Origin of the sequence: Caulobacter sp. UNC279MFTsu5.1 (assembly GCF_900114015.1) — a bacterium.
GTDB lineage: Bacteria > Pseudomonadota > Alphaproteobacteria > Caulobacterales > Caulobacteraceae > Caulobacter.
This window is the reverse complement of record NZ_FORN01000013.1, coordinates 1-54,883: the sequence shown is the minus strand read 5'-3', so window position 1 is coordinate 54,883 and position 54,883 is coordinate 1. Positions and strand designations below refer to the sequence as shown.

Below are 54,883 nucleotides of genomic sequence, written 5' to 3'. Positions count from 1 at the left end.
GTAGCGCTCGATCACGTACGAGCTGGGCAGGACGTCGTAGGTCTGGTCGGCGATCAGGCCGGTGTCGGGATCGAACTCGACGCTCCGCTTGCCGGGCGTCGGCAGGTTGGCGACCCGCAGCACCTCGCCGCCGCCGTCGAAGTCGACGCTGGTTCCAGCCGGGATGCGGGTCAGGCCGGCGGCCGACGCCTGGCCATAGGGCTTGCCCAGCACGCTCCAGACGCCCGGATCCTCCATGCCCATCCGCCACAGGCCGTAGCCACGCGGCTTCCAGGCGTCGGTGACCTTGACCTGGTTGAACAGGGTGGCGGCGTCCAGGAACCAGACCTCGTGGCCGTCGCCGTTGTCGTCGACATAGGCGTAGGTCGGGTTCAGGGCGTCGTCGTCCATGTCGATGGTCGCGCCGGCGTCCTGGGCGTTGCGGATCGCCTCGTGGAAGGTGGCCGGCGAGCCCGCCACCGCCTTGCCCGCCTTGTTCAGGGTCCAGTCGTAACCGTAGGCGCCCAGGGCCATGATCGTGCGGGCCGGGTCCAGTTTGGCGAAGCGCTTGGCCAGCTCGCCCTCGTACCAGTCCTGGCCGGCGTTGGGTCCCGGATCGCCGCCGGCGTAGTGCTGGTCGTAGGCCATCAGCACCAGGGTGTCGGAGGCGTCCTGCAGCGCCTTCAGCGGCCAACCCTGGCCGTCGAACGGCGCGGTGACCCAGACCTCGCGGCCCTGCGGCTTGAAGGCCGCCCGCGCCTCGTCCAGCAGCTTGGGATAGTTGGCCAGGCCCGCGGGCGACAGGTTCTCCAGGTCGAAGACATAGCCGCCATAGCCGCGCCGAACCGCCAGGTCGGCCAGGCCGGCGATCAGCTTGGCCCGGGCCTTCGGGTTGGCCAGCAGGGCGTCGGCCAGCGGCCCGTTGAAGGCGGCGTTGGCCGAGTTGTGGACCAGGGGCAGCACGGCCGGATGGTTGGGCGCGGCGGCGATCCGGGCCACGCCCTGAGGGTCGTCGTCGATGGCGATGTCGCCGTCGGGCCCCCGCAGGGCCACCCACTGCGGCGAGACCACGTCCAGCTTGTCGATGTTGCGGCGCAGGGATTCGCGGGAATCCTCGTCCCAGCTGACATAGAAACCGACGCTGATCGGCCGCGACTGGGCCGCCCCGCCCTTGCCGGCGGTCGGGCGCGGCACCTTGCGCCAGTCCAGGTTCGGCTTCAGCCGGTGCGCCGTCTCCTTATGCAGGGACGACAGGATGTGCGGGTCCTTCAGCGTCACGGCCGGCAGACGCGGGGCGAAGGCCAGGGTGGCCAGGAAGGCCGCCACGATCGCGGCCAGGGCCGACAGGGTGATCCCCAGGATCAGCCGCATCCGCCGGTCCCGCCGGCCGGTGGGGTCGTGGAAGATATGCCGGTCGTCGCCGCCCATGGTTCGCAGTCCTGCGTTCGTCAGCCGGCTCTTGTAACCTGAACGTGTCGGAACAGTGGCGCTTCTTCGGGTGCGGTCAATCGCCCCAGTTGGCGCCCCGGTTCAGGGTGGATCGACATTCAGCTTCGGGGCCGGAAACCTCGTCCTTCGACAAGCTCAGGATGAGGTTTCCTACTGGCCGGGCCTGTCAATGGTCCTCATCCTAAGCCCGTCGAAGGACGAGGACCACGCAGGGCCCCGCATGACGCTCGTCCTAATCCACCCAGTCGCGGGCCAGGCGGCGCGAGGCTAGGAAGAACAGCAGGGCCGCGATCAGGTAGAAGCCCATGCCGGTATAGATCGACCAGCGCAGGGATTCCTGACCGAACGCCGGCTTGAGCAGGTCCGAGACCAGGCCGAAATAATAGGTGCCGACCGCGATCCCCAGCAGGTTGTTGATCAGCAGGAACAGGGCCGAGGCCGTGGTGCGCATCGGCGCGGGGGCCAGGTGCTGCACGGCCGCGGTGATCGGTCCGAGCCATGCCAGGTTCAGGCCCGTGGGGATCAGGAAGATCGCGAAGGCCAGGGCCAGGGCCGCGCTTCCCCCCAGCCCCCCCACCAGCGACCCGCTGTTCATGGCCAGCAGGAAGCACGGCACCGAGATCAGGAACGCCACGGCCGGAGTCAGCGGATAGCCGGCCTTCGACTTGGCGCCCAGCCGGTCGGCCACCGCCCCGCCCAGCCAGATGCCCATCAGGCCGCCGAAGAAGGCGATGCCGGAATAATACCAGGCGGTCTCGCGCAGGGTCAGGCCCAGGCTGCGCATGAAGAACGACGGCAGCCACAGGGCCACGCCGTAGCCGCAGACAGAGGACGAGGCGGCGCCGAACGCCAGCAGCCAGAAGCTGGGCTTCCTGGCCAGCACGCCGACCACTTCGCCCAGCGGGGCGGCCGGAGCCTGGACGGTGGTGGTGTCGCCCGCCGCCATGTCGGCCCCGCCCCGGCGCGGGTCGCGGACCACCAGCCGGAAGACCGGAGCCAGCAGCACGCCGATCGCGCCCACGACGATGAAGGCGGTGCGCCAGCCGAAATGCACGGCCAGCAGGCCGCCGACCAGGGTCCCCGCCGCCGTGCCCAGCGGGATGCCGAACGCATAGGCCGCCAGGGCCCGGGCCCGCTGCGACTTGGGGAAATAGTCGGCCAGCATCGAATAGGCCGGGGCCACGCCGCCCGCCTCGCCGATGCCCACGCCCATCCGGGCCAGGAACAGCTGCGAGAACCCGCCCGCGAAGCCGCACAGGGCGGTGAAGCCGCTCCACAGGGTCAGGGCCGCGGTCATGATCCACACCCGACTGAAGCGGTCGGCCAGCCAGGCGATCGGGATGGCCAGGGTGGTGTAGAGCAGGGCGAAGGCCAGGCCGCTCATCAGGCCGAACTGACCGTCGGTCAGGCCGAACTCCTCCTTGATGGGCTTGGCCAGGATGCCCAGGATCTGCCGGTCCAGGAAGTTGAGCGTGTAGACCAGGATCAGCATGGCCAGCACGACGTAGCGGTAACGCGCGCCGGGAGTCGGAATCTGCCTGCTTGCGTCGCTCATGGGTTCCGCCGCGAATCGTGGAGAGGACAAAGAAACGGCGACGGCCTGTTGCAGCAAGCCGTCGCCGGTCGGTCGAGGCGAGAAGACCCTAGAACTTGACCTCGAGCGAGGCCGAATAGGTGCGCGGCGGACCGTAGAAGCCGATCACCGAGTTGTTGTAGGTCGGAACGCCGAAGTTGTAGCCGCCGGTGCGATAGCGCTCGTCGGTCAGGTTCTTGCCGGCCACCGAGATCTTGTAGCGACCGCCTTCCGGAGCCCAGCTGGCGGTCAGGTCGACCAGGGTGAAGGCCTTCTGGTCCAGCAGCGGCAGGGGCAGCTCGAACTGCTGGTAGTCGTCGCGATAGCTGACCATCGGGGTGATCTGCAGCTCGCCGCCGGCCACGGTCCCGCGCCAGGTCAGGCTGGCGTTGCCCGTCCATTGGGGGGTGTTCTGGAAGCCGTAGAGGTCGGCGACGTTGACGATCTGGCCGCCGGCCGGGATCGTCTGGGACGGGTTGACCGGGTTCGGCGCGCCGGCCGGGACGAAGCGGTTGAAGGTGTCGTACTTGGCGTGGATGTAGCCCAGGGCCACCGTGCCCGACAGGTGCTGGCTGAACGCCGCCTTGGCCTCGAACTCCACGCCGTAGAGGGTGGAGGCGCCGGCGTTGTCGACGCTGCTGGCGATGCCCGACGGCACGACCACCTGGGTGGTGACCTGCTGGTCCTTGTACTTGGACAGGAACGCGGCGGTGGCGAACGAGACCCGGCGGTCGAACAGATTGCCCTTCAGGCCCACCTCGTAGGCGTTGACGATCTCGGGGTTGTAGCCGTTGACGGTCTGGGGCGTCAGGAAGGCGTCGCCGCGCATGTCCCAGCCGCCCGACTTGTAGCCCTTCGAATAGGAGACATAGGTGTTCAGGTCGTCGGTCAGTTCGTACGAGGCCGACAGGCGGGGGGTGAACTCCTCGAAGGTCTTTTCGGCGCTGTAGTTGGTGCGCACCTGCAGGATCGGCCGCGGCGTCCCGCCCTGGTAGGGCGTGCGCGTGGCGCCGAGATAGAAGAACCGGAAGGTGTTGCTGCGCTTGTGGTCGCGGGTGGCGCGGGCGCCCAGCGAGACCTTGAAGCGGTCGGTGAAGTTGGCCGACACGTCGAAGAAGGCCGCGAAGCTCTGAGTGCTGACCTTGCCGCCGTCGGCGATCGCGACGCCCAGGTTGCCGGCGATGGTGTCGAACTCGCCCGAAGCCTGGCTGTTCATGTAGTAGAGGCCGAACACGCCCTGGATGGTCTCGTCCGAATAGACCGCCTGCAGTTCCTGCGAGAACGAGCGGTCGTCGTAGGTGGCCGGCACATCCAGGGTCGGCAGGGGCGTGCCGTCGAAATCGATCAGGGTGTCGGTGTGGCCCTTGCGGCTGGCGGTGATCGACTTGAAGGTCAGGTGCTCGCTGGCGTGGTACTCGCCGGTCAGCGACAGACCCTCGGTCTCGACCGAGTTGGAATCGCCCAGGCCGGCCTGGGTGTCGTAGACGTCCAGCACCTTGTAGCCGCCGACCAGGGCCGGCAGTTCGCGGTGGCCGTGACGGGGGTTGGAGTCGTCCTTCACCTTGTCGTAGGCCAGGCGGAAGAACAGGTCGTCGGTCGGCTTGTACTCGGCGCTCAGGCGATAGGCCTGGACGTCCTTGTTGTAGTGCTCGGCGCCGGTGGTCAGGTTCGTGCCGTAGCCGTCGCGTTTATAGAGGGCGTAGGCGCCGCCCACCGACAGGCCGGCGGCGACCGGGGTGTGGCCCTCGACCAGCAGGTCGGTCTGGTTGTAGCTGCCGTAGGTCCCGCGGATCTTGCCGCCAGCCTCGTCGCCCAGGCGGTTGGTCACGTACTTGATCGCGCCGCCGATGGTGTTGCGGCCGTACAGCGTGCCTTGCGGCCCGCGCAGCACCTCGATCCGCGAGACGTCGAACACGTCCAGCACCGCGCCCTGCGGGCGATAGATGTAGACGTCGTCGACATAGAGGCCGACGCCAGGCTCGTAGCCCCACAGCGGATCCTGCTGGCCGATGCCGCGGATGTAGGAGATCAGGGTCGAGTTCGAGCCGCGCGCGGTCTGCACGGTGATGTTCGGCGTCGTCTGCGACAGGGTGGTGATGTCGTTGGCGGCCTGGCGCTCCAGGGTCTCGGCGCTGAAGGCCGAGACGGCGACCGGCACGTCCTTGAGGTTTTCCTCGCGGCGGCGGGCGGTGACGACCAGTTCGTCGACCGCCACTGGACCGGCGCCGGCGGGCGCGGCGTCCTGGGCGATCGCGGCGGTCGCGGCGGCCGACCAGGCCGCGCCGGCCAGCAGCGCGAGCTTGAGCATCGTCTTCATGGGTTCTCCCCTTCCCCTATGCGTTCCGTCCCGTGCCGGACAGCCCCGTTTGACGGCCGCATTTCCGGCTTCCGCGAATTCATTCGTTCGCGAATTGGAGAACACTGTCACCCAGAGTTGCGTTTTGCGCCAGCCTTTTTTCATCAACTGATGAAATGCCAGTGTGAAACGTCACAAGGCTTTGGGAAGTTTGGGAAATCAGCCTTGCGGCGCGCGGGCGATCACGGCCTCGAAGCCGGCGGCGCAGTAGGCGAACAGTCGGGCCCGCACCGCGCCCAGGTCGCTGGAGTGGCATTCCCCATCGGACAGGGAGTCGATGCGGCCGGTCTCCGACAGGGCCAGCATCATCGAGCCGGTCAGGAACTGGTAGCTCCAGTAGAGGTCGCGATAGGCCGCGTCCGGACGAACCACCTTCAGGGTCTCGACCAGGCGGTGGACCACCGGGTCGAAGAACCGCGCCATGGTCTCGCCGCCCCAGGCCGGGGTGTTGTTCACCTGGGCCACCAAGGCGAAATAGCTCTTCCAGCCCTGGCCGCCATCCTGGGAGATGCGCAGCAGGGGCTCGATGAAGGCCTCGATCACCCCCTCGACGGTCATGGTCCCGGGATGGCTCTTCTCGTAGGCGTCCATCGACAGGCCGCGGGCGGTGTTGAGGATCTCGGCCCGGCGCAGGAACACCGAGTCGAACAGCTCGCGCTTGGCGCCGAAATAGTAGTGGATCAGGGCGGTGTCGACGCCGGCCTCGGCGGCCACCTGGCGGATGGTGACGCCATGGAAGCCGTGGCGCGCGAACAGCCCCTCGGCGGCGTCGAGGATCGTCTCCTTCAAGTCCCGCCCCGTGGCCTTGGCGGGCCGCCCCCGGCCGGCCGGCTTGGTGCGAGGCGCTCGAACTTGCGTCGTCATGGTCCGTGATCCGCGCATTGCTTGACCGTTCGTAGGCCTCCGGGCGCGGGCCTGGCAAGGGCGACGGATCGCGGACCCTAGCGCATTTTTGAGCGAAGCGGACGCCGGTTCGCGTGAAGAAAATGCGCCAAGACAAAGATCTAGAGCGCCCGGCCTGACGCAATCAGGCCGGAACGCTCTAGCCGAACACCATCTGCCACATCAGCCGGCCCGGCAGGAAGGCGAAGGCCCCGGCGATCAGCAGGCCGCCGACGAACAGCCCCGTCATTGTCCGGCCGTGCAGGCGGACATTGTGCTTGCGGGCGGCGAACACCCCCATGGGCAGGGCGATCAGGGTCCAGCCGGCGAACAGGTGCAGGAAGCTGTAGCCGCCGGGGTTGGACCGGTGGATGAACAGCGACGAGATCGCCGCCGTCGCCATGGCCACGACCCAGACCCAGCCGAGCGTGCGGTGGACGGTGTCGCCCTTCAGGCCCAGCAGCAAGGCGATCCCGACGCCCAGGGCGGTGCTCACCGCCGCCACGTGGACCTGGATCGGGATCGGCGCGATCGCCAGCAGCCCCAGATGAGGCGCGTGCAGGCGCCCCTTCAGATGCAGGAAGCTGGCCAGCACCGCCGCCGGCCCGTGGCCCTGGGACGCTCCCACCGCCAGGATCAGGCCCACGGTGACGGCCAGGCCGACGGCCGCCATGCGGATAAAGCGGACCGGACCGATTGACAGGCTGGTGTCGGACATCTTGTTTCTCCCGAAGCGATCGCGCCGCGCCGGGGCGATCAAGGTCGGGTCCGGCTTAGGATCGGCGGCGGCGGGGGTCATCCGAAGGTGCGTGAGAAAGCGTCGGCAGTTCGTGAACGGCGGGCCGCCGCCATTGGCGAAGCGTCAACGAACACGCCCGTCCCGGCCTTCCCGCGGATCTACCTGCGGCCGCTGGTCGTGGCGGTGGTCGCCGGCGTCTTCCTGGCCCTGATCGGCGCGCTGGGCACGAGCGACACGCCGCTGGGTCCGCGCCTGGCCTACTGGATCGGCCTGTCGGCCCTGGGCGCGGTGCTGGGCACGACCGTGGCCCAGGCGGTCGGCGGGCTCTGGCCGGGCCTGGCCTCGACCTGGTGGCGCGCCCTGATCATCGTCGTCGTGCTGACCCCGCTGTTCACCGTGCTGGTCTGGTTCGCCGGTGGCCGCACGCCCCTGACCCCGCGCGTCGCGGCGACCTATTTCGGCGTCACCCTGGTGATGACCAGCGGCATGACCGCCCTGATGACCCTGGCCACGCGACGACCGATCGAGACCCACGCCGCGCCGCCGGAAGCGCCGCCGCCCCGCTTCATCGAGCGCCTGCCCCCGCGCCTGCGCGGCGGCGAGATCTACGCCGTCGAGGCCGAGGACCATTATCTGCGCCTGCACACCTCCAAGGGCCAGGACCTGATCCTGCTGCGCCTGTCCGACGCCGTGGCCGAGCTCGAGGGCATCGAGGGCGCCCAGACCCACCGCTCCTGGTGGGTGGCCAAGGCGGCGGTGCGGGACGCCCGGCGGGGTGACGGCCGCGCCACCCTGACCCTGGTCAACGGCGTCGAGGCGCCGGTCAGCCGAGCCTACGCCCGGACGCTGCGCGAGGCCGGCTGGTACTGAAACGAAAAAAGGCCCCTGGCGACGCCGGGGGCCTTCCTTCATCCGATCGTCGAGCGGACGCCGATCAGAACTCTTCCCAGTCCTCGACCTTGGTCGCCAGGGCGGCGGCGCCCGACCGGCCGGGGCGGACGGCGGTCGCGGCGCGGGTCTGGGCCGGGCGCGCGGCGGGCGTGCGAACGGCCGGGGTCGTCGCCGAGGCGTCGCCGACCCGGAAGCGGTCGACCAGGGCCGCCAGCTGGTTGGCCTCGTTCTTCAGCGAATGACTGGCCGCCGTCGCCTCCTCGACCATGGCGGCGTTCTGCTGCACCACCTGATCCATCTGGTTCACCGCCTTGTTGACCTCCTGCAGGCCGGTCGACTGCTCGACCGCCGAGGCGGCGATCTCGGTGACCAGCCCGTCGATCGAGGCGACCTGGGCGACGATGCGCTGCAGGGCCTTGCCGGTCTGGCCGACCAGGTCGACGCCGGCCCCGACCTGCTGGGTCGAGGTCGAGATCAGGGTCTTGATCTCCCGGGCCGCTTCGGCCGAGCGCTGGGCCAGGGCCCGCACTTCCTGGGCGACGACCGCGAAGCCGCGGCCGGCGTCGCCGGCCCGCGCCGCTTCGACGCCGGCGTTCAGGGCCAGCAGATTGGTCTGGAAGGCGATCTCGTCGATCACGCCGATGATCTGGCTGACCTGGACCGACGAGGTCTCGATCTCGGTCATGGCGTGGACCGCCTGGCTGACGATCCGGCCGGACTCCTCGGCGTCGCTGCGGGCGGTGGCGACCACGGACGAGGCCTCCTTGGCGCCGGACGCGGTCTTGCGCACCGTGGCGGTGATCTCGTCCAGGGCCGCGGCGGTTTCCTCCAGGCTGGCCGCCTGCTGCTCGGTGCGACGGGCCAGGCTGTCGGAGGCGTCGGCGATCTCGTCGGAGCCGCTGCGCACGCCGCCGGTGGAGACGATGATCGCCGCCATGGCCTCGCGCAGCTTGTCGACCGCCAGGTTGAAGTCCTCGCGCAGCTGGCGGTAGCGGCCAGCGAACTCGGCGTCGATGCGGCAGGTCAGGTCGCCCTGGGCCAGGCGCGCCAGGCTCGAGGCCAGCTCGTCGACCACCGCGCTCTGCTCGGCGGCGACCACGCGGCGCTCGTCGTCATTGGCGGCGCGCTCGCTCTCGGCCGTCAGGCGGGTCTGCTCGGCGACGGCTTCCAGCTGGATCTTGGCGATCGCGGCTTCCTTGAAGGTGGCGACGGCGGCGGCCATCTGGCCGATCTCGTCCTTGCGGCCGGTCGCCGGGATGCCCACGCCGTTGTCGCCCGAGGCCAGACGGCGCATGGCCGCCGTCATGGCCGTCACCGGCGCGGCGATGACGCCCGACAGCAGCAGCCCGCCGCCCAGGGCGATGGCGATGGCGATGCCGATGCCGATGGCCAGGGTCAGGCGCGCCTCCAGCGCGGACGCCTTCTGGGCGGCCGCCTCGGCGGCGACGACGGCTTCCGAATTCTTGACGATCAGCTCGATGTCGTCCTCGACCACCGAGACCGACTGGTCGGCGACGCCGTCGTGCTTGACCAGGTCGACCGCCTGCTGGTGGGTGGCCGGATCGCGGGCCAGGGTCTCGCCCGGCTCGATGGCCGCCTTGCGGTAGTCGGCATAGGCGGTCTCGACGGCGGCGATCCGGGCCAGCTGGGCCTCGTCGCCCTGGGCCAGGGTGCGCAGTTGCTCCAGCGCGCCCAGGAACTTGGGCTTGTGGGCCTCTTCCAGGCGCTTGACGTAGTATTCGTCGCCCGAGAGCAGGAAGCCGCGCAGCGAGTTCTCCTGGCGGGTCAGGCGGAAGGCGGCCGTGTCGGCGGCGCGCAGCGACAGATAGGCCCGCTCCGTGCGCTCGATCGAGGCTTCGTATTTCGTCTGGTTGACGAACAGCGTCACGCCCATCACAGCGATCGCCGAAAGCATCACGGCGAACACCGCCAGCAGCTTATGGGGGATTTTCAGATCGCCGAAATTCATGGGCGCGCTCCTTTTGAGATCGCGACGCAAAAACTCCATGAACACGGGTATTTAAGCCGCAGCCGGAAGCGCGCGTCGCACGATCCATCTCTGGTGGCGGCAGGGTTTCCACGGCCTTAACCGTGCTGTGGCGCAAGGTCGCAGGCGGAGGCGTCAAACCCTGACGGCGACAGCCTTCCGCCGCGCCGCTCTTATCCAAGATTGCAGGTTCAAAGGCCTTGAGCGCCCCCACAGGCGGAGGCGCTCTACCTGAGGCGGCGCATCGCCGCGCCGCGAAAAATTTTTGCGGCTAGTGTGCCTCGTCCCAGTTGGCGGCGGCCCGGGCCTCGACCGTCAGCGGCACGGAAATGGCCACGGCCGGCTCGGCCGCGCCCTGCATGATCTCGCGGGCGACCTTGATCGTGGCCTCGGCCTCGGCCTCCGGCGCCTCGAACACCAGTTCGTCGTGCACCTGCAGCAGCATCTTGCTCGACAGCCCCGCCGCCTTCAGCGCGCCGGGCATGCGGATCATGGCCCGGCGCATGACGTCGGCCGCCGCACCCTGGATCGGGGCGTTGATCGCCGCCCGCTCGGCGAACTGCCGGTGGGCCACCGACTTGCCGCCGATGTCGGGGATGTTGATCTTCCGCCCGAAGATGGTGGTGACGTAGCCGTGCTCGCGCACGAACGCCTTGGTCGCCTCCATATAGGCCTGGATGCCGGGGAAGCGTTCGAAATAGGTCTTGATATAGGCCCCGGCCTCGCCCTGCGGGATCGACAGCTGGTTGGCCAGGCCGAAGGCCGAGATGCCGTAGACGATGCCGAAATTGATCGCCTTGGCCCGACGGCGGACCTCGCTGGGCATGCCCTCGATCGGCACGCCGAACATTTCCGACGCCGTCATGGCGTGGATGTCGAGGCCCTCCTGGAAGGCCTTCTTCAGTTGCGGGATGTCGCCGATGTGGGCCAGCAGGCGCAGCTCGATCTGGCTGTAGTCGGCGCTGATCAGCACCTTGCCCGGCGCGGCCACGAAGGCCTTGCGGATCTTGCGGCCCTCCTCGGTGCGGATCGGGATGTTCTGCAGGTTGGGGTCGGACGACGACAGGCGGCCGGTGGTGGTCGCGGCCAGGGCGTAGGAGGTGTGCACCCGGTTGCCCCCGCCCGGCGCGATGGCCGCGATCAGGTTTTCGGTATAGGTGCCCTTCAGCTTCGACAGCTGGCGCCAGTCCAGCAGCACGCGCGGCAGCTCGTGCTCGTTGGCCAAGGCTTCCAGCACGTCGCTGTCGGTCGACCACTGGCCGGTGGCGGTCTTCTTGCCGCCCTTCAGTTGCATTTCGCCGAACAGCACGTCGCCGATCTGCTTGGGGCTGCCCAGGTTGAACGGACGGCCGACCAGTTCCTGGGCCCGGGCCTCGAACTCGGCCATCCGCATCGAGAACTCGTTGGACAGCCGGCGAAGGGTCTCGGGGTCGACGCGGACGCCTTCGTTCTCCATCGCCGCCAGCACCGCCGGCAGCGGGCGCTCCAGGGTCTCGTACACCGTCAGCAGGCCTTCGCGCGCCAGCCGCGGCTTCAGCGCCTCGTAGAGCCGCAGGGTGACGTCGGCGTCCTCGGCGGCGTAGGCGGTGGCCTCGGCCAGGCCCACGTGCTTGAAGCTGATCTGGCCCTTGCCCGAGCCGGCGACCTGCTTGAACGGAATGGGCTTGTGGCCCAGCCACAGTTCCGACAGCTCGTCCATGCCGTGGCCGTGCAGGCCCGCTTCCAGCACGTAGCTGATCAGCATGGTGTCCTCGATCGGCCCCACTTCGATCCCGTGGCGGGCCAGGACGGCGATGTCGTACTTGGCGTTTTGGGCCACCTTCAGCACCGCCGGATCCTCCAGCAGCGGCTTGAGGGCGGCGATGGCCTCGTCCAGCGGGATCTGCACTAGGTCGGCCGCGGCCTCCAGGGCCAGGCCGTCCTTCTCGCAGTGGCCGACCGGGATGTAGCAGGCCTCGCCCGGCGCGATGGCCAGCGACACGCCGCACAGGCCGGCGGTGGCCGACGACAGAGCGTCGGTCTCGGTGTCGAAGGCGACAACCCCCTTGGCCGTGGCCTTGGCGATCCAGGCGTTCAGGGTCTCGATGTCCTGGATGCGGACATAGGCGGCGTGGTCTACGCTGGCCGGCTGGGCGACCGGATTGGCGGCGGCGCGGGCCGCCGCGCCCATGTAGGACACGCCCAGAACCGGCGCGGTCGGCGCGCTGGACGGGCGGTCCAGGGTGCGCGGCGCGGCCGAGGCGTTGCCGTCGCCGACCCGGCGGGCCAGGGACCGGAACTCCATCATCTCCAGGAAATCGGCCAGCACCTGCTTGTCCGGCTCGCGCACCACCAGATCGTCGATCGGCTCGGGCAGCGGGGTGTCGCAGTCCAGCTGGACCAGCTGGCGCGACAGGCGGATCTGGTCGGCGAATTCGGTCAGGGTCTCGCGGCGCTTGGGCTGCTTGATTTCGCCGGCCCGCGCCAGCAGCGTATCCAGGTCGCCGTATTCGTTGATCAGCTGGGCGGCGGTCTTGATCCCGATGCCGGGCGCGCCGGGCACGTTGTCGACGCTGTCGCCGCACAGCGACTGCACGTCGACCACCCGCTCGGGATAGACGCCGAACTTCTCGAACACCTGCTCACGGTCGATGCGCACGCCCTTCATCGGGTCGAACATCGACACGCCCTCGCCGACCAGCTGCATCAGGTCCTTGTCGGACGAGACGATCACCGCCTCGCCGCCCATGTCGCGGACCTTGCAGGCGTAGGCGGCGATCAGGTCGTCGGCCTCGTAGCCGGGCAGCTCGATGGCCGGGACGCCGAAGGCCCGGGTGGCCTCGCGCACCAGGGGGAACTGCGGGATCAGGTCCTCGGGCGGCGGCGGCCGGTGAGCCTTGTACTGGTCGTAGAGCGCGTTGCGGAACGTCTTCTCGGAATGGTCCCAGATCACCGCCAGGTGGGTGGGCGCGTCGCCCTGCATGTCGCGCATCAGCTTCCACAGCATGTTGCAGAAGCCCTGGACGGCGCCGACCGGCAGGCCGTCGCTCTTGCGGGTCAGCGGCGGCAGGGCGTGGTAGGCGCGGAACAGGTAGGCCGAGCCGTCGACCAGAAACAGCCGCACGGCGGGGCCGTCCTGGGTCAGGGGACGGTCTGCTTCCTGAGCAGCGGCGGAATCGGGCGCGAGCGTGTCGGTCATGGCCGGCAAGATAGGCGGTCGCGGGCGAGGCGGAAACACCCCCTTTCGCCCTGAGCGCCACCCCCTAGCCGAACCGGGCGTTCAGGTTGGGCAGGTCCTTGCCGAACGCCGCGTAGCCGGCGGTGTCGCCGTCGGCCAGGTAGGCGCGAGTGCCCGTCAGCATCGCGCCATAGGCCGCGTTGAACGGACCGGTGGCCGAGCTCAGCCGGCGCACGCCCAGCTGCGCCAGGCGCTGGGCCGAGGGCATGCCGGGACGGCCCATGGCGTTGAGCGGCAGGGCGATCCCGGCGGCGAGCTGCGCCAGCAGGTCCTCCTCGATCGGCAGCGGCACGAAGATCCCGCTGGCCCCGGCCTGCGCGTACAGCGCCGCGCGGCGCAGGGTCTCGGCCAAAGCCGCCTCGCCCTGGGCCAGCCCGGCCAGATAGACGTCGGTGCGGGCGTTGATGAACAGGTTCACGCCCGCCTGGCCGGCGGCGGCGCGGACGGTCTCGATCTTGCGCGCGTGCAGGTCCGGGTCGCGGCGGCCGTCCTCGAAATTGATCCCCACGGCCCCCGCCCCGACCACCGCCCTGACGGTCTCGGCCAGGGTCGGCAAGTCGTCGGTGTAGCCGCCCTCGATGTCGGCGGTGACCGGAACCGACACCACCCGGGCGATGCCGGCGACGGTGTCGACGACGGCCGCCACGGGAACGGCGTCGCCGTCGGCATAGCCCCGCGCCCAGGCCACGGCGGCGCTGGAGGTGGCCACGGCCTTGGCCCCCGCGTCCTCCATCAGGGCGGCGCTGGCCGCGTCCCAGGCGTTGGGCAGGACCAGCACGTCGGGCCCGGCGTGCAGGGCGTGGAAGCGGTCGGCGGTCGTGGTCATGGAAACGGCTCCGAAGGATCAGGCGTGCGGACTATCGGGCAATCCCGCCCCGGCCGTCTCGCGGAAATCGGACCTGGATGACCCGCTGCTGACACATCCGGGCCGACGGCGCCCGCGAGAGCGGCGATCTGTCAATTGCGGCGAACGCGTCGTATTGCCGCCTTGGCGAGGTCAATTGCCTGCCCTAGAGGCAGGAGGTTCGCCTCGGCCGCAAAAACGGGAACCTCCTCCTTTCCCGGGCTTTGGTTCGGACGACCCGAAACACAGGAAGACCTCGGCCCATGGTTTCATGGAAGAAGATCCGCGTCGGTGCGGCGCTCGTCGCCGCCACCCTGACCACCGCCGCCGTCATGGCCGTGGCCCCCGTGCACCACGTCGCGCGCCCTGCCGGCCCGACCAGCGAGCCGGTGAAGCTGACTCCTCCCCTGATGCCCGCCGAAGCCGGCAAACCCCTGCCTAAAACCGTCCTGGCCTAGATTTTTGGCGGCTTTGGGCGCTATGGAGCGCCCATGCCGTTCACCGCCACCGTCCTGACCATGTTCCCCGAGGCCTTTCCCGGCCCGCTCGGCGTCTCGCTGATCGGCACGGCATGGAAGGAGCAGGACCTGTGGCGATTGGAAACGCTGGACATTCGGGGGTTTTCCAAGGATAAGCGCGGCTTCCTCGACGACACCCCCGCGGGTGGCGGCGTGGGAGCGGTATTGAAAGCGGACGTCATCGCCGCCGCGCTGGACAGCGTGGAGGTCGGTGGGCGGCCGCTTTTGTACATGAGCGCCCGGGGTCGGCCCCTGACCCAGGCGCGCGTCAAGGAATGGGCCAAGGCGCCGGGCGTCGTCGTCCTGTGCGGCCGTTTCGAGGGGGTGGACCAGCGGGTGCTCGACGCCCGGGGGTTCGAGGAGGTCTCGGTCGGAGACGCGGTTCTCGCCGGTGGCGAGGCGGCGGCGATGGTCGTGATCGAGGCGTGCGTTCGATTGGCTCCAGGGGTTCTGGGCAATTTCGAGAGCACTCAGGAAGAAAGCTTCGAGGACGGTCTCCTCGAGCATCCGCAGTACACCAGGCCGCGGACGTTCGAAGGGCTCGACATCCCCGAGGTGCTGCTGTCGGGCGACCACAAGAAGGTGGCCCAGTGGCGGACCAGTATGCGTGAAGAAACCACCCGCGAGCGGCGTCCAGACCTCTGGGAAGCGCATCTCGCCAATCAACAGGCAAAAGGCGGCCCGAAAAAAACGGGTAAGCCCAAAGGAGACTAGAATTATGGCTGCCAACATCATCAAGGAACTCGAGCGCGAAGAAGCCCAGCGTCTGCTGGCCGCCCGCGCCATTCCCGAGTTCGAGCCGGGCGACACCCTGCGCGTCAACGTCCGCATCAAGGAAGGCGAGCGCGAGCGCGTCCAGGCCTATGAGGGCGTCTGCATCGCCCGTTCGGGCGGCGGCGTGCACGAGAGCTTCACCGTCCGCAAGATCTCGTTCGGCGAAGGCGTGGAGCGTCTGTTCCCGCTGCTGTCGCCGAGCATCGAAAGCATCGAAGTCAAGCGTCGCGGCGTCGTCCGTCGCGCCAAGCTGTACTACCTGCGCGACCGTCGCGGTAAGTCGGCCCGCATCGCCGAGCGCTCGAACGTCCGCAAGACCGACGCCGAATAAGGCGCGCGACCTGCGAAGGATCGAGGCCCCGGCGGAGACGCCGGGGCCTTTTTCTTAAGGGTTTCAATGGCCAAGCTCACAGACGAGCGCACGAACATATTGACAAAACGACGTTCCTTGGTGTTTTGTGAGCGCACCCCCACCGCATCTGCGACGGGCTTATAGACCGCCCCCTTGCTAGGGAGTGGCCCTCTTCAGAAACGGCGTCATGGCCACTGAAGGAAATGCGATATGAGGGCGCGCCACAGAGCGCGCCCTCTTTGCGTTCCGGGAACACGCCCTTGCGGCCCGCCCCCTCTCCGGATCCGCTCCCGAGGCAAGAAACTGCGTCAGAACGTCCGCGCGTGACGCCCGTGGGGCAGGATTGATCGCCACACCGGCCGGTGAACGTGAATTTTCGGCGTTTCCTCGCTTTACGCGCCCCGTCTCAGGGCCTAGATGCGCGGGTATCATGACCCGCGCACGCAAGACCCTCTACGACAAGATCTGGGACGCCCACGTCGTCAGCGAAACCAACGGCGAAGCGATCCTCTATATCGACCTGCACCTGATCCACGAGGTCACCACCCCGCAGGCCTTCGCCGGGCTTCGCGCGGCCGGGCGCAAGGTGCGCCGGCCCGACCGCACCCTGGCCGTGGCCGACCACAACATCCCGACCGAGGGCCAAGCCCTGGGCGTCGACGCCGTGGCCGACGACGAGGCGCGCCTGCAGCTGAAGACCCTGGCCCGCAACGTCCAGGACAACGGCATCGAATTCTTCCCGATGGGCGACATCCGCAACGGCATCGTCCACGTGGTCGGTCCCGAGCAGGGCCGCACCCAGCCGGGCATGACCATCGTCTGCGGCGACAGCCACACCTCGACCCACGGCGCCTTCGGGGCCCTGGCCCACGGCATCGGCACCTCCGAGGTCGAGCACGTCCTGGCCACCCAGACCCTGCGCCAGGAGAAGGCCAGGAACATGCTGGTCCGCGTCGACGGCCAGCTGGGTCCCGGCGTCACCGCCAAGGACGTCGCCCTGGCCGTGATCGGCGAGATCGGCACGGCCGGCGGCACCGGCTATGTCATCGAGTTCGCCGGCCAGGTGGTCCGCGACCTGTCGATGGAAGGCCGCATGACCCTGTGCAACCTGACCATCGAGGGCGGCGCCAAGGCCGGCCTGGTCGCGCCGGACGACAAGACCTTCGCCTATATCCAGGGCAAGCCGTCGGCGCCGAAGGGCGCGGCCTGGGACATGGCCTTGTCGTACTGGAAGAGCTTCGTCAGCGACGAAGACGCCCATTTCGACCGCACCGTGGTGATCGACGGCTCGGCCCTGGTCCCGATGGTCACCTGGGGCACCTCGCCCGAGGACGTCATTCCGGTGACCGGCAACGTTCCCGACCCGGAAAGCTTCGCCACCCCGGACAAGCGCGCCGCGGCCCACAGGGCGCTGGACTATATGGGCCTGACCGCCGGCCAGCCGATCTCGGAAGCCCGCATCGACCGGGTGTTCATCGGCTCGTGCACCAACAGCCGGATCGAGGACATGCGCGCCGCCGCCGCCGTGGTGCAGGAAGCCTTCCTGCACGGCCGGCTGGTCGCCGACCACGTCAAGGCCATGGTCGTGCCGGGCTCGGGCTTGGTGAAGGAGCAGGCCGAGGCCGAGGGGCTGGACGCCATCTTCAAGGCCGCCGGCTTCGACTGGCGCGAGCCGGGCTGCTCGATGTGCCTGGCCATGAACCCCGACAAGCTGGCCCCGCACGAGCGCTGCGCCTCGACCAGCAACCGCAACTTCGAAGGCCGTCAGGGCCGCGCCGGCCGCACCCACCTGGTCTCGCCGGCCATGGCGGCGGCGGCGGCGATCGCCGGCCACCTGGTGGACGTGCGCACGTGGCTGTCGTGATCCTCGCCGCCCTGGCCGCGACCGCGACCTACGCCGCGCCGCTGGACCTGCCCAGGACCGCCAAGGTCGAGATGGTGGTGGTCAAGACGCGCGAGGACGTCCGCGCCGGCAAGACCATGCGCAACAGCGCCGAGACCCGCTACGACAAGACCATCGAAGCCAAGGGCGAGGGCTATCGCGTCACCCTCAAGCCGACCGCCACCAAGCTGCCGATCAGCGGTCCCGAGGCCGCCAAGGTCGAGGCGGCGCTCGGCGGGTTGATGAACCGGACCATGGTCTACGTCGCCGACGAAAGCCTGGCGCCTTCGTCCATCGAGGACTGGCCCGGGCTGGTGGCCGAGATCCGCAAGTCGATGACGACCCTGGCCAGCGGCGACAAGGATGTCGCCAAGAACCTGGACGCCGCGATCTCGATGTTCGCCAACATGAGCCCGGAACAGGCGGCCGGCCTGTTGCTGAAGGAAGACGGCTTCCTGTCGATCCCGATCAATGTCGAGCTCGAACCGGGCAAGCCGGCGACTGCCGAAGACCTGATGCCTAGCCCGCTGGGCGGCTCGCCGATCAAGACCAGGACCGCGCTGGTCGTCCAGAAGGTCGACACCGCCCGCGGCGTCGCCACCCTGCGCTGGACCCAGACCCTGGACCCTGAATCGCTGCGCGCCAGCATGGCCCAGATGGTCCAGGCCATGATGGCGCGCATGGGCCCCGAGGCGAACAAACCCGAGGCCAAGACGATGTTCGAGAAGATGAGCTTCGACCACACCTCGGCCTGCGACTACGAGGTCGACATCAAGAGCGGCCTGACGACCAAGGCCGACTGCGAAGCCAAGATCAAGCTCACCGACCCGGCCACCGGTGAAACCGGCGGCCGCAACGAATACTGGGCCATCACCCAGACCCTGAAGAACTAGGAGGCGAGGCCATGCAAGCCTTCACCCGTCTGGACGGCCGCGCGGCGCCGCTGTCGCTGGCCAATATCGACACCGACCAGATCATCCCCAAGCAGTTCCTAAAGACCGTCGAGCGCGAGGGCCTGGCCAAGGGCCTGTTCTACGACTTCCGCTTCGACGGCGACGGGAACGAGATCGCCGACTTCGTGCTGAACCGCCCGGAGTACAAGGGCTCGTCCGTGCTGATCGCCGGCGACAACTTCGGCTGCGGGTCGTCGCGCGAGCACGCCCCGTGGGCGCTGATGGACTTCGGGATCCTGTGCGTGATCTCGACCAGCTTCGCCGACATCTTCAACAACAACTGCTTCAACAACGGCCTGTTGCCCGTGGTCCTGAAGCCCGAGGAAGTCGCCCAGCTGATGGACGAGGCCAAGGGCGGCAACCACATGGTCAGCGTCGACCTGGAAGCCCAGACCGTCATCTCGCCCTCGGGCAAGAGCTTCCATTTCGACATCGACCCGGTCCGCAAGGACAAGATGCTCAAGGGCCTGGACGCCATCGGCGAGACCCTGATGCATAGCGCCGACATCGACCTCTACGAAAGCAAGCGGGCGCTGGACCGGCCCTGGCTGGAAGGTTGATGACCGTCATCCTCGCCGGCACGATCCGCGTCGCCCCCGAGCGCCTGGCCGACCTGCGCCCGCACCTCCGCGCCCAGGTCGAGGGCAGCCGGGCCGAGCCGGGCTGTCTGGACTATGCGCTGAGCGAGGATCCGCTCGATCCCGGCCTGATCCGGGTCTATGAGCACTTCGTCGACGAGGACGCCCTGGCCTTCCACCGCGCCAGTCCGCACATGGCCGCCTGGCGGCTGCGCTGCGCCGAACTGGGCGTCCACGATCGCCGCATGGCGTCCTTCGACGTCTCCGACTACCGCACCATCTAAGAGAGCCTTCCGATGCCCACGCTTCTGCTCCTGCCCGGCGACGGGATCGGCCCCGAGGTCTGCGCCCAGGTGCGCCGGGTCGCCGAGGTCCTGACCCCCGACCTGAACGTCGAGGAGCGGATCTATGGCGGCGCCAGCTACGACGCCCATGGCGCGCCGCTGACCGACGAGGTCCGCGACGCCGCCCTGGCCAGCGACGCGGTGCTGATGGGCGCCGTCGGCGGCCCGCAGTGGGCCAACGCCCCGCGCCACCTGCGCCCCGAAGCCGGCCTGCTGAACCTGCGCAAGGCGATGGACGTCTACGCCAACCTGCGCCCGGCCTACTGCTTCGAAGCCCTGGCCGACGCCTCCAGCCTCAAGCGCGAGCTGGTCTCGGGCCTGGACATCATGTTCGTCCGCGAACTGACGGGCGGCGTCTATTTCGGCCAGCCGCGCGGCATCGAGGACCTGGGCGGCGGGCAAAAACGCGGCGTCGACACCCAGGTCTACACCACCGGCGAGATCGAGCGCGTGGCCCGGGTGGCCTTCGAGCTGGCCCGCGGCCGCGGCAACCGCGTGGCCTCGGCCGAGAAGTCCAACGTCATGGAAAGCGGCCTGCTGTGGAAGCAGGTCGTCACCGACCTGCACGCCCGCGACTACGCCGACGTCCAGCTGGAGCACATCCTGGCCGACAACTGCGCCATGCAACTGGTCCGCGCGCCCAAGCAGTTCGACGTCATCGTCACCGACAATCTGTTCGGTGACATCCTGTCGGACGCCGCGGCCATGCTGACCGGCTCGCTGGGCATGCTGCCCTCGGCGGCGCTGGGCGCGGCGGGCAAGCCGGGCCTCTACGAGCCCATCCACGGCTCGGCCCCCGACATCGCCGGCAAGGGCGTGGCCAATCCGCTGGCCGCCATCCTGTCGTTCGAGATGGCCCTGCGCTGGTCGCTGAACCGCGCCGACGCCGCCGACACCCTGCTGGCCGCGGTCAAGGCGGCGCTGGACGCCGGGGCCCGCACCCGCGACCTGGGCGGGGATCTATCGACGGTTAAGATGGGCGACGCGGTATTGTCGCACCTAGGACGTTGAAATACTGACGTTATCTTGACGGATTCCGCAACGTAACCTTAACGCTTCCCGGCGAAATCCTGCCCGTCGTTTTCAACAGCGGCGCGCGGGGCGAGCGATGCGGTTCCAAGACCTGAAAATCTCCACGAAGCTCGGGATCGCGTTCAGCGCGCTGATCCTGGCCTTCGTGGTCTCGTCCAGCGTCGTCTTCGCCAGCCTGCAAAGCATCGACAAGGCCTCGACCTCCAGTCAGCGCAGCCTCGTCCTGGCCGGCCAGGCCGAGACCATGATGGGCCTGATCCTGGAGCAGCAGAACGCCCTGCGGGGCTACGCCCTCACCGACGATCCGGCGTTCGCCGAAGTCTACCGGCACAACGCCGCCGAGTTCGACAAGGCGCTGGACGCCTTCGAGGCCAAGACCACCCAGGCCGCCCAGAAGGACCGCATCCAGCGCATGCGGGCCGCCATGGCCGACTGGCGGCGCGACATCGCCGAGCCGGCCCTGGCGGCGATGAAGGACCCGGTCGCCGGCAAGACCCAGGCCGGCGCGCTGGCCGGCAGAAAGAGCATGGACGAGCTGCGCGCCATGCAGGACGACCTGTCGAGCGCCGCCCTCGAGCGCGTGGCCATCCGCACCAAGGAGCAGAAGGTCGCCATGACGCTGGCGACCCGGTCGCTGGTGATCGGCGGTCTGGCCGCCCTGGCCATCGCCGGCCTGATGGGCTGGCTGCTGTCGAGCACGATCGGCGCCCCGGTGTCGCGGATGACCGCCGTCATGCGCCGCCTGGCCTCGGGCGACAACGACGCCGAGGTCCCGGCGATCGGCCGCAAGGACGAGGTCGGCCTGATGGCCGACGCCCTGCTCAGCTTCAAGGACGCCGCCGTGGTCAAGGCGCGGTTGGAAGGCGAGACCGTCGAGCAGCGCCGCCTGACCGAGGCCGAGCGCGCCCAGCGCGAAGCCGAGAAGGCCGCCGAGGCTCAAGCCGACGCCGTCGCGATCGGCGCCCTGGCGCAGGCGCTCGACCGCCTGGCCGATGGCGACCTGACTCACCGCATCAGCATCGACTTCGCCCCCAAGGCCGCGCAGCTGAAGTCCGACTTCAACACCGCCGCCGACCGCCTGCAGGACGCGCTGCGCGGCATCAACGGCGCGACCGACGGCATCCGTTCCGGCTCGGAAGAAATCGCCAGCGCCTCGGACGACCTGTCGCGCCGCACCGAGCAGCAGGCCGCCAGCCTGGAAGAGACCGCCGCCGCCCTCGACCAGATCACCGCCACCGTGCGCAAGACCGCCGCCGGCGCCAACGAGGTTTCCGGCCTGGTCGCCAACGCCCGGACCGGCGCCGAAAAGTCCGGCCAGATCGTCAGCCAGGCCGTCAGCGCCATGACCGAGATCGAGACCTCTTCGCAGCAGGTGGCGCAGATCATCGGGGTGATCGACGAGATCGCCTTCCAGACCAATTTGCTGGCCTTGAACGCGGGCGTCGAGGCGGCCCGGGCCGGCGACGCGGGTCGCGGCTTCGCGGTCGTGGCCCAGGAGGTGCGGGCCCTGGCCCAGCGCTCGGCCGACGCCGCCAAAGAAATCAAGGGTCTGATCTCGACCTCGACCGCCCAGGTCGGAACCGGCGTCAGCCTGGTCGGCCAGACCGGCCAGGCCCTGCAGGCCATCGTCGACCAGGTCGCGTCGATCGACAGCCTGGTCAAGGAGATCGCCGCCTCGGCCCAGGAACAGGCGACCGGCCTGCACCAGGTCAACAGCGCCGTGAACCAGATGGACCAGGTCGTCCAGCAGAACGCCGCCATGGTCGAGGAAGCCACCGCCGCGACCCACTCGCTGAAGGGCGAAGCCAGCGAACTGGCCGCCCTGGTCGGCCGCTTCAAGGTCGGCGGCGAGGCCTCGCGCCCCGTCGCGGCCACGCCCGCCGCGCGCCCGGTCGCCAGCCCGGCGCGCGCGGCCCAGACCCGGGTCGCCGCCGCCTTCAATGGCAACGCCGCAGTCGCCGTGGACGGCTGGGAAGAGTTCTAGGCGCGAGGGGGCCTACCCTTCCCCCGGCGACGCTCTAAGCTGCTCCCAAAACGACAAGGGAGGAGCGCCCATGATCCCGGGCCTGATGCAGACCACGCCGCTACTGGTCAGCGGCATCCTGCGTTACGCGGCCGACGCCCACGGCGGGCGCGAGGTCGTCTCCCGGCTGATCGACGAGCCTGTCTGGCGCTATGATTATGCGGGCCTGGCCCGCCGCGCGGCTCAGGCCGCCAACGCCCTGGCGCGGCTGGGCGTGACCTCCGGCGACCGGGTCACCTCCCTGGCCTGGAACACCCATCGGCACCTGGAGCTGTTCTACGCCGTGCCTGGCCTGGGCGCGGTGCTGCACACCGCCAATCCCCGGCTGTCGGACGACCAGATCGTCTTCACCATCAACCACGCGGCCAGCGGCGTCTTGCTGTTCGACCGCAATTTCGCCGAGCTGGTCGCCCGGCTGGCGCCGCGCCTGACCACGGTGAAGACCTTTGTCATGCTGTCGGACGCCGCGCGCGCTCGCGAGGCCGGGGTCGGGGCGATTTCGTACGAGACCCTGATCGCCGGCGAGGCCGGGACGATCGATTGGCCGACCCTGGACGAGAACGCCGGAGCCTTCCTCTGCTACACCTCGGGCACGACGGGCGATCCCAAGGGCGTGCTCTATTCGCATCGCGCCGTGGTGCTGCACGCCATGGCCGGCGGCCTGGCCAGCGCCTTCGGCCTGACCGCCTTCGACGTGGTCATGCCCTGCTCCAGCCTCTACCACGCCACCGCCTGGGGCCTGCCGTTCACCGCCCCGATCTGCGGCGCCAAGCTGGTGCTGCCGGCCGACAGGATGGACGGCGCCGCGCTGCACCAACTGATCCAGGGCGAAGGCGTGACCTTCACCGGCGGGGTGCCGACGATCTGGACGATGTACCTGGCGTTCCTGGAACAGACCGGCCAACGGCCGGACAGCCTCAAGAGGGTCGTGATCGGCGGCAGCGCCGTGCCGCGCGCCATGGCCGAGGCCTTCAAGACCCGGTACGGCGTCGACGTGCTGCAGATCTGGGGCATGACCGAGACCTGCCCGATCGGCGTGGTCGCCACCCCGACCCCGTCCCTGGCCGCGCTCGGCGAGGCGGCCCTGAACGACGCCATCTGGACCCGCCAGGGCCGGCTGCAGTTCGGCATAGAGCTGCGGGTCGAGACCGAGGACGGCGCCGAGGCTCCGCGCGACGGCCAGACCTCGGGCGCTCTGAAAGTGCGCGGCCCGTGGGTGGTCCGCCGCTACTACCGCCAGGAACACGATGTCGCCGACGCCGACGGCTGGTTCGACACCGGCGACATCGCCACCCTCGATCAGCATGGCTTCATGCGCATCACCGACCGCCAGAAGGACGTCATCAAGTCCGGTGGCGAATGGATCAGCTCGATCGACCTGGAGAACATCGCCGCCGGCTGTCCGGGCGTGAAGATCGCCGCCGTCGTGGGCGTGCCGCACCCCAAGTGGGAGGAGCGGCCGTTGCTGGTGATAGAGGCCCACGAGGGCGCCTCGGTGAGCAAGGCCGAGGTGCTGGACTATCTGGCGCCGCGGATCGTCAAATGGTGGACGCCCGACGACGTGGTGTTCGCTGCGATTCCGCTGACGGCGACGGGCAAGATCGACAAGAAGGTGCTGCGCGAAGCCTGGCGCGGCCATCTGATGGGCTGAGCCGTCCTGGACCAAAGATCAGTTGCAGGGGAAAAATAGCTTCCCTAGGTTGCGCATATTACCCTCCGGAGTACGCGTCGATGCTGTCGGTGTTTCGTCGTCCCAAGGTCCTCCTCGCGACCATGGCGCTTCTGGCGATCGGCGCCCCGGCCCTCGCCGCGCCGAAGGACTTCTCCAAGGAGATCGCCGAGGTCGGCCAATTGGCGCGGCTGGACGGCCAGCCGGTCCTGGCCAGCGAGTTCGAGTCGCCGCTCAATCCGATGTTCGACTTCACCGGCGTGGACAACGGCCGCCAGGGCCGCGCCCTGATCATGCAGCGCGCCCTCAACGGCTTCCGCGCCAAGGCCCTGAACACCCTGGCGCCGAAGATGCTGGCCGACTGCCCGGTCGAGGCCACCGCCGCGGATATCCAGGCCTTCTATCCCTATTGGCGCCGCCAGGTGGCGCTCGAGCAGAAGCGCCTTGCCGACATGGACGTCGAGGACATGGTCGAGCCGCCGGCCTCGCCGTTCAAGGGCATGACCCTGCTGCCGAACGCCCCGCTGACCGAGCTGGCCCAGGTCAGCGCGCGGACGGCCGACGCCGAGCCCCTGGCCGCCGAGGCCGTGCGGCAATGGAAGACCTATCACTGCGTCCAGGCGGCCTATGGCGGCGACGCCTTCTTCACCATCGCCGTCGACCGCGACGGCATGAACTGGCCGGTGGGTCCGGTGCTGACCGGCAAGGCCGTGGGCGCCCGCGTCGTACGCGTGCCGGACACTGGCAATCTGGAGCCGATCACCGCCCTGGGACGCTTCTTCCGCGACGCCGAGAAACGCGGCCTTCTGACTTTCGACAACCCGCAATACCGCGCCTATTTCTTCGAGCGCTACGAAAGCGGGACCTACGACAGGATGAAGGAACCGGCGCGGGCCAAGACCTATCTGGAGCGCGCACCGTGGACGGTCGACGGCGCCTACGCCGTCGCCGGGACCTAAAGCCGCAGCCGCCACGTCTCCGAGATCAGCCCGTCGCCGAAGCCGTCATAGGGCCAGCTGTCCTCCAGCACGAAGCCGGCGCGCTCGTAGAGGCGGCGGGCGGGCAGCAGGTTGCTCTGGGTCCAGAGCACCACTTCGCGGTAGCGGGCGAGCCGCGCGAAGTTCACGCATTCGGCCACCAGCTTGTCGCCGACGCCCAGCCCGCGGGCCGAGGGCTCGACCAGCAGCAGGCGCAGGCGGCCGACCGTGTCGCTTTCGCGGGCCAGCAGGATCGAGCCGACGGGCCGGCCTCCATGGACATCATGATGCTCGGCGATCCAGCAAGCCTCGCGCGCCGGGTCGAAGCTTTTGATGAACTCGGCCACGACGCCGGCCACCAGCCCCTCGAACCGCACGTCCCAGCCCTCTTCCTCCGCATACAGAACGCCGTGCCGCTGGACGATCCAGCCATAGTCGCCCGGGCGGGGTCCGCGCAGGGTGATCATGCTTCCAGCAGAGCCTTCAGCCTGGCCAGGTCAGCGGCGACCATGCCTTGGTCGCGCTCGAACCGGGCGTCGTCCATGCCGGGGACCCGGAACAGGGTCAGAGTGACCTCGGCCCCGTCGCCATTGGGCACGACGCGCAAGGGAATGCTGATCTCGCTTCCGTCGGGCAGGGTCACCCAGTGGTCGAGCACGCCGTAGGGGTTCTCCGGCGAGAACCGCACGTCGACATCGCCGTCCGGCCCGTGGCCGATCCAGCGGTCGCCGTCGCGGGTCAGGCTCCCGCCGAGGCCGGCGGCCCACTTGGGGAAGCTCTCGGGCCGGCGAGCGAAGTCGTAGACTTGGTCGGCCGGGCGGGCGATCGACACGGTGATCGGACGCGCTTCGAACAGGGCCACGGCTCAAGTCTCCACAGTCATCTGCGTCTGGGTGACCACCGCCACCAGCTTGCCGCCTTCGCCTTGGATCCGGGTGGTCCAGACGCGGGAGCGACGGCCGACGTGCAAGGGCGTCGAGACGGCGCTGACCGTGGTCCCGGCCCGGGCGCCGCCGATGAAGTTGGTCTTGCTCTCCAGCGTGGTCGTGCGCGTCCCGGCCGGCGTGCTCAGAAAGGCGCCGACCGCGCCCAGGCTGTCGGCCAGGGCCATGGCCGCCCCGCCGTGGAGGATGCCGCCGGCCGTGCAGAGGTCGGGCCGGACGACCAGCCGTCCCTCGACCCGGTCGGCCGCCGCATGGGTGATCTCCAGCCCCATCAGTGCGGCGAAGGGCAGGACGGAGACGTCGAAGGCGTCGGACAAAGGTCGCTCCCTATCGCAACATGCCCCAGGTGATCATCGCCTGGCCGCCGAAATACAGGAACCACCCCGCCCAGGCCGTCAATCGGGGCGAGCCGGCCAGCCTGGTCCCCTTGAACAGGTCGAACGACAGGATCGCGTCGGAGGCCATGAAGGCCAGGGCGCCAACCGTGGCCGGCCAGCGCGGGCGCGGCAGCAGCAGGCTGGTCGACACCATGGTCACGATGGCCAGGACGTAGAGGACCACCGCCGGCTTCAGCGCGCCCAGCGACCGCCACAACCGCGCCAGCATCACGGCGGCGGCCAGCACGATCAGCGGCGCGACAGCCCAGAACGCCGTCCCGACGGACCCCCGCTCGCGCCAGAACAGCAGCCCGTAGACGACATGGCCGGCCAGGAAGGCGGCCAGGCCGAACGGCAGCCAGCGCTTGGGATCGCCGGCCAGGAAGGCGTCGCCGACCGCGCACAGGGCCAGGGCGATCGCCAGCCACGGCCCGCCGCCCTCCAGATAGGCCAGCCCGGCCAGGGCCCCGACGGCCATTGTCTTGACTAGGGTCCGCAGGACCGACGGCGGCCGCTGGACCAGAACCAGGCCGTACAGCGCCGCGCAGATCCCGGCCAAACCCCACAACAGGAGGTCAGTCATCCGCGCCCAGCTTGGCGAGGAAGGTCTTGGCCTCGTCCTTGTGGCGGGGCTTGAGATTCTTGCCGACGATGGCGATCAGAGCCGCGATGACGGCGGCGTCGTCGGTGAAGCCGATGGCCGGCAGCACGTCGGGGATCGCGTCGGTCGGCAGCACGAAATAGGCCAGGGCCGCCAGCATCATGCCCTTGGCGGCGGTCGGGGTGGTCGGATCCTTGGCGCACCACCACAGCGACAGGGCGTCGGCCGCGAACGGGACCTTGGACGCCACCTTGCGAATCTTCGGCCAGAAGCCGCGCGCCACCCGCTGCTCGTTGACCCGCACCGTGGCCGGCACGAGCGCCTTCTTCGGGTCCAGCACCTCGCGGGCGTTGGCCTCGGGGTTGACGTCAGGGGATGGTTTGGCGTCAGCGCTCATCGGGTTAAACCGCTCCTCAAGTTCCAATTAAACGCAAGCTCCGAGGAAACGTCCATGAAACTCGATAGCACCGTCGCCGCCGTCGTCACCGGAGGCGCCTCGGGCCTGGGTGAGGCCACCGCCCGCGCCCTGGCCGCCCAAGGCGTCAGAGTCGCCATCTTCGACATGAACGCGGCTAAGGGCGAAGAAGTCGCCCGGGAGATCGGCGGGGTGTTCTGCAAGGTCGACGTCACCTCGGACGAAGCCGTCGACGCCGGCTTCGCGAAGGCCCGCGCCGCTCACGGCCAGGAGCGGGTGCTGGTCAACTGCGCCGGGACCGGCAACGCCATCAAGACCGCCAGCCGCGACAAGGCCACCGGCGAGGCCCGGCACTTCCCGCTCGACGCCTTCAACATGATCATCCAGATCAACCTGGTCGGCACCTTCCGCTGCATCGCCAAGTCGGCCAAGGGCATGCTGGACCTGGAGCCGCTGGCGGACGGCGAGCGCGGCGCGATCGTCAACACCGCCAGCGTGGCGGGCGAGGACGGCCAGGTCGGCCAGGCCGCCTATTCGGCCAGCAAGGGCGGCGTCATCGGCATGACCCTGCCGATCGCCCGCGACCTGATGAACGACGGCGTCCGGGTCAACACCATCCTGCCGGGCATCTTCAACACCCCGCTGATGAACGGCGCGCCCGAGCACGTGAAGGCCGCCCTGGCCGCCTCGGTGCCGTTCCCCAAGCGCCTGGGCAATCCGGAGGAATACGCCCAGCTGGCGCTGACCATGATCACCTGCGGCTATTTCAACGGCGAGGACGTGCGCCTGGACGGCGGCATCCGCATGGCGCCGCGGTAAGGCGCCCAAACGGAAACCGCCGCGACCGGCCTTTCGGCTGATCGCGGCGGTCCTGTCTTCAGCCCGTCGCTCGCCCTCTCCCGCAAGGGGAGAAGGTGGAAGACTACTTCGGCGCCGGCCGCTGGATGCTGGGCGCCAGGTTGGCCATGATCTCGCGCGCGTCATAGGCCCGCGGATCGCCCGACGGCTTGGCGCCCCGATGCATCACGATCTCGGCGCTGGCCTCGAACTTCTCGATCGTCCGGATCTCGGCGCGATCGAAGAACGGGTCGCCCCAGTAGGGATCCCAGGCGCGCCAGCCGCCGTAGCGGGGGCCGTAATAGCGCCAGGCCGGGCGCCAGTAGCCGTAGCCGCCGCCGTAATAGCCGAACGGCCGGCCGAAGGGGTCGCTGTCGATCACCGTGCGGGCGTCGCGGTCGGTCCGGCGGTCGGCCGTCTCGAACCAGTCGTAGCCTTGCTGGGTGGTCAGTTCGGCGGCCCGGTACAGCAGATAGCGCTCGACGGTCTCGCGCGAGGTGAGGCTGTTGCCGGCGAAGGTCACGCGGTAGCGGTCGCCTTCGAGGCGCTGTTCGGAGAAGCCGCCCGTGGCCTGCTGGCCCCGGATGTTCGGCTGGTAGGGGGTGGCGGTGGCGCAGGCCGTCAGCAGGGCGGCCAGCGCCACGGCCGCGACCATCCCGGCCTTGCCGGATAGGGTCTTGCGATTAGTCATGGCGCATTCCTTCACTCGGAATCTTGGCGAAAAGACTCTTTTCGTCCCATCAGTCTAATGCATGGCCCAGCTTTGTGGTTTCGCCAAGGCCATTGCGTTTCAGCGATGAGATCAGCCGCGCGCCACGATCAGCCCCGCGGCGGTGATCAGCAAGACCCCGACCACGATCGCGAAACCCTTGCGGAACCCCGGTTCGGTCATCCGCGACGACAGCGCCGCGCCGCCCAGGCCGTAGCTGCTCATGCTGATCAGGTCCATGCCGATGGTGGCGGCGGCGAACATCAGAAGTTGTGGCGCGAGCGGCCGCTGGACGTCGATGAACGGCGGCAGCACGGCGGTGAAGAACAGCAGGATCTTGGGGTTGGCGATCTGCACGGCGAAGCCGTCGCGGAACGCCGAGCGGCCCATGCGGAACGACCTGTGCGCCTCGCCCTCGCCGCCCGCGTCCTTCAGGCCCGACCGGATCGACTTGACCCCCAGCCAGACCAGATAGGCCGCGCCGGCCAGGGCCAGAAGGTGGAAGGCTTTCGGGAAGGCGATGATCAGCGCGCCCAGCCCCACGGCCGAACAGCCGAACCAGACCAGGGTGGCGGTGTTCATGCCCGCCACGCCCAGCAAGGCCGCGCCCTTGCCCCTCTGCATGCCGGTGGCGATGGCGAACAGGTTGGCCGGCCCCGGGGTTATGGCCATGACGAACATGGTCACCAGGAAAGCGCTGTAGCGGGTGGGATCGACGGGCAGGATCATGGCCAGTCCCTCTTAGCCAAGCTCCGCCCGCCGGGCCAACGGCCTGCTAGGCCCCGACCGTCGCCAGCACCCAGATGACGCGTCCCAGGGCGCCGAACAGCAGGACCGCCGTCGCCAGGGCCTGGATGATGAAGCCAGCCTCGCGCTTGCCCGGATCGGCCACATAGCCCAGGGCGTAGACGATCCGTCCGACGATCCAGATCACGCCCAGGATGACGGCGACTAGATCGCTCCAATAGATCGCGAACAGCCACAGCGACGGCAGGAACAGCGGCAGCCATTCCAGGGTGTTGGCCTGGACACGGATGTGGCGTTCGAGGATGGGATCGCCGGTCATGGCCGGCGCGTGGATGCCGCACTTGGCCCGCGCGCGGCTGATGCGGGCGGTCATCCAGACATAGACCAGCAGCGCGGCGATCGTGACGATCGCGACCCAGGAATGTGGTTGCATAGGCGCTTCTCCCCGACTCCCGTGAAGCGGAGCCTTCCGATCCTCGGACTACAACCCAGTTCGCTCGGGATTGCACCCAAAACAGGCGCCCACGAAAAGGCTGGAACCGCCCACGGCGGCCACGCGCTTTTCGTCTGAAACCGATCCTCATGCGGAGACTTCCAGCCATGCGTGTCGACTCCACGGCGATCCGGCGAATCGACTACGAGCCCGAGCACGGCAAGCTGTTCGTCACGTTCATCGACGGCGACGAATACGTCTATGTCGGGGTGCCGCCCCGCGTGACCGAGGCCTTCGAACGGGCGCCGTCGAAGGGCCGGTTCTTCCAGCGGATGATCCGCGACCGATACCCTTACAATCGGGTCTGACGCCCTCTTCCCTTTCGCCCCGATGCAACGCTAGATCGCAGCCTCTGATCGGACGGGGGCGGCGACATGGTGCGGGCGGGAATCGCCTTGGTTTTCGGCTTGGCCGCCGGCCTGGTCGCCGGCGCCGTTCAAGCCGCGCCGCGGGTGGCCTACAAGGTCGAAGGAACCTGCGACGGCTGGCCCCGGCTGGCGATCGAGACCGAGAAAGGCCTGTGCGCCGGCCTGGTGGCCGGTCCTACGCCCGGCGCCTTCGCCGACCGTCAGCTGCGCCTGCCCCGCACCCTGGTCCAGTTGGACGCCCAGACTTGGCTGGTCGCCGACCTGGCCGACTGGACCCGTCCGCGCGGCGTGGTCTGGAGACTGACCGCCGTCCCCGGCCAGCCCGTGCAGCTGCAGCCGCTGCTGACCGGCCTGTCCCTGCCGCACGGCCTGGCGATCGGCCCCGACGGCCTGGTCTATGTCGGCGAGATGAGCCGGATCTTCCGCTTCGACCCGCGCGCCGCCGACCCGGCCGCCACGGTGCAGGACGTGATCACCGGCCTGCCCGACAACAAGTTGCACGACAATCGCCATCCGTTGTCGCAGTTCGTGTTCGCGACCGACAGCGCCCTGCTGGTCAATGTCGGCGCGCCCTCGGACCAATGCCTGGACGCCAATGGCGCGCGGGTCGGAACCGACCGTTGCGACCAGTCCGAGGGCGAGGAGGCCACGGCCGGGATCCGCCGCTACGCCCGCCTGGCGCCCGGCCGCTGGGACCCGAAGTTCACGATGCTGGCGCGCGGCCTGCGCAATTCGGTGGCCCTGGCCGTGCATCCGTCGGGAACGGTGCTGCAGGCCGAGAACAGCTACGATTTCGACGACCGCTGGAGCCCGTTCGAGGAGGTCAACCGCATCGAGGCCGGCCGGCACTATGGCTGGCCCTACTGCCAGGACATGGCCACGCCGACACCCGGCTGGGCCGGCGCCATGGACTGCGCCTCCGGCGACCACGCCCCGCCCGTAGCCCTGCTGCCGCCCCACGTCGCCCCGCTGGCCATGACCTGGTACCAGGGCGCGATGTTCCCCCGGCTGAAGGGCAAGCTGCTGATGAGCTGGCACGGCTATCGCTCGACCGGCGGCCGGCTGGTCGCCTTCGAGGTCGACGCCGGCGGCGTTCCGCTGACCCGCGCCAGGGCGACGTATCCGATCTATCCCAGCGGTTCGCGGCCGTTCGGGGCCGGCCCCGCCGCCCAGGCCGAAGTGCTGACCCCGGGCTGGGGCCGGGTCGAGGGCGCGCGGCCGCAGGGGACGCCGGTCGGGATCACCGTCGCCGCCGACGGGGCCATCTGGGTCGCCGACGACAAGAACGCCAGCATCATCCGCTTCGCCGTCGATCGACCGTAAAGCGGACCGAGCCGGAACGGGCCGCCTCCCGCCGCGTTCGGGCCGCATGGCCGCGACGGGAACCCACAGCAGCTCGACCACCGTGGTCTACGCGGCCCTGGCCGGCAACCTGGCCATCGCCGCCACCAAGTTCGCCGCCTTCGCCCTGACGGGCTCCTCGGCCATGCTGACCGAGGCCATCCACTCCGGCGTCGACACCGGCAACCAGGGCCTGCTGTTGCTGGGCCTGGCCAGGGCCCGCAAGCCGCCCAGCCAGACCCATCCGTTCGGCTATGGGATGGAGGTCTATTTCTGGGCCTTCGTCGTGGCCCTGCTGATCTTCGCCCTGGGCGGCGCCTTTTCGATCTACGAGGGCGTGCTGAAGATCCGACGGCCCGAGCCGATCGAACAGGCCTGGATCAACTTCCTGGTGATCGGCCTGGCCGTGCTGTTCGAGGGCGGCTCGTTTCTGGTGGCTTGGAAGGAATTCAAGGTCGTCCGCAAGGGCGCGCCGTTCTTCCGCGCCATCCGTCGCAGCAAGGACCCGTCGATCTTCGCCGTGCTGCTGGAAGACGGCGCGGCCCTGGCCGGGCTGGCGATCGCCGCCCTGGGCGTGGCCGGCTCGGCGATGGTCGGCCTTCCCTGGGCCGACGGCGCGGCCTCGGCGGCCATCGGCGTGCTGCTGGTCGGTGTGGCGATCTTCCTGGCCAACGAGACCCGCAGCCTGCTGACCGGCGAGTCGGCCTCGCCCCGCATCGTCGAAGCGGTGCGCGCGATGCTGGCCGCCGATCCGCGCATCGACACCGTGGCCGAGGTGCTGAGCATGCATCTGGGACCGCAGGAGATCCTGCTGGGCGTGACCCTGGACTTCCACGACACGCTGACCGCCGGCGAGATCGAAGACGCCGCCGATGATTTCGCGGTGCGGATCCGCGCGATCGACGAGCGGATCACCCGGGTGTTCGTGCGCTCGGGCCGGGCCCGGGCGGCCTATGCCCGACCGTTGAAGGCCTGAGCCCGCCGCTCCTTCCACTCTTCCGCGGTCTGCCCCCACAGGTGCACCTCGACCTCGTGATAGGGCTCGGGCAGGCGGCCGACCTCCAGGAAGCGCGAGCCGATCCGCTGGGCCACCTTGATCGAGGCCAGGTTGGCCGGGTCGATGCAGTGGACCAGCCGCGTCCAGCCCAGGTGATCAACGGCCCAGTCCATGGTCGCCGTCGCCGCCTCGACCGCATAGCCCTTGCCGTGGGCGCGGGGATGCAGGCTCCAGCCCACCTCGCTCCCCGGCCAGCCTTCGGGGCGCCACGGCCCGATCCGGCCGACCCACTGGCCGGTGTCCTTCTCGATCAGCGAGAACATACCAAAGCCGTTCATCGCCCAGGAGCCGGCCATGGTCGCCATCATCCGCCAGGCCTGTGACCGGCTCATCTGGCCGCCGATGAAGCGAGCGGCCTCGGCGTCGGCCATCAGCTCGGCCCAACCGTCCAGGTCCTCGGCGGCCGGCGGCCGCAGGATCAGGCGAGCGCTTTCCAGGGTCGGACCGGGCGCGATCATCGGGATTCTCCTAGGCCACGCAGGCCGCCAGGCCGTCGCGGCGCACGGCGCCCGAGGCCCTGCCGATCCGGCTGGAGCGCTTCTTGACGTAGCGCCCCGGATTGACCGCCTTCCACTTCAGCGGGCTGGGCAGGATGGCCGCCAGCCGGGCCGCCTGCTGCTGCGTCAGCCCATCGGCCCCGACCTTGAAATAGGCCTGCGACGCGGCTTCCGCGCCATAGATCCCCGGGCCGTATTCGATAGAGTTCAGATAGACCTCCATGATCCGCTTCTTACCCCACAGGGTCTCGATCAGCACCGTGAAATAGGCCTCCAGCCCCTTGCGGACATAGGATCGGCCCGGCCACAGGAAGACGTTCTTGGCGGTCTGCTGGCTGATGGTCGAACCGCCACGGATCTTCCTGCCCTTGCCGTTGTTCTCGTAGGCCTTCTGCAGGGCGTCGAAGTCGAAGCCGTGATGGTCGCAGAACCGGGCGTCCTCGGCGGCGATCAGGGCGCGCGGCAGGGCCGGCGAGACCTCGCCGATCGGCCGCCAATGGTGGTTCCAGCCCTTGCCCTCGGCCAGGCGGATGACCATCAGGGGCGTCGCCGGCGGCGGCACGAAGCGGTAGACGATCACCGTCAGCACCGGCCCGGCGACCAGCACGATGAACAGGGCCACCAGGATGTTACGCACCAGCACCTTCACCGATCGCCCCTCGCCTTTCGCCGCCGGCCCCGCCGCACTTGCCTTGACCTTGCGGCCGGATGCTAGCCAAGCCTTTGTCGCGGGGATAGCCGCCCACCCGTTAGCGAGGCCTTGATGATCCCGTTCAAGACCGTTTCCGAAGCTGTCGAACGGCGGATGTCGGTCCGCGCCTTCAGGCCCGACCCGGTGCCGGGCGCCGTGGTCCGCGAGCTGCTGGAGGCCGCCGCCCGCGCGCCCTCGGGCGGGAACCTCCAGCCCTGGGTGGTGCACGCCCTGGCCGGCGAACCGCTGGCCGAGTTCAAGGCCCTGGTCGCCGCCCGGCTGATGGACCGCGACGAGCCGGAATACCACGTCTATCCGCCCAACCTCTGGGAGCCGCTGCGCACCCGCCGCTACCAGGTCGGCGAGGATCTCTACGGCGCCCTGAACATCCCGCGCGAGGACAAGCTGGGCCGGCTCCAGCAGTTCGCCAAGAACGCCGAGTTCTTCGGCGCGCCGGTCGCCCTGTTCTTCTCGGTCAACCGCGACTGCGGCCCGCCACAGTGGTCGGACATCGGCATGTACATGCAGACCCTGATGCTGCTGGCCGTCGAGCGAGGCCTGGACACCTGCGCCCAGGAGTTCTGGTCGGCCTATGGCCGGCTGACGGCGACCTTCCTGGACCTGCCCGCCGACCACATGCTGTTCTGCGGCATGGCGCTGGGCTATCGCGACGAGACGGCGGCGGTGAACAGCTGGCGCTCGCGACGGGAGCCGTTCGAGGAATGGGCCGTGATGCGCGGGTTCGACCAGGACGCGCCATAACCTCCCAGGTCATTGCCATCATAACCCGGTCCGTCGATAGCGGACGGCCATGAACGAACTCAGCGTCACCCTGCTGCTGCAAACGCCCACGGTCGGCGTCCGCGACGTGGCCTGCGACGGCGCCTGCCGGCACAGGAGCCCCAGCGAGTGCGCCGCCGCGACCCATCTCGTCTTTCCCTATCGCGGTGCCTATGTCCGCCACGTCGGGCGCCAGGACATGGTGGCCGAGGCCAATCAGGTCGTGTTCTTCAACCAAGACCAGGAATATGCGATCAGCCATCCGGTCGGCGGCGGCGACGCCTGTCTGTCGGTGTCGATCGGCGACGACCTACTGGCCGAACTGTCGCCCGCCGAACAGTTGGAGGACGGCGGCCTGGCGGTGTTCCGGCGACCGGCGCGGGGCGTCGATCCGGGGGTCCAGGCCCTGGCCGCCCAGCTGCGGCGCGGCCTGGCGCGCGGCGCCCTTGAGCCGCTGCAGGCCGAGAGCCTGACCCTGGACTTGGTCCGCCGCGCCCTGGGCGAGCGCGCCTCCCCTGCTCGGGCGGCCAGCTACGGCCGCCACAAGCTGGCCGACCGCGCCAAGCTGGCGCTGGCCTCCGATCCGGCCCGTCGCTGGACGCTGGGCGAGATCGCCGGCGAGGTCGGCGTCTCGCCGGTCTACCTGACCCAGGTCTTCGCCAAGGCGGAAGGCCAGCCGCTCTATCGCTACCAGTTGCGGCTACGGCTGGCCTGCGCTCTGGACCGGCTGGGCGATTGCGAGGATCTGACCGACCTGGCCCTGGACCTCGGCTTCTCCAGCCACAGTCACTTCGGCGCGGCGTTTCGCCAACACTACGGCCAGAGCCCGGGCGACTTCCGACGCACCGTCGCGCCGCCGCGCCGCTATGCCTGATCGACGAACCCGCCGGCCGGGGCCGGATGGGGCAGCGACCAACCGAAATAGACCTCGACCTCCACGACCTGATCACCCCGCAGGGTGAACATCTCCGTGTTGCGAAATCGCTTCCCCGCCCGCCACGCGGCCCTCGTAGGTCACCGCGACCTGGTCGTCGCCTGTCATCAAGCGGACGAAATCAAAACCCTCGATCCCCCCGCTGTTGGGCCAGCACCTCTCGAAATTAGGTCGCGCGATCGATGCGATTGTCGAGCGGGCTGGTGAAATGAAAGTCCGACGCGATTAATCGCTCGATGGCGGCCCGATCTTTGGCGGCATAGGCCGCGAACACCGCGCGGACGATCGCGTCGCTGTCTCTACCTGGCATGAGTCCATCTCCTGTTGGCGTGGGCCCCAGCGATTGTCGAAACGCGCCGCCGGTGGTTCGGGGTGACGAGCCTCAGCGCGTTCGAACGGGAACACCGAAGCTCAGGCTCGAAAACACGGTCTCGAAGTCGACGCCCTCGTCGACCAGCGGCTTGGTCCAGACCACGTCCATCATCCAGGCCCCGCCGTCTGGCATAGCGAAGCCGGCGCGACCCTCGGCGTCGGTGCGATGCTGCTCCAGCGGCGCGGCGTCGTGTGCCAGGTCGGTGAGCTTGACCAGCGCGCCCGCCAGGGGCCGCCCCTCGTAGAGCACCCGCACCGGCAGGGCGGCCGGACGCGGCCGGGCGTAGGGGCTGACCTCGGGCACGATCTCCAGGGTCAGGCCCACCGGCCGGGTGACCGCCGCCTGGGCGCCGCCTTCGCCGACCTGGACCAGGGCCTTGGTCTGGCGGCTGTAGCGCTCGGACGCGTCGATAGCCTGTTGTCCCCGCGCGGCGCGCGCCTCCAGGGCCGGGGTCAGGCCCTCCTCCCGGGCATAGGCGTCGAAGCGAGCGGCCGACAGGTGGCTCTGGGCGCCGGCGTCGCTGCGCAGGGTGACGACATAGGCTCCCGGCCGCGAGAAGCTCAAGGCGCCGTCGGCGGTCGGGGCGCCCAGGGTCAGGGCCGGGCGAAGGTCCTGGATCGCGCCGTCCGGCGCGGCGGCGTCGAACCGCAGCACGCGGCGCGGCGGCAGCTGCGAGCGTTGACGCTCGGTCCCCGTGCCGACCTGCAGGGTCATGGGTGTGGCCGCCCCGACGGGCAGCTGGAACCGCTCGGGCTGAATCCAGAACTCGTGGGCCGCGGCGACCCGGGGGCCGCACGCCAGGGCCAGGGCGCCGGCGGCCAGCAGGGCGCGACGCAGCGAAGTGATGAGACGGGCCACGGTCAGGACTCCTTGCGCGCGGGATAGACCGCGCCGTCGGGCGCGGCCAGGAACGGGAACACGGTGTCGGAATGGACGTGGTCGTCATGGTCGACCCCGTCATCGACGCCGGTCAGGCCGCCGGTGGCCAGCAGCGAGCGGTAGACGTCGACGGCGTCGTAGTTCGGCGTCCGCCCGCCGCAGTCCCCGGCCAGGTCGCGGCGTCCGGCCAGGGCGGCCAGCTCCACCGCGAACAGGGTCGTGCATCGCGTTCCGGCGCTGTCGATCCACAGTCGGTCGTCGGCCAGCAGCACCGCCAGGTTCAGGTAGCGCGACGCCCCGGCCGGGCGGTCGGCCAGCACGGCGTTGCCGCATTCGCCATCGAAGGCGTCGTAGAGACCCAGGGTCTTCTCGATCTCGGGGATGAAGGCGTCCGAGGTCGCGGGCGTGGCGTGGTTGTAGGCTTCCTTCAGAGCGTCGCTGACCGCGTCGGGCTCCAGCGTGGCCAGCAGGGCGTTGCCGGTCAACGGCCGGCCCATCCGGTCGATGCGCCCCTTGGGATCGACCGTTTCGCCCCAGACCGCCAGCAGCCCGCCGCCGCGCGACACGGCGGGCAGGTCGATCGACACGACCAGCGAGGCGGGGGTCCAGCCCGCCAGCAGGTTCTGGGCCGGTCCGCCCCGCGTGTGGCGCCAGCGGTCCAGGATCCTCGCCGAGGTCGCCTGGTCAAAGGCCGGGCAACCCGCCTCGTCCCGCGGCGCCCCGGCCTTCAGCGCCGCGGCGGCGGCGTCGTAGGCCTCGCGCGTGCCCTTGACGTTGTTGAAGAACGGGTCGTCGCGCAGGCCGGCGAAGACGCGGAAACCGTGGCGGCGCGAGACCAGGCCCTCGGGTCGGCTGGCGTCGCCCAGGGCCTCGTCCCCGCCCGCCTCGCAGCGGATCCCTGCCCCGGCGAACCGGCACGAGATCGTCGTCGTCGCGGTCGTCCTGCCGAACCGCGCGCCGCTGTCGACGTGGAAGACATAGGCCAGGTCCTTGGAAAAGCCGTGGCCGACGATCGCCATCACCAGGTTCAGCTTGCGGCGGTCCGGCGAGGTCCAGGCGAAGATGTCGCCGATGTCGGCCCGGGGATCGGCGATGACGCTGGGCGTGTCCAGGTGGTCGGACGCCCGCGCCGGTCCGGCGGCGGCCAGCAGCAAGGCCGCCGCGCCTCCCAGGCCGGCCGCCAGCGCGCGGCGGGTGTTGATGGTGCGGGTCATGGGGGGCTCCTGAGGATTGGAGCCGCAGAAGGCCTTGGAACGGCGGTCGCCCGCTGTCGAAATCTTTAGCGATTTAGGGACCCGGGCCGGCCGTCAGATCGGCTCGCCCACGTCGATGCGGTTGCCATCCGGATCGGCGAAGACGAAGGCGCGCTGGCCGTAGTCCTTGTCCTGCAGAGACTTGATGATTCGCACCCCGGCCGCCTGGCAGATGGCGTAGAGGGCGGCCACGTCGTCCACGTACATGTGGAAGACATTGACCGTCGTCGGACGGTGCTCGCGCGCCTGGCTGAGATGGATCTCGGCCGCGTCCTTCTCCAGCACCATGAAGCCGACGGGGTCGCCGTTCTCGAACACCTTCGTGAACCCCAGGACGCCGGCATAGAAGGCGTGGGCCGCCTGGATGTCGCGCACCACGACGCCGGGCGCGGCGCGGCCGTAGGTGATGGTCTTGGGGGTGGGCTGGGTCATCGCTTGAACCGTGAAGGGCTGGCAGGGGCGGCGGTGCGCGTGCCGGGCTGAGGAGCGGTGTCCCTGACGTGAAGATTACAGGCTTGGGCGTGGGAGGAAAGGGTCTTCGACGTGCGTCGAGACCCCCACGCCGTCACGTCGCCTCCCCTCAGTAAAAGCTCTCCCCCGCCACCAGTCGGTCCTGCCGCGCCCCGTCGCACAGGGCGTAGGTGAAGCCCTTCTGGATCGCCCAAGCCCCGACCTGGCCCTGCTTGTTGACCGCCAGGAAGCCCACCTGGATGTCCTTGGCCTGCGGCTTCTTCTTCAGGATCCGCGCCACCGCCTCCTTGCAGGCGTCCTGCGGCGAGCGGCCCTGGCGCATCAGTTCGACCACCAGGAACGAGCCGACGTTGCGGATCACCTCCTCGCCGACGCCGGTCGAGGTGGCCCCGCCCACGTCGTTGTCGACATAGAGCCCCGCCCCGACGATGGGCGAATCACCGACCCGTCCGCGCAGCTTCCAGGCCATGCCGCTGGTGGTGCAGGCGCCCGACAGGTTTCCCTTCGCGTCCAGGGCCAGCATGCCGATGGTGTCGTGGTTGCCCGCCCCGCCCGGCGTGCCCAGCCGGCCTGAGGTCTTGCCGTAGTCGCCGACCTCGCTGTTGGCCTTGGGCGCGTACTTGGCGTCCTTCTTCCAGGCCTCCCAAGCGGCGCGGGACTCGGGGGTCAGCAGTTCCTCGCGCGGGAAGCCCTGCTCCTGGGCGAACTGCAGGGCCCCGGCCCCGACCAGCAGGACGTGCGGGGTCTTCTCCATCACCGCCCGGGCCACCGAGATCGGGTGGGCGATGTGCTCCAGGGCGGCGACGGCGCCGCAATTGCCTTGCTCGTCCATGATGCTGGCGTCCAGCGACACGTGGCCGTCGCGGTCGGGATAGCCGGCCCGGCCGACGCTGTGGTTCTTCAGATCCTGCTCGGGGACGCGGGCCCCGGCCTCGACCGCGTCCAGAGCCCGGCCGCCCTTGCTGAGGATCGCCCAGGCCGCCTGGTTGGCCGGCACGCCGAAGTCCCAGGTGGAGATCACGCAGGGCCGGGTCAGCTGGATGCCTGTCCCACCGCCGGCCGCCGCGGCCGCGCCGGCCCCCATCAGGCTCGATCCAACGAGGGAGGCGCCGATTAGGCCTCTGCGATTCAGCATGGGTGTGCTCCAAGACGTCGTTTCGCGAATCCTAGAGCGTGACGGCCGAAGGTGGATACCGGTTTCGGCGCCCGTCACGCGTCTAGCTGAAGCCTGAGCATCGAAGAGGCGAAGATGTCCGACCGCGTGATCCTGGAAGTCTGTGTCGACACGCCCGCCGGACTGGCGGCGGCGATCGCCGGCGGCGCGGACCGCATCGAGCTGTGCTCGGCCCTGGCCCTGCAGGGCCTGACCCCGACGCCCGGGCTGATGGCGCTCGCGGCGGAGGCGCCGATTCCAATCTATCCGATGATCCGGCCGCGCAACGGCGACTTCGTCTATGACGCCGGCGACCTGGACGCCATGTTCCGCGACATCGACGCCGTGCGGGCGGCGGGCCTGGCCGGGGTGGTGATCGGCGCCAACCGGCCCGCCGGAGACCTGGACGTCGAGGCCTTGGCGATGCTGGTCGCCCACGCCGAGGACCTGGGCGTGACCCTGCACCGGGCCTTCGACCTGACCCCCGATCCGTTCGCGGCGCTGGAGACCGCCATCGACCTGGGCTTCGAGCGGATCCTGACCTCCGGCCAAGCCCTGAACGCCATGGCCGGGGCCGAGACGATCGCGGTGCTGGTCGAGCGGGCGGCCGGCCGCATCGCCATCCTGGCCGGCGGCGGGGTCAATCCGTCGAACGTCGCCGAACTGGTGGCGCGGACCGGCGTGCGCGAGGTGCACGGCTCGTGCAGCGGCCCGATGGCCTATGGCCTTGGCCAGGGCCACGAGGATCGGGCCTACAAACTGGGCTTCGTGCAGGACGGCCTGCGGGATACCGACCAGGCGGTGGTGGCTCAGGTGGCGAAGGTGCTGCGGGGGCTCGAGTAGCGACCATTTGCCCCCTACGGACCGCTGCGCCGTCGTCTTCCCCCAAAAAGGGGGAAGAGCGCTAGAGGCTCCGCCCCTACGGGGGCGGACAGACGGCGAAGCCGTCAGGTGGGGGCAAGTATTGAGCCTAGAACTGCGTGTCCATCGCCGGGATCGCGATCACCCCCGCCTCGCCGTCCTCGTCGCCCCAGGCCAGGCGCGCGCCGTCCGCCGAGACCGACAGGGCGCTGATCGCCGCGCCCTTCTCGGCCTTGAGGGTCTCGATGCGGCCCGAGCGCATGTGGGCGGCCCAGATCTTGCCGTTGTCCTGGCCGGCGACAGCCACCGGCAGGGCCTCGACGCCGGCGACCTGGACGACCATCGAGTCGCGCGAGAAGCCGATCTCGGCGGCTTCCTTGCCCATCGGGCCGTTGGCGCCGGCGAACGGCCAGACCACCGCGCCGTTGGCGCCGGCCGTGACCATCAGATTGCCCTTGTCGAAGAAGGCCAGGCTCTTGATCTTGGCCGGATAGCCGCCCATCCGCATGTCCTTGGCGTCCGACAGCCGCCAGCCGTGCAGCTGGTTCTCCTGCATCGACGAGACCAGGAACTTGCCGTCGGGGCTGAACACGGCGGCGATGTGGCTGCCGGCCCACTTCATCGCCTGCGGCTTCTGGCCGTCGATCCTGGCCCACCATAGCCAGACCCCGCCATAGCCCGCCGTCGCCAGGCGGCGGCCTTTCGGATCGAAGGCCAGGCCCGAGACGGTCTTGTCGTGAGCGAACACGCGCAGGAACGTCGGGTCGGCGCTGTCGCGGACGTGGGCTTCCTTGCCGGCGGAAAAGGCGATCAGGCCCGAGGCGGCGCTGGCGGCGACATGCTCGATCCAGCGGCCCTTGACCTCGGCGATCAGGGTGGCGGCCACCTCGTCGCCCTCGACCCGGCTCCACACCACGCGGCCGTCGTCGCCGCCGGTGACGATCCCGCGGCCCGACGGGTGGACGGCGGCGGCCAGGACCGCGCCCTGGTGGGCCTCGACGGTGACGAATCCGCCCTCGTTCTCGAATCGGACCGTGCCGTCGCCCAGGGCGAAGGCGGCCCGGCCAGCGCGGTCGAACAGGGCGGCGGTGACGTAGGCGTCGAAGGAATAGATCATCCGCGCGCCATACCGCGCCTCGATCCGGGCGCCTAGTCGCGCGTCACGCGAGCCGCCCCCGGAGAACCCGCCGTTTGAACGCCGTTCCGTCAAAAAGAGTCACAAAAGGGGTTGCCATCGCGCCGCGTCGTCGGGCTTTACTTCCGCGCCCGTCTGCGCCAGACGTGGCGATCTAACATTTTCGGGACCGCGACAGACGCGGCCCTTGGGAGACAGTCAGGCTATGGCGGCTAAACTTGCTGGCGGTGGGGGCGGTCGTTATTCGCTCGGCCAGAACTCCGAAATCAACGTCACGCCCTTCGTCGACATCCTGCTCGTGCTGCTGATCATCTTCATGGTCGCCGTGCCGATGGCGACCGTGGCGATCAAGGTCGACCTGCCGCCGGCCACCCCGCCGCCGCCGAACGCCCCCAAGCCGAAGGAGCCGGTGTTCATCTCGATCCAGAAGTCGGGCGCGCTGTACGTCGCTGAAAAGCAGACCAGCCTGGACAACCTGCAATTCGACCTGGACGCCAAGTTCGCCGCGACCGGCCAGGCCGGCCCGAAAGACGACCAGCGCGTCATGGTCCGCGCCGACGCCGACGTGACCTATGCCGACTTCATGGGCGTGCTGAACGCTCTGCAGACCGCCGGCTGGTACAAGGTCGGCCTGATCAACGAAGACATCCACTAAGGATTTCTTCCGCGATCGACGGAAATCAGGGGCCGGGCGCCACGTCCGGCCCCTTTTTCGTGCCTGGAATCTAGCGCTTTACAAATGTAAGAAGTTGATCAAACTACACCTGTAACTTCAATGAACCCCAAGCGGGGCATGGGGAGGAGACAGGTTATGGCGGCGAAACTCGCAGGCGGCGGCGGGGCCTATGCGATCCGGCAGAACGCGGACATCAACGTCACGCCGTTCGTCGACATCCTGCTGGTGCTGCTGATCATCTTCATGGTCGCCGTGCCGATGGCGACGACCTCGATCAAGCTGGACATGCCGCCGGCCCGGAAGACCGCAACGCCACCCAAGCCGCCGGCGGTGATCACCATCCAGAATTCAGGCGCGCTCTATCTGGCGGGCCAGCCCACCAGCCTGCAGACCCTGGCCCAGGACCTGAGCGCCAGGTTCGCCGCCGACGGCCAGCAGGGCCCGCGCAAGGACCAGCGCCTGATGGTCAGCGCCCAGGCAGACGTGCCCTACGAGGCGCTGATGGGCGTGATCGACCGGATCCATACCGAGGGCTGGACCCAGATCGGGATCGTCAACGAGGATCTGCATTGAGGTTTGGGCGGAGGGGCGAACCCTTGCCCCCTCCGCGCCTGCGGCGCTCCTCCCCCAAAGGGGAAAGAGCCTAAGCGTGAAAGCTCCGCCCCCTCGCCGCGACAGACCGCGTAGCGGTCAGGTGGGGGCAAGTGCGTCCGCACCGCCCCTATTCTAAGCCGTCGTCGCCTCGAAACCGGCCTTCAGTTCGGCCTCGTCCAGGTCCCGGCCGATGAACACCATGCGGCTGTAGCGGTTGTCCTTGTCGGTCCACGGGCGCTGGAAGTCGCCCTCCAGGATCATGTGCACGGCCTGGAAGACCAGGCGGCGCTCCTCGCCCTTGACGTCGATGATGCCCTTGGCGCGCAGGATGTCCGGGCCGCGGCGCGCCAGCAGGTCGTTGAGCCAGGTGGTGATCTTCTGGCCGTCGACGGGCTTGTCCAGCGTCAGGGAGATCCCCTTCACGCCGTCGTCGTGGATGTCGCTCTTGGAGTCGTGGTGGTGATGGTGGTCGTGACCATGGTGGTGGTCATGGTCATGATGATGATGATCGTGGCCGCAGTGCTCGTCGTGCACATGGCCGTCCTCGCCGTGGGCCGGGTTCAGGAACTCCGGCTCCAGCTCGGTGATCCGCTCCAGATCGAAGCTGTGCTTGCCGATGATCGCCTCGAGCGGGACGTTCGAGCGCTGGGCGCGGTGGATCGGGGCCAGCGGGTTGATCCGCTTGATGCGGGCCTCGACGTGGCGCAGGTCGTCCTCCGAAACCAGGTCGGTCTTGTTGAGCACGATCTGGTCGGCGAAGGCGATCTGCTCGACCGCTTCCTTGGAATCGCCGAGGCGCAGCAGGATGTGCTTGGCGTCGACCACCGCGGTGACCGAGTCGAGATAGGTGCGGGCCTTGACGTCGTCGTCGACGAAGAAGGTCTGGGCCACCGGGCCCGGATCGGCCAGGCCGGTGGTCTCCACCACGATGGCGTCAAAGCCGCCCTTGCGCTTCATCAGGCCTTGCAGCACCCGGATCAGGTCGCCACGCACCGTGCAGCAGACGCAGCCGTTGTTCATCTCGAACACTTCTTCATCCGCCCCGACCACCAGGTCGTTGTCGATGCCGACCTCGCCGAACTCGTTGACGATCACGGCGTAGCGCTTGCCGTGCTCCTCGGTGAGGATGCGGTTGAGCAGGGTGGTCTTGCCGGCGCCGAGATAGCCGGTCAGCACGGTGACGGGGATCTTGCCGGTTTGGGCGGGAGTCTGGGTCATGCGCGCTATTTAGGAGTGAAGGACGCGCGGGGGAAGCGGGGCCTCCACTGCATTCCTCCAAACCGCCGGCATGAGCGGATCAAAAAATCAGGTCTTCAGGAACGCCACCGCCGCGCCGATCACGATCAGGGCGGCGCCGAGGATCAGCTCTTCATACTGCTCCAGCCGCTCCAGGCCCAGGCGGTTGAAGCCGGCCAGGCTGAGGCCCGTGAAAACCAGCATGCCCGCCGCGGTGGCGGCCATCAGCACCGCGCTCAGGATCACGAAGCCGACCACGCCGTGCTCCATCCCCGCCAGATAATAGGGCAGGAACGCCTCGCACGGCGACAGGGTCAGCAGCACCACCAGGGCGGTGATCGCCGCGCGGTCCGAGGTGAACTTGCGGCTCGTGTCCATCGTGGCGTGCCGGTGACGGCCCCGGACCAGATAGAAGACGCCGATCGCCGCCATCAGCCCTCCGACGATCCAGTGAAAGGAGTCCCCCAGGTGCGGCTGGGCCACCAGGCCCGCGGCCACCACCGCCAGGCCCAGCAGGATCGTCAGGCCCACATGGCCGAGGCCCGCCAGCAGGGTGACGCCCAAGGTGCGCCCCGTCGTCCACCTCTGGGCGCGGCCGACCAGCACGAACGGCAGCCAGTGCGTGGGCAGGGCGGCGTGCAGGAAGGCCACGGCGAAACCGGTAGCGGCGACGGAGGCGAAGAAGGTCGTGTTCACGCCCCGACCTTTAGATTGTTATATTGTAACACGCCAGCCCGATCTGACTCGTGATGGTTGCCGGAAAGCCGCATCCGGCCGTTGACTCACCGGGCTTGGCCTGTATAAGTCCGCCCCCTCGCCCGCTGGGTTTCCTCGCGGGCGTTCCCTATTTTGCGAACGCACGTTTCTTAAGGCGCTAACCTATGTACGCGGTGATCAAAACCGGCGGCAAGCAGTACCGGGTCCAAGCCGGCGACCTGCTGGTTGTCGAAAAGCTCGACGGTGAACCGGGCGCGGAAGTCGCTTTCGGCGAAGTCCTGATGCTTGGCGAAGGCGAGGCCGTGACGGTCGGCGCCCCCACGGTGGACGGCGCTGTCGTCTCCGGAACCCTGCTCGAAACCCGCAAGGGCGAGAAGGTGAAGATCTTCAAGAAGATCCGCCGCCAGGGCTATCGCCGCACTCGCGGCCACCGCCAGACCGAGTCGGTCATCCGCGTGACCTCGGTCGCCGGCGCCGGCAAGGAAAGCAAGTGGGACGGCGCGATCGACCTGACCCCGAAGGTGATCCTGAACGCCCGCGCCCGCGGCCTGGGTGACGCCGCCGTCCCGGCGACCATCCCGACCGCTCCGGTGAAGGCCGAAGCCGCCCCCGCTCCGAAGAAGAAGGCCGCGCCGAAGAAGGCCGCCGCCGAGACCGCTCCGGAAGCCGAAGCCTGAGACCCTCGCGGGGCTCAATGAACGATTAGCTTGGTCCAGGTCTCTTCTGAGGGAAACCGGACCAAAGGAACTAGGAGGCCGCTATGGCTCACAAGAAATCTGGTGGTTCGTCCAGCAACGGCCGCGACTCGGCTGGCCGTCGTCTTGGCGTGAAGAAGTTCGGCGGCCAGAAGGTCGCCGCCGGCAACATCATCATCCGTCAACGCGGCACCAAGTTCTACCCGGGCGTCAATGTCGGCATGGGCAAGGACCATACCCTGTTCGCCCTTATCGAGGGCGCGGTGGCGTTCGTCACCAAGCGCAACAATCGGACCTACGTGAACGTGGCTCCGGCGGCTCAAGCCGCCGAATAGCGCGAACCGCGTAGAGACCGGGTCGCGCTTTCCTCCAGAAAGACGATCCGGACAGACAAGACCCAAGCGGGGAGTCCGGACGCCGGGCTCCCCGCTTTTGTTTTGTCCGCGCTCGAAATTTCTTGGCCGCAAAAGCACCCCAGGCCTGAAATCCGAGCGTCACGGTCCCCACCTAGAAGGACCGAGAACGGGAGACGCGCCATGTGCGTGATCGAGAAAGCTCCGACCATCGAGACGCGGCGGCTGACGCTGCGGACTCCCCGGATCGACGACGCGAGCCGGATCGCGGCGCTGTGCGGCGACTATGCGATCGCCAAGATGACCACCCGCATGCCCTGGCCCTACAGCCAGGGCGACGCCGACGGCTTCGTGGCCCGCTGCCAGATCCAGGACCGGCGCAAGGACGCCACCTTCGTGATCGACCTCGAGGACGAGGGCGTGGTCGGGGTGCTGGGCTTCTTCACCCCGCCGGTCGGCCACCTGGAAATCGGCTACTGGATCGGCCGGCCCTATTGGGGCCGCGGCCTGGCGACGGAGGCGACCCAGGGCGCCCTGGCCTGGGCCAAGCGCGACTGGCGCAGGAAGCTGGTCGTCGCCGGCCACTTCGCCGACAACCCGGCGTCCGGCCAGGTGCTGGTCAAGGCGGGGTTCCTCTATACGGGCGTCGTCGAGGCCAAGCCGTCGACGGCGCGGGGCGAGCCCGTGCCGACGCGGATGATGGTGTGGCTGGCCTGAACCGAGCCGGGGCCGCCGAGCTGCGGCCCAGAGCCGCGTCTAGTCGATGAAGAAGCTGGTGATGACGCAGGCGTTGCCGGTCCCCGAATAACTGAGGCCGACCTTGCGGTTGCTCAGCTTGGCCGACAGCACCAGCGACCACAGACGGCTGCGGTCTTGCGCGCTCATGGCGCTGTCCGGCGCCAGGCGCCCGTTCGTGCATCCGACGGCCGACGCCCCGGTGAACCAGATCACGATGTTCTCGTTGGCGTAGTTCTCCAACCGCCAGGCGGTGGGGAGCTCAATCAGCATATCGGCCGACGCCGGCGAGGACACGGCGGCGGTCGCGAGGACCGCGAGGATGGCGCGAGACAGAAAACCCAAACGCATGGAGAATGCCCCCCGAAAAAGTGGTGAAGCTTCCTTGCAGCATGAAAGGTCGCAGACCGCGAGCGCTATCTAGGATTAAGCGTCCTAAGCCGCCCGGTGCGTCGCCACGACCTTTTGCGGGCCTTCGCGGAAGCGTTTCTCGGCGACGACGATCCGCTCGCACAGGGCGTCCAGGTCGCTGAGCAGGGAATAGGTGGCGTAGATGGGGATTTCCATCATCGCCACCTGGGCGCGGGGCATGAACTCGCAGTACTTCTTCCAGGCCACGTGGCTGTCGCGGGCGTTCATGGCCCGCTGGCCCAGCGGGTTCCACAGGTTCAGGGCCATCAGCTCGTCCCGGCACTCCTTCATCACCGGCAGGGCGATGTAGAGGAACAGGAAGGTCGGGGTGGCGGCGCGGGCGAACTGCGGCTGCACCTGCATGTGCCAGATGCGGAAGGCCTCGAAGAAATTGGCCTTGCGGGTCGGGTCCGGCGGCAGCCATTGCAGCTCCGGATTGATCAGTTCCTGGGCCGAGCCCGAGCGCTTGACCAGCTCGTCCGCCGTGCGGCCGTCGGCCATGGTCTTGTTCAGGGCGTTGATCGGAATCGCCAGGCGCTTGGCGACCTCGGTATAGGCCACCTGGCGGCCGGCCATCGGGGTCCACTGGCCGAAGTTGGCCGCGTTGGGCGCGCTGGCCCGCTTCATCGCCGCGGCCTGGTGCATCAGCTGGTGGGCTTCGCGGCTCTTGGCCGCCTGCTGGCGGTCGAACTCTTCCTCGTGGGCGGCCTGTTCCTCGGCCGTCATCCACCGCGCCCGTCCGGGGCCATAGGTGCGTTCGTTGCGATTGAGCAGGATGAAGTTGTGCGCCTCGCTCGGCCGACGGCCGACGGCGATCAGGAAGGCGCGGAAGTCGCGCCATTCGGGCGCCAGGCCCGTGCCCCGGCTCATCAGCATGTTCCGGTGGAGCGACGCCTCGTGGGTGTACTTGCGACACAGGGTCGGCAGCGTCAGATCCTGCAGGTCGTGCGCAAATTCGGCGTCGGAAATCGTCGTCAACGCCAGCCCTCCCCGCGCCATGGTCCCGTCGGCTTGCTCATAGGACCGTATGTCGCATGATCTGTTTTAACATTTCGTCACGATGCCGAACGCGGTTCGACCTGGAAAGCAGGGCCAAAACGACCAGATTTCGGCCTCCAAACGCTTTCCAGGCTTGGCTGTGGGCGGGTTTCGGCTCGACGGACAAGCCGCCTTGCGACAAAAGACGCTCATGAAATTCTTGGACCAGTGCAAAATCTATGTCCGCTCCGGCAACGGCGGCGGCGGCGCGGTCTCGTTCCGACGCGAGAAGTACATCGAATACGGCGGCCCCGACGGCGGGGACGGCGGCCGAGGCGGCGACGTGTGGATCGAGGCGGTCGAGGGCCTCAACACCCTGATCGACTACCGCTACCAGCAACACTTCAAGGCCGGGACCGGCGTCCATGGCATGGGTCGGGCGCGTCACGGCGCGGCCGGCGAGGACGTGATCCTGAAAGTTCCCGTCGGCACCCAGGTGCTGGAGGAGGACAAGGAGACCCTGATCGCCGACCTCGACACCGCCGGCATGACCCTGCGCCTGGCCAAGGGCGGCAATGGCGGCTGGGGCAACCTGCACTTCAAGGGCCCGGTCAACCAGGCGCCGAAGTACGCCAATCCCGGCCAGGAGGGCGAGGAGCTGTGGGTCTGGCTGCGGCTGAAGCTGATCGCCGACGTCGGCCTGGTCGGCCTGCCCAACGCCGGCAAGTCGACCTTCCTGGCCGCCGCCAGCGCCGCCAAGCCGAAGATCGCCGACTATCCGTTCACCACCCTGACTCCGAACCTGGGCATGGTCGACCTGTCGACCAGCGAGCGCTTCGTGATGGCCGACATTCCCGGCCTGATCGAGGGCGCCAGCGAGGGCGCGGGCCTGGGCACGCGGTTCCTGGGCCACGTCGAGCGCTCGGCCGTGTTGATCCACCTGGTCGACGCCACCCAGGAGGACATCGCCGGCGCCTGGACCACGATCCGCGGCGAGCTGGAAGCCTATGGCGACGAGCTGGCCGACAAGTCCGAGATCCTTGCCCTGAACAAGATCGACGCCCTGGACGAGGAGACTCGCGCCGCCAAGGCCGCCGAGCTGGAAGCCGTGTCCGGTACGAAGCCGATGCTGGTCTCCGGCGTTTCCGGCGAGGGCGTCACCGAGCTGCTGCGCGCCGCCTACACCCAGGTGCGCATCCGCCGGGGCGACGCGATCGAGGAGATCGAGGACGACGAGGATCACGTCGAGGAGACCCCCGGGGGCTGGACGCCGTAATGAGCTCGTCGGGGGGAGCGCTCAGTCGCGCCAAGCGCATCGTCTTCAAGGTCGGCTCGGCCCTGCTGGTCGACGCCGCCACCGGCGCGGCCGACCGCGCCTGGCTTGACGCCTTCTGCGCCGACCTGGCCCGGCTGCGGGCCCGCGGCCAGCAGGTGGTGGTGGTGTCGTCCGGGGCCGTGGCCCTGGGCCGCCGGCGCCTGGGACTGACGGGCCGCAAGTCCCTGACCCTGCCCGAGAAACAGGCCGCGGCCGCCGCCGGCCAGTCGGTGCTGATGCGGGCCTGGGAGGAGGCGCTGGAGCCGCACGGGGTCGGGGCCGCCCAGATCCTGCTGACCCGCGACGACACCGAGGTCCGCCGCCGCTGGCTGAACGCCCGCGCCACGGCCGAGACCCTGATCGCCCTGAACGTCGTGCCCGTGGTCAACGAGAACGACACGGTGGTGACCGAGGAGATCCGCTACGGCGACAATGACCGGCTGGCGGCCCGCGTGGCCCAGATGGTCGGCGCCGACCTGCTGGTGCTGCTGTCCGACATCGACGGTCTCTACACCGCCGACCCGCGCCGCGACCCGTCGGCCGCCCACATCGCTCGGGTCAGCGAGATCACGCCCGAGATCGCCGGCATGGCCGAGGGGGCCAACGCCTCGGCCGGGGTCGGCACCGGCGGCATGGCCACCAAGATCGCCGCCGCCCGCATCGCCCGCGCCGCCGGCTGCGCCACCCTGATCACCCTGGGCTCGCGCCCCGCGCCGCTGCAGGCCATCGAGGACGGGGCCCCGGCCACGGTGATCGAGGCCGGGGCCTCGCCCGCCGCCGCCTACAAGGCCTGGATCGCCGGCTCGCTGGCCCCCCAGGGCTGGCTGACCGTCGACGCCGGGGCCGCCGCCGCCCTGGCCGGCGGCAAGAGCCTGCTCTGCGCCGGGGTGCGCGCGGTCGAGGGCCCGTTCGACAAGGGCGACGCCGTCCGGGTGCGCGACGAGACCGGCCGCGAGGTGGCCCGCGGCCTGGTCCGCTACGACAGCGCCGACGCCCACCGCATCGCCGGCCTGCGCTCCGACGCCATCGAGGCCGAGCTGGGCTTCACCGAAGGCCCGATGATCCACGCCGACGACCTGGCGGTGGGAGGCTAGATGCGGATCGCGCTGGCGCTCCTGCTGGCCGGCGCGACGCTGCTCTGCGGCTGCGCCAGCCTGGCGCCGGCGACCTGCCCGGCTGGCCTGAGCCCCGGCCGCACCGCCCAGCTGTTCTTCGGCCGCGACATCGGCGACCAGGTCGGCGTCTCGGACGCCGACTTCGCCCGCTTCGTCGACGAGGAACTGACCCCGCGTTTCCCCGACGGCCTGACTATCCTGGACGCCGCCGGCCAGTGGCGCGGCGCCGACGGCGTCGTCGGTCGCGAGCCGTCGAAGGTGGTGGTCCTGGCCCTGCCCGGTCGTACGGGCGGCGAGGACAAGCTCGACGCCGTGCGGCGCGCCTACGAGACGCGGTTTTCCCAGGAAGCCGTCCTGGTGACGGTGCAGCCGGTTTGCATGGGCTTCTAGGGCCCGACTGCTGGCGAAAGGGGGTTGCAATCTGGACCATGTGACCACTTATAATATCCCCTAAGGTTGAGCGCGCCGATCAAGCTGTTCCATTCGACCGCTGAACCGTGGTTCTGATTCATACCGGAGCTTAGCCATGGGACGGGGAACTCACGACGCCATCGGATTGGCGGAAATCGCACGCTCCGAAGCGGGCGGCAGGACGGATATGGCTGGCGGCATGGTCGTTCGCGCGGGCGGACAGACGATTTGGGCGCGCCGCAGATCGTTCAGCCTCAGCGCCGGCTACTGCATCGAGTCCCTGCTGTTTCAGCAATTCCTGGCTTCGAAACAAAGTGATCCGGCGCTGGGTGACGACCGGACGATCAAAATCGTCACCTTCTGCAAGTATAGTCCCTGCAAGAACTGTACAGGCAACATCGCCAATCTGTGGGGACAGATCATCCCGACGGGCGGCCGATCGACGCTGAAATTCGTATATGATCTCTACTATACGCGGGCCAATCATCCGCAGGGCGGGGCCGAAGACGCGCATTGGGAAAGCGACCAGGCCGCCAAGCTCCGCTATGAGCAAATCTCCCGTGCGAGCGGCGAAGTCCTCGTCGGCGCCTCTCGAGGCGGCGTCGACGTCGTGAAGTTCCGGCCGCGCGTGACCTTCAAGTCACGAGGCGCGCCAGGCCCGGCCTGGATCAACATGGCCGACCTGGACTACTAGACGGTTTCGAGCAAAAGCAACGCCCTGGCGGTCTGATCCGGAGCCTTTTCCCCTCCTGCAAGGGCCCTTCAAGGACCTCCACGCTCAGGGCGTTTCGACGCGCCATCACCGTCCGTACCCCGTCATCGACATCGGCCGGTCCTTCGCCCCCGTCGCCCAGGCCTTGTTCGGCTTGGCGCTCATGGTGAAGACCAGCTCGCCCCCGGCCCGGATCTCGGCGTCGCGCAGGAAGCTGCGCGTCAGCGGCCGGCCGTTCAGGGTCACCGCGCCGACATAGGGCGCGGCGTCCGACAGGCCCACGGCCCGCACCGTGAACCGCTTGCCGTTCGGCAGGTTCAGCGCCGCCCGCTCCACGAACGGCCGGCCGATCACATATTCGTTCGAGCCCGGCGCCACCGGATAGAAGCCCAGCGCGGTGAACACCAGCCAGGCCGACATCTGGCCCAGGTCGTCATTGCCCGACAGGCCGTCGGGCGTGGGCCTGTACTGCGATTTCACGATCTGGGTCAGCCGGGCCTGGGTGCGCCACGGCGCGCCGGCGTAGTCGTAGAGATAGGCCACGTGGTGGCTGGGCTCGTTGCCGTGGATGTACTGGCCGATCAGGCCGGCGATGTCCTCGGCGTGCGAGTAGTCGAGCTTGGAATTGTCGAAGTCGAACATGGCGTCCAGCTTCTTCACGGTCGCAGCGTCGCCGCCCATCAGCCCCACCAGCCCGCCCAGGTCCTGCGGCGCGAACCACGAATATTGCCAGGCGTTGCCCTCGGTGTAGTCCGAGCCGTAGTTGATCGCGGTCGGGTCGAACGGCGTGCGGAAGCTCCCGTCGCTCTTCCTGGCCCGCAGGAAGCCGGTCTTGGCGTCGAAGCTGTTCCTCCAGTTGCCCGCGCGTTTCTCGAAGGTCGCGGCCACGTCGTCGCGGCCCATGGCCTTGGCCATGCGGGCGATGGTCCAGTCGTCATAGGCGTATTCGACGGTCTTGGAGGCGGCCTCCGGCTCCTTGTCGATCGGCACGTAGCCGAGGGTCATGTAGTCGCCCAGGCCGCCATAGGGGGCGTAGGTGGCGCTCTTGACCATGGCGTCCAGGGCCGCCTTCTCGTCGAAGCCCCGGATCCCCTTCAGGTACGCGTCGGCGATCACCGGCACGGCGTGGTAGCCGATCATCGTCCAGGTCTCCTGGCCGTGGAATTGCCAGACCGGCAGGATCCCGTACGGGCTCTCCTGCTGGGACGCGATCAACGAATTGACCACGTCGCGGGTGCGCTGCTCCGGTTGGACCAGGGTCAGCAGCGGATGCTCGGCGCGGAAGGTGTCCCACAGCGAGAAGGTCGAGTGGAAGGTGAAGCCTTTCGCCTGATGCACTTCGTTGTCCGGCCCGCGATAGCGGCCGTCGACGTCGCTGAACACGCTGGGGGCCAGCAGCGTGTGATAGAGGGCGGTGTAGACATTGGTCCGCATCTCGGCCGGGGCGGCGATCTCGACCGCGCCCAGGGCCTTCTCCCAATCGGCCCGGGTGTGGGCCCGCAGGCCGTCGAAGTCGAAGCCTTTCTCGTCGCTGTCGAGGTTGAGGACGGCGTTGTCCTCGCTGACCGAGGAAAGGGCCGCCTTGACCACCAGCGGCCCGTCGATCGTCCCGAAGTCGAAGACCCCGACCAGGGCCCGGCCCTCCATCTGGGCGCGGTCGTTAGGCGTGCGGCCCGGCTGGGCGAAGCCCTTGTAGGGGACGTCGGCCTCGGTGTTGTACAGCGCCTTGCCGACCAGCGGCTTGCTGAAGCGCAGGGCGAAATAGAGCTGGCGGCCCGGCGCCCAGCCGCGCGTCTCGCGCATCCCGGTCACCGTGCCGTCCTCGGCGACGCGGATCCGCGACCAGCTGACCTTGCCCGGATAGTTGTAGATCGAGGTGCGCAGGTCCAGCAGCACCTGGGCCCGCGCGCCCTTGGCGTAGCTGTAGCGGTGCAGGCCGGTGCGCGGGCCGGCCGTCAGCTCGGCTCGCACCTGGCTGTCGGTCAGGGTGACGGCGTAGTAGCCGGGCTGGGCGACCTCGCCGTCGTGGGTGAAGCGCGAGCGGTAGCCCGAGCCCGGCTTGTCGGCCTGGCCTGGCTCCAGCCGGGCCTCGCCCGAGACCGGGGCCAGCAGGATGTCGCCCAGGTCCGAATGGCCCGAGCCCGAGAAGTGGGTGTGCGAGAAGCCCAGGATCGTCGGGTCGCTGTAGCGGTAGCCAGCGGCGCGGGCGTAGCTCTGCTTGAACGGCAGGATGTCGGTGTCGGGGCTGAGCTGGACCATGCCGAACGGGGCCACCGCGCCGGGGAAGGTATGGCCGTCGCCGCCCGTGCCGATGAACGGGTCGACGGCCTGGTAGGGCGTCTTGTCCTGGGCGAAGGCCGAAGGGGCGGCGAGCGCGGCGACCGCGGCCAGCAGCAGTCCAGGACGCATGGGATTCTCCTCCGAGGCTGGCGGGACCTTAGGGGGTGAAGGCGGCGGGCGTCATCCGGTTTACGCGGCCCACGCCGCGGTCCCCCTCCGGCCCTCCGGGCCACCTCCCCCAGAGGGGGAGGATCTAGCGCGGCATAGCTGCTCCCCCTCTGGGGGAGCTGTCGCGAAGCGACTGAGGGGGCTTCGTGGCACGGCTTCTCGTCCTCACGCGGAAACCCGCTGAGCTATCGGAAAGGGACGCGGAGCGCCGGACGACGTCCGGAGTTCTTTGATAAATACCGTTTCGACGAAGCCCGATCGCTCCGCGCGGTCGTTTTCCGCCAGCGTCCGGTGGGCAGCCCTGTTGAGGCTTAGCCGGACCCGGTCTCGATCCCTTTCGGGAGAAACCGGACGCCGGGGGCGCGGGCCTATGGGCAATTCACGCGCTTTGTCCCCGGTCGACGCCGACGGCGGGCGGGCTTCCCAACGATGGAAGGCCCCGGACACGCTGGAGTAACCCCCTCCAGCCCAGTCCCGCTCGATCGCCCCCCGCCGCCGCATCGGTCGCTGGCCATGCGCCCTTTCCCCGCGTCGAGGTGAGATCAGGATACG

Annotated in this window: 57 protein-coding genes (1 of these 57 cut by a window edge); 28 read left to right on the top strand and 29 right to left on the bottom strand. The window is 69.1% G+C overall.

Features of this window, described 5'->3' with window-relative positions; all coding sequences use genetic code 11:
- The 5 genes from BM066_RS09790 to BM066_RS09770 all read right to left on the bottom strand — a co-directional run.
- A protein-coding gene (locus BM066_RS09790) for a glycosyltransferase (protein WP_089926806.1) crosses the window boundary here: on the bottom strand, positions 1-1,407 show its 5' end (the start). It extends 1,947 nt beyond the left edge of the window; the window shows 1,407 of its 3,354 coding nt (coding positions 1-1,407); the start codon lies at positions 1,405-1,407; its stop codon lies beyond the left edge, outside the window.
- Between the two features lie 253 nt (positions 1,408-1,660).
- On the bottom strand, positions 1,661-2,983 hold the full coding sequence (locus BM066_RS09785; protein ID WP_089926803.1) for a spinster family MFS transporter: 1,323 nt from the start codon (positions 2,981-2,983) through the stop codon (positions 1,661-1,663).
- An 88-nt stretch (positions 2,984-3,071) separates the two neighbouring features.
- On the bottom strand, positions 3,072-5,318 hold the full coding sequence (locus BM066_RS09780) for a TonB-dependent receptor (RefSeq protein WP_089926800.1): 2,247 nt from the start codon (positions 5,316-5,318) through the stop codon (positions 3,072-3,074).
- Between the two features lie 198 nt (positions 5,319-5,516).
- A complete protein-coding gene (locus BM066_RS09775; RefSeq protein ID WP_089926797.1) occupies positions 5,517-6,221 on the bottom strand; it encodes a TetR/AcrR family transcriptional regulator in 705 nt (234 codons plus the stop codon).
- 178 nt (positions 6,222-6,399) lie between these two features.
- On the bottom strand, positions 6,400-6,957 hold the full coding sequence (locus BM066_RS09770; protein ID WP_089926943.1) for a DUF2306 domain-containing protein: 558 nt from the start codon (positions 6,955-6,957) through the stop codon (positions 6,400-6,402).
- A gap of 87 nt (positions 6,958-7,044) precedes the next feature.
- Between BM066_RS09770 and BM066_RS09765 the strand changes: the two genes are divergently transcribed.
- The gene (locus BM066_RS09765; protein ID WP_089926794.1) at positions 7,045-7,848 is read left to right on the top strand and encodes a LytTR family DNA-binding domain-containing protein; all 804 of its coding nucleotides are present in this window, start codon (positions 7,045-7,047) and stop codon (positions 7,846-7,848) included.
- 64 nt (positions 7,849-7,912) lie between these two features.
- On the opposite strand, the gene BM066_RS09760 is transcribed toward BM066_RS09765, so the two are convergent.
- From BM066_RS09760 to BM066_RS09750, 3 genes are all read right to left on the bottom strand, one after another.
- Complete coding sequence (locus BM066_RS09760) at positions 7,913-9,838, bottom strand: methyl-accepting chemotaxis protein (RefSeq protein WP_089926791.1); 1,926 nt, start codon at positions 9,836-9,838, stop codon at positions 7,913-7,915.
- 289 nt (positions 9,839-10,127) lie between these two features.
- Positions 10,128-13,034 (bottom strand): DNA polymerase I, encoded by a 2,907-nt coding sequence (gene polA / locus BM066_RS09755; protein WP_089926940.1) that lies wholly within the window; start codon positions 13,032-13,034, stop codon positions 10,128-10,130.
- 64 nt (positions 13,035-13,098) lie between these two features.
- Entirely contained in the window at positions 13,099-13,899 is an 801-nt protein-coding gene (locus tag BM066_RS09750; RefSeq protein WP_089926788.1) for an isocitrate lyase/PEP mutase family protein, read from the bottom strand.
- A 281-nt stretch (positions 13,900-14,180) separates the two neighbouring features.
- Here BM066_RS09750 and BM066_RS09745 point away from each other — a divergent pair, with 281 nt between their 5' ends.
- From BM066_RS09745 to BM066_RS09695, 11 genes are all read left to right on the top strand, one after another.
- Positions 14,181-14,375 (top strand): hypothetical protein, encoded by a 195-nt coding sequence (locus BM066_RS09745; RefSeq protein ID WP_089926785.1) that lies wholly within the window; start codon positions 14,181-14,183, stop codon positions 14,373-14,375.
- Positions 14,376-14,408: 33 nt separating this feature from the next.
- Positions 14,409-15,149, top strand: a complete 741-nt coding sequence (gene trmD, locus BM066_RS09740; RefSeq protein WP_089926781.1) for a tRNA (guanosine(37)-N1)-methyltransferase TrmD — start codon at positions 14,409-14,411, stop codon at positions 15,147-15,149.
- A gap of 4 nt (positions 15,150-15,153) precedes the next feature.
- Entirely contained in the window at positions 15,154-15,540 is a 387-nt protein-coding gene (rplS, locus tag BM066_RS09735; protein WP_089926777.1) for a 50S ribosomal protein L19, read from the top strand.
- A gap of 451 nt (positions 15,541-15,991) precedes the next feature.
- Positions 15,992-17,425, top strand: coding sequence for a 3-isopropylmalate dehydratase large subunit (gene leuC, locus BM066_RS09730; RefSeq protein WP_089926773.1), 1,434 nt, complete (start codon positions 15,992-15,994; stop codon positions 17,423-17,425).
- Positions 17,413-18,336, top strand: a complete 924-nt coding sequence (locus BM066_RS09725; RefSeq protein WP_089926770.1) for a hypothetical protein — start codon at positions 17,413-17,415, stop codon at positions 18,334-18,336. The genes leuC and BM066_RS09725 overlap by 13 nt, the downstream gene beginning before the upstream one ends.
- Positions 18,337-18,347: 11 nt before the next feature.
- Entirely contained in the window at positions 18,348-18,956 is a 609-nt protein-coding gene (leuD, locus tag BM066_RS09720; protein ID WP_089926766.1) for a 3-isopropylmalate dehydratase small subunit, read from the top strand.
- Entirely contained in the window at positions 18,956-19,258 is a 303-nt protein-coding gene (locus BM066_RS09715; protein ID WP_089926762.1) for a putative quinol monooxygenase, read from the top strand. Before leuD ends, BM066_RS09715 begins: the two co-directional genes overlap by 1 nt.
- Positions 19,259-19,270: 12 nt before the next feature.
- On the top strand, positions 19,271-20,329 hold the full coding sequence (gene leuB / locus BM066_RS09710) for a 3-isopropylmalate dehydrogenase (RefSeq protein ID WP_089926759.1): 1,059 nt from the start codon (positions 19,271-19,273) through the stop codon (positions 20,327-20,329).
- 97 nt (positions 20,330-20,426) lie between these two features.
- Positions 20,427-22,334, top strand: coding sequence for a methyl-accepting chemotaxis protein (locus BM066_RS09705; protein WP_089926755.1), 1,908 nt, complete (start codon positions 20,427-20,429; stop codon positions 22,332-22,334).
- A gap of 70 nt (positions 22,335-22,404) precedes the next feature.
- Complete coding sequence (locus BM066_RS09700; RefSeq protein WP_089926752.1) at positions 22,405-24,024, top strand: long-chain fatty acid--CoA ligase; 1,620 nt, start codon at positions 22,405-22,407, stop codon at positions 24,022-24,024.
- 80 nt (positions 24,025-24,104) lie between these two features.
- The gene (locus tag BM066_RS09695) at positions 24,105-25,001 is read left to right on the top strand and encodes a hypothetical protein (protein ID WP_089926749.1); all 897 of its coding nucleotides are present in this window, start codon (positions 24,105-24,107) and stop codon (positions 24,999-25,001) included.
- Here the strand turns inward: BM066_RS09695 and BM066_RS09690 are convergent.
- The 5 genes from BM066_RS09690 to BM066_RS09670 are packed head-to-tail and all read right to left on the bottom strand — an operon-like array spanning position 24,998 to position 27,338.
- Positions 24,998-25,486, bottom strand: a complete 489-nt coding sequence (locus tag BM066_RS09690; protein ID WP_089926746.1) for a GNAT family N-acetyltransferase — start codon at positions 25,484-25,486, stop codon at positions 24,998-25,000. The genes BM066_RS09695 and BM066_RS09690 overlap by 4 nt on opposite strands.
- Entirely contained in the window at positions 25,483-25,881 is a 399-nt protein-coding gene (locus tag BM066_RS09685) for an SRPBCC family protein (protein WP_089926743.1), read from the bottom strand. The genes BM066_RS09690 and BM066_RS09685 overlap by 4 nt, the downstream gene beginning before the upstream one ends.
- Positions 25,882-25,884: 3 nt before the next feature.
- Positions 25,885-26,280, bottom strand: a complete 396-nt coding sequence (locus BM066_RS09680; RefSeq protein WP_255367536.1) for a PaaI family thioesterase — start codon at positions 26,278-26,280, stop codon at positions 25,885-25,887.
- 10 nt (positions 26,281-26,290) lie between these two features.
- The gene (locus tag BM066_RS09675; protein WP_089926740.1) at positions 26,291-26,923 is read right to left on the bottom strand and encodes a lysoplasmalogenase; all 633 of its coding nucleotides are present in this window, start codon (positions 26,921-26,923) and stop codon (positions 26,291-26,293) included.
- A complete protein-coding gene (locus BM066_RS09670) occupies positions 26,916-27,338 on the bottom strand; it encodes a YkvA family protein (RefSeq protein ID WP_089926737.1) in 423 nt (140 codons plus the stop codon). Before BM066_RS09670 ends, BM066_RS09675 begins: the two co-directional genes overlap by 8 nt.
- A 54-nt stretch (positions 27,339-27,392) precedes the next feature.
- Between BM066_RS09670 and BM066_RS09665 the strand changes: the two genes are divergently transcribed.
- Positions 27,393-28,175, top strand: a complete 783-nt coding sequence (locus BM066_RS09665) for an SDR family NAD(P)-dependent oxidoreductase (RefSeq protein WP_089926734.1) — start codon at positions 27,393-27,395, stop codon at positions 28,173-28,175.
- 103 nt (positions 28,176-28,278) lie between these two features.
- On the opposite strand, the gene BM066_RS09660 is transcribed toward BM066_RS09665, so the two are convergent.
- The 3 genes from BM066_RS09660 to BM066_RS09650 all read right to left on the bottom strand — a co-directional run bounded on the left by BM066_RS09660 (position 28,279) and on the right by BM066_RS09650 (position 30,082).
- Positions 28,279-28,848, bottom strand: coding sequence for a CC0125/CC1285 family lipoprotein (locus BM066_RS09660; protein ID WP_369823240.1), 570 nt, complete (start codon positions 28,846-28,848; stop codon positions 28,279-28,281).
- Positions 28,849-28,995: 147 nt separating this feature from the next.
- Positions 28,996-29,631, bottom strand: coding sequence for a LysE family translocator (locus BM066_RS09655; protein ID WP_143093704.1), 636 nt, complete (start codon positions 29,629-29,631; stop codon positions 28,996-28,998).
- Between the two features lie 46 nt (positions 29,632-29,677).
- Positions 29,678-30,082, bottom strand: coding sequence for an MAPEG family protein (locus tag BM066_RS09650; RefSeq protein ID WP_089926728.1), 405 nt, complete (start codon positions 30,080-30,082; stop codon positions 29,678-29,680).
- Between the two features lie 167 nt (positions 30,083-30,249).
- Here BM066_RS09650 and BM066_RS09645 point away from each other — a divergent pair, with 167 nt between their 5' ends.
- From BM066_RS09645 to BM066_RS09635, 3 genes are all read left to right on the top strand, one after another.
- Complete coding sequence (locus BM066_RS09645) at positions 30,250-30,450, top strand: KTSC domain-containing protein (protein WP_028038824.1); 201 nt, start codon at positions 30,250-30,252, stop codon at positions 30,448-30,450.
- Between the two features lie 87 nt (positions 30,451-30,537).
- A complete protein-coding gene (locus BM066_RS09640) occupies positions 30,538-31,833 on the top strand; it encodes a PQQ-dependent sugar dehydrogenase (RefSeq protein ID WP_255367535.1) in 1,296 nt (431 codons plus the stop codon).
- A gap of 46 nt (positions 31,834-31,879) precedes the next feature.
- Positions 31,880-32,827 (top strand): cation diffusion facilitator family transporter, encoded by a 948-nt coding sequence (locus BM066_RS09635; protein WP_089926721.1) that lies wholly within the window; start codon positions 31,880-31,882, stop codon positions 32,825-32,827.
- Here the strand turns inward: BM066_RS09635 and BM066_RS09630 are convergent.
- Positions 32,803-33,366, bottom strand: a complete 564-nt coding sequence (locus BM066_RS09630) for a GNAT family N-acetyltransferase (RefSeq protein ID WP_089926718.1) — start codon at positions 33,364-33,366, stop codon at positions 32,803-32,805. The genes BM066_RS09635 and BM066_RS09630 overlap by 25 nt on opposite strands.
- A 10-nt stretch (positions 33,367-33,376) precedes the next feature.
- Complete coding sequence (gene mtgA, locus BM066_RS09625; RefSeq protein WP_089926715.1) at positions 33,377-34,054, bottom strand: monofunctional biosynthetic peptidoglycan transglycosylase; 678 nt, start codon at positions 34,052-34,054, stop codon at positions 33,377-33,379.
- A 114-nt stretch (positions 34,055-34,168) separates the two neighbouring features.
- Here mtgA and BM066_RS09620 point away from each other — a divergent pair, with 114 nt between their 5' ends.
- Both BM066_RS09620 and BM066_RS09615 read left to right on the top strand, forming a co-directional pair.
- Positions 34,169-34,858: a nitroreductase gene (locus tag BM066_RS09620; protein ID WP_089926711.1), complete on the top strand. Its 690-nt coding sequence runs from the start codon at positions 34,169-34,171 to the stop codon at positions 34,856-34,858.
- Between the two features lie 49 nt (positions 34,859-34,907).
- Complete coding sequence (locus BM066_RS09615; RefSeq protein WP_089926708.1) at positions 34,908-35,750, top strand: helix-turn-helix transcriptional regulator; 843 nt, start codon at positions 34,908-34,910, stop codon at positions 35,748-35,750.
- Positions 35,751-35,976: 226 nt separating this feature from the next.
- Here BM066_RS09615 and BM066_RS26660 read toward each other — a convergent pair whose 3' ends face one another.
- From BM066_RS26660 to BM066_RS09590, 5 genes are all read right to left on the bottom strand, one after another.
- A complete protein-coding gene (locus BM066_RS26660) occupies positions 35,977-36,120 on the bottom strand; it encodes a hypothetical protein (protein ID WP_218150901.1) in 144 nt (47 codons plus the stop codon).
- A 72-nt stretch (positions 36,121-36,192) separates the two neighbouring features.
- The gene (locus BM066_RS09605) at positions 36,193-37,041 is read right to left on the bottom strand and encodes a DUF4198 domain-containing protein (protein ID WP_177218424.1); all 849 of its coding nucleotides are present in this window, start codon (positions 37,039-37,041) and stop codon (positions 36,193-36,195) included.
- Positions 37,042-37,043: 2 nt separating this feature from the next.
- Complete coding sequence (locus tag BM066_RS09600; RefSeq protein ID WP_089926702.1) at positions 37,044-38,276, bottom strand: DUF4331 family protein; 1,233 nt, start codon at positions 38,274-38,276, stop codon at positions 37,044-37,046.
- A 93-nt stretch (positions 38,277-38,369) separates the two neighbouring features.
- Positions 38,370-38,747, bottom strand: coding sequence for a VOC family protein (locus BM066_RS09595; protein ID WP_089926699.1), 378 nt, complete (start codon positions 38,745-38,747; stop codon positions 38,370-38,372).
- A 148-nt stretch (positions 38,748-38,895) separates the two neighbouring features.
- Positions 38,896-39,921 (bottom strand): N(4)-(beta-N-acetylglucosaminyl)-L-asparaginase, encoded by a 1,026-nt coding sequence (locus tag BM066_RS09590; protein WP_089926696.1) that lies wholly within the window; start codon positions 39,919-39,921, stop codon positions 38,896-38,898.
- 114 nt (positions 39,922-40,035) lie between these two features.
- On the opposite strand from BM066_RS09590, the gene BM066_RS09585 reads away from it, so the two are divergent.
- Positions 40,036-40,782: a copper homeostasis protein CutC gene (locus tag BM066_RS09585; RefSeq protein ID WP_089926693.1), complete on the top strand. Its 747-nt coding sequence runs from the start codon at positions 40,036-40,038 to the stop codon at positions 40,780-40,782.
- A 127-nt stretch (positions 40,783-40,909) separates the two neighbouring features.
- Here the strand turns inward: BM066_RS09585 and BM066_RS09580 are convergent, their stop codons facing one another.
- Entirely contained in the window at positions 40,910-41,917 is a 1,008-nt protein-coding gene (locus BM066_RS09580) for a WD40 repeat domain-containing protein (RefSeq protein ID WP_089926690.1), read from the bottom strand.
- Between the two features lie 223 nt (positions 41,918-42,140).
- On the opposite strand from BM066_RS09580, the gene BM066_RS09575 reads away from it, so the two are divergent.
- Together BM066_RS09575 and BM066_RS09570 are read left to right on the top strand one after the other, a co-directional pair.
- The gene (locus BM066_RS09575; protein ID WP_035073825.1) at positions 42,141-42,590 is read left to right on the top strand and encodes a biopolymer transporter ExbD; all 450 of its coding nucleotides are present in this window, start codon (positions 42,141-42,143) and stop codon (positions 42,588-42,590) included.
- A 156-nt stretch (positions 42,591-42,746) separates the two neighbouring features.
- Positions 42,747-43,184: an ExbD/TolR family protein gene (locus BM066_RS09570; RefSeq protein WP_089926687.1), complete on the top strand. Its 438-nt coding sequence runs from the start codon at positions 42,747-42,749 to the stop codon at positions 43,182-43,184.
- A 153-nt stretch (positions 43,185-43,337) separates the two neighbouring features.
- Here the strand turns inward: BM066_RS09570 and BM066_RS09565 are convergent, their stop codons facing one another.
- Both BM066_RS09565 and BM066_RS09560 read right to left on the bottom strand, forming a co-directional pair.
- Positions 43,338-44,423: a CobW family GTP-binding protein gene (locus tag BM066_RS09565; protein ID WP_089926684.1), complete on the bottom strand. Its 1,086-nt coding sequence runs from the start codon at positions 44,421-44,423 to the stop codon at positions 43,338-43,340.
- An 87-nt stretch (positions 44,424-44,510) separates the two neighbouring features.
- Positions 44,511-45,137, bottom strand: a complete 627-nt coding sequence (locus tag BM066_RS09560; protein ID WP_089926682.1) for a hypothetical protein — start codon at positions 45,135-45,137, stop codon at positions 44,511-44,513.
- 185 nt (positions 45,138-45,322) lie between these two features.
- Here BM066_RS09560 and rplU point away from each other — a divergent pair, with 185 nt between their 5' ends.
- The 3 genes from rplU to BM066_RS09545 all read left to right on the top strand — a co-directional run bounded on the left by rplU (position 45,323) and on the right by BM066_RS09545 (position 46,923).
- Positions 45,323-45,835 (top strand): 50S ribosomal protein L21, encoded by a 513-nt coding sequence (rplU, locus tag BM066_RS09555; RefSeq protein WP_089926679.1) that lies wholly within the window; start codon positions 45,323-45,325, stop codon positions 45,833-45,835.
- Positions 45,836-45,918: 83 nt separating this feature from the next.
- Positions 45,919-46,188: a 50S ribosomal protein L27 gene (gene rpmA / locus BM066_RS09550; protein WP_089926676.1), complete on the top strand. Its 270-nt coding sequence runs from the start codon at positions 45,919-45,921 to the stop codon at positions 46,186-46,188.
- A gap of 201 nt (positions 46,189-46,389) precedes the next feature.
- A complete protein-coding gene (locus tag BM066_RS09545; protein WP_089926673.1) occupies positions 46,390-46,923 on the top strand; it encodes a GNAT family N-acetyltransferase in 534 nt (177 codons plus the stop codon).
- A 39-nt stretch (positions 46,924-46,962) separates the two neighbouring features.
- Here the strand turns inward: BM066_RS09545 and BM066_RS09540 are convergent, their stop codons facing one another.
- Together BM066_RS09540 and BM066_RS09535 are read right to left on the bottom strand one after the other, a co-directional pair.
- On the bottom strand, positions 46,963-47,214 hold the full coding sequence (locus tag BM066_RS09540; protein WP_143093703.1) for a hypothetical protein: 252 nt from the start codon (positions 47,212-47,214) through the stop codon (positions 46,963-46,965).
- A 162-nt stretch (positions 47,215-47,376) separates the two neighbouring features.
- Positions 47,377-48,351 carry a hypothetical protein gene (locus BM066_RS09535; protein WP_089926667.1) on the bottom strand — a complete coding sequence of 325 codons (975 nt, stop codon included), beginning with the start codon at positions 48,349-48,351 and terminating at the stop codon, positions 47,377-47,379.
- Between the two features lie 190 nt (positions 48,352-48,541).
- Here BM066_RS09535 and obgE point away from each other — a divergent pair, with 190 nt between their 5' ends.
- From obgE to BM066_RS09515, 4 genes are all read left to right on the top strand, one after another.
- Positions 48,542-49,606, top strand: a complete 1,065-nt coding sequence (gene obgE / locus BM066_RS09530) for a GTPase ObgE (RefSeq protein WP_089926664.1) — start codon at positions 48,542-48,544, stop codon at positions 49,604-49,606.
- Positions 49,606-50,739, top strand: a complete 1,134-nt coding sequence (gene proB, locus BM066_RS09525) for a glutamate 5-kinase (protein ID WP_089926661.1) — start codon at positions 49,606-49,608, stop codon at positions 50,737-50,739. Before obgE ends, proB begins: the two co-directional genes overlap by 1 nt.
- On the top strand, positions 50,740-51,150 hold the full coding sequence (locus tag BM066_RS09520; RefSeq protein ID WP_089926657.1) for a DUF3574 domain-containing protein: 411 nt from the start codon (positions 50,740-50,742) through the stop codon (positions 51,148-51,150).
- 136 nt (positions 51,151-51,286) lie between these two features.
- Positions 51,287-51,865, top strand: coding sequence for a hypothetical protein (locus BM066_RS09515; RefSeq protein ID WP_143093702.1), 579 nt, complete (start codon positions 51,287-51,289; stop codon positions 51,863-51,865).
- 105 nt (positions 51,866-51,970) lie between these two features.
- Here the strand turns inward: BM066_RS09515 and BM066_RS09510 are convergent, their stop codons facing one another.
- Positions 51,971-54,292, bottom strand: coding sequence for a GH92 family glycosyl hydrolase (locus tag BM066_RS09510; protein WP_089926651.1), 2,322 nt, complete (start codon positions 54,290-54,292; stop codon positions 51,971-51,973).
- Between the last annotated feature and the right edge of the window lie 591 nt (positions 54,293-54,883).

Excerpts from the sequence above, each read along its gene's own strand:
- BM066_RS09575 (WP_035073825.1), top strand. The coding sequence starts at position 42,141 with ATGGCGGCTAAACTTGCTGGCGGTGGGGGCGGTCGTTATTCGCTCGGC.
- BM066_RS09535 (WP_089926667.1), bottom strand. The coding sequence starts at position 48,351 with ATGGCGCGGGGAGGGCTGGCGTTGACGACGATTTCCGACGCCGAATTT.
- BM066_RS09545 (WP_089926673.1), top strand. The coding sequence starts at position 46,390 with ATGTGCGTGATCGAGAAAGCTCCGACCATCGAGACGCGGCGGCTGACG.
- BM066_RS09670 (WP_089926737.1), bottom strand. The coding sequence starts at position 27,338 with ATGAGCGCTGACGCCAAACCATCCCCTGACGTCAACCCCGAGGCCAAC.
- BM066_RS09515 (WP_143093702.1), top strand. The coding sequence starts at position 51,287 with ATGGGACGGGGAACTCACGACGCCATCGGATTGGCGGAAATCGCACGC.
- BM066_RS09785 (WP_089926803.1), bottom strand. The coding sequence starts at position 2,983 with ATGAGCGACGCAAGCAGGCAGATTCCGACTCCCGGCGCGCGTTACCGC.
- BM066_RS09655 (WP_143093704.1), bottom strand. The coding sequence starts at position 29,631 with ATGATCCTGCCCGTCGATCCCACCCGCTACAGCGCTTTCCTGGTGACC.
- BM066_RS09715 (WP_089926762.1), top strand. The coding sequence starts at position 18,956 with ATGACCGTCATCCTCGCCGGCACGATCCGCGTCGCCCCCGAGCGCCTG.
- BM066_RS09690 (WP_089926746.1), bottom strand. The coding sequence starts at position 25,486 with ATGATCACCCTGCGCGGACCCCGCCCGGGCGACTATGGCTGGATCGTC.
- BM066_RS09675 (WP_089926740.1), bottom strand. The coding sequence starts at position 26,923 with ATGACTGACCTCCTGTTGTGGGGTTTGGCCGGGATCTGCGCGGCGCTG.
- BM066_RS09665 (WP_089926734.1), top strand. The coding sequence starts at position 27,393 with ATGAAACTCGATAGCACCGTCGCCGCCGTCGTCACCGGAGGCGCCTCG.
- BM066_RS09780 (WP_089926800.1), bottom strand. The coding sequence starts at position 5,318 with ATGAAGACGATGCTCAAGCTCGCGCTGCTGGCCGGCGCGGCCTGGTCG.
- BM066_RS09600 (WP_089926702.1), bottom strand. The coding sequence starts at position 38,276 with ATGACCCGCACCATCAACACCCGCCGCGCGCTGGCGGCCGGCCTGGGA.
- proB (WP_089926661.1), top strand. The coding sequence starts at position 49,606 with ATGAGCTCGTCGGGGGGAGCGCTCAGTCGCGCCAAGCGCATCGTCTTC.
- rpmA (WP_089926676.1), top strand. The coding sequence starts at position 45,919 with ATGGCTCACAAGAAATCTGGTGGTTCGTCCAGCAACGGCCGCGACTCG.
- BM066_RS26660 (WP_218150901.1), bottom strand. The coding sequence starts at position 36,120 with ATGCCAGGTAGAGACAGCGACGCGATCGTCCGCGCGGTGTTCGCGGCC.
- BM066_RS09565 (WP_089926684.1), bottom strand. The coding sequence starts at position 44,423 with ATGACCCAGACTCCCGCCCAAACCGGCAAGATCCCCGTCACCGTGCTG.
- obgE (WP_089926664.1), top strand. The coding sequence starts at position 48,542 with ATGAAATTCTTGGACCAGTGCAAAATCTATGTCCGCTCCGGCAACGGC.
- BM066_RS09695 (WP_089926749.1), top strand. The coding sequence starts at position 24,105 with ATGCTGTCGGTGTTTCGTCGTCCCAAGGTCCTCCTCGCGACCATGGCG.
- BM066_RS09620 (WP_089926711.1), top strand. The coding sequence starts at position 34,169 with ATGATCCCGTTCAAGACCGTTTCCGAAGCTGTCGAACGGCGGATGTCG.
- BM066_RS09700 (WP_089926752.1), top strand. The coding sequence starts at position 22,405 with ATGATCCCGGGCCTGATGCAGACCACGCCGCTACTGGTCAGCGGCATC.
- rplS (WP_089926777.1), top strand. The coding sequence starts at position 15,154 with ATGGCTGCCAACATCATCAAGGAACTCGAGCGCGAAGAAGCCCAGCGT.
- BM066_RS09705 (WP_089926755.1), top strand. The coding sequence starts at position 20,427 with ATGCGGTTCCAAGACCTGAAAATCTCCACGAAGCTCGGGATCGCGTTC.
- BM066_RS09570 (WP_089926687.1), top strand. The coding sequence starts at position 42,747 with ATGGCGGCGAAACTCGCAGGCGGCGGCGGGGCCTATGCGATCCGGCAG.
- leuC (WP_089926773.1), top strand. The coding sequence starts at position 15,992 with ATGACCCGCGCACGCAAGACCCTCTACGACAAGATCTGGGACGCCCAC.
- BM066_RS09580 (WP_089926690.1), bottom strand. The coding sequence starts at position 41,917 with ATGATCTATTCCTTCGACGCCTACGTCACCGCCGCCCTGTTCGACCGC.
- BM066_RS09590 (WP_089926696.1), bottom strand. The coding sequence starts at position 39,921 with ATGCTGAATCGCAGAGGCCTAATCGGCGCCTCCCTCGTTGGATCGAGC.
- leuD (WP_089926766.1), top strand. The coding sequence starts at position 18,348 with ATGCAAGCCTTCACCCGTCTGGACGGCCGCGCGGCGCCGCTGTCGCTG.
- BM066_RS09760 (WP_089926791.1), bottom strand. The coding sequence starts at position 9,838 with ATGAATTTCGGCGATCTGAAAATCCCCCATAAGCTGCTGGCGGTGTTC.
- BM066_RS09775 (WP_089926797.1), bottom strand. The coding sequence starts at position 6,221 with ATGACGACGCAAGTTCGAGCGCCTCGCACCAAGCCGGCCGGCCGGGGG.
- BM066_RS09660 (WP_369823240.1), bottom strand. The coding sequence starts at position 28,848 with ATGGTCGCGGCCGTGGCGCTGGCCGCCCTGCTGACGGCCTGCGCCACC.
- BM066_RS09650 (WP_089926728.1), bottom strand. The coding sequence starts at position 30,082 with ATGCAACCACATTCCTGGGTCGCGATCGTCACGATCGCCGCGCTGCTG.
- BM066_RS09595 (WP_089926699.1), bottom strand. The coding sequence starts at position 38,747 with ATGACCCAGCCCACCCCCAAGACCATCACCTACGGCCGCGCCGCGCCC.
- polA (WP_089926940.1), bottom strand. The coding sequence starts at position 13,034 with ATGACCGACACGCTCGCGCCCGATTCCGCCGCTGCTCAGGAAGCAGAC.
- leuB (WP_089926759.1), top strand. The coding sequence starts at position 19,271 with ATGCCCACGCTTCTGCTCCTGCCCGGCGACGGGATCGGCCCCGAGGTC.
- BM066_RS09540 (WP_143093703.1), bottom strand. The coding sequence starts at position 47,214 with ATGCTGATTGAGCTCCCCACCGCCTGGCGGTTGGAGAACTACGCCAAC.
- BM066_RS09745 (WP_089926785.1), top strand. The coding sequence starts at position 14,181 with ATGGTTTCATGGAAGAAGATCCGCGTCGGTGCGGCGCTCGTCGCCGCC.
- BM066_RS09630 (WP_089926718.1), bottom strand. The coding sequence starts at position 33,366 with ATGATCGCGCCCGGTCCGACCCTGGAAAGCGCTCGCCTGATCCTGCGG.
- trmD (WP_089926781.1), top strand. The coding sequence starts at position 14,409 with ATGCCGTTCACCGCCACCGTCCTGACCATGTTCCCCGAGGCCTTTCCC.
- BM066_RS09645 (WP_028038824.1), top strand. The coding sequence starts at position 30,250 with ATGCGTGTCGACTCCACGGCGATCCGGCGAATCGACTACGAGCCCGAG.
- BM066_RS09510 (WP_089926651.1), bottom strand. The coding sequence starts at position 54,292 with ATGCGTCCTGGACTGCTGCTGGCCGCGGTCGCCGCGCTCGCCGCCCCT.
- BM066_RS09750 (WP_089926788.1), bottom strand. The coding sequence starts at position 13,899 with ATGACCACGACCGCCGACCGCTTCCACGCCCTGCACGCCGGGCCCGAC.
- rplU (WP_089926679.1), top strand. The coding sequence starts at position 45,323 with ATGTACGCGGTGATCAAAACCGGCGGCAAGCAGTACCGGGTCCAAGCC.
- BM066_RS09770 (WP_089926943.1), bottom strand. The coding sequence starts at position 6,957 with ATGTCCGACACCAGCCTGTCAATCGGTCCGGTCCGCTTTATCCGCATG.
- BM066_RS09585 (WP_089926693.1), top strand. The coding sequence starts at position 40,036 with ATGTCCGACCGCGTGATCCTGGAAGTCTGTGTCGACACGCCCGCCGGA.
- BM066_RS09635 (WP_089926721.1), top strand. The coding sequence starts at position 31,880 with ATGGCCGCGACGGGAACCCACAGCAGCTCGACCACCGTGGTCTACGCG.
- BM066_RS09615 (WP_089926708.1), top strand. The coding sequence starts at position 34,908 with ATGAACGAACTCAGCGTCACCCTGCTGCTGCAAACGCCCACGGTCGGC.
- BM066_RS09520 (WP_089926657.1), top strand. The coding sequence starts at position 50,740 with ATGCGGATCGCGCTGGCGCTCCTGCTGGCCGGCGCGACGCTGCTCTGC.